The 57,671-nt window shown below is 71.6% G+C and carries 44 protein-coding genes, 2 tRNA genes, 1 pseudogene and 1 riboswitch (2 of these 48 only partly in view); of the genes and pseudogenes, 21 read left to right on the forward strand and 26 right to left on the reverse strand.

Annotation, left to right across the window (positions count from 1 at the left end):
* From OO60_RS23305 to OO60_RS23340, 8 genes and pseudogenes are all read left to right on the forward strand, one after another.
* On the forward strand, positions 1-117 hold the 3' end of the coding sequence (locus OO60_RS23305; protein ID WP_209441396.1) for an extracellular catalytic domain type 1 short-chain-length polyhydroxyalkanoate depolymerase. The gene continues 1,254 nt to the left of window position 1, outside the view; only the last 117 of its 1,371 coding nucleotides appear in the window; its start codon lies off the left edge, out of view; its stop codon occupies positions 115-117.
* Between the two features lie 32 nt (positions 118-149).
* Positions 150-1,430 carry an RICIN domain-containing protein gene (locus tag OO60_RS23310; protein WP_004560478.1) on the forward strand — a complete coding sequence of 427 codons (1,281 nt, stop codon included), beginning with the start codon at positions 150-152 and terminating at the stop codon, positions 1,428-1,430.
* A gap of 58 nt (positions 1,431-1,488) precedes the next feature.
* A complete protein-coding gene (locus OO60_RS23315; RefSeq protein ID WP_004560477.1) occupies positions 1,489-2,850 on the forward strand; it encodes an RICIN domain-containing protein in 1,362 nt (453 codons plus the stop codon).
* A gap of 109 nt (positions 2,851-2,959) precedes the next feature.
* Positions 2,960-3,988, forward strand: coding sequence for a LacI family DNA-binding transcriptional regulator (locus OO60_RS23320; protein WP_004560476.1), 1,029 nt, complete (start codon positions 2,960-2,962; stop codon positions 3,986-3,988).
* A 34-nt stretch (positions 3,989-4,022) separates the two neighbouring features.
* Positions 4,023-5,465: an arabinofuranosidase catalytic domain-containing protein gene (locus tag OO60_RS23325; RefSeq protein WP_004560475.1), complete on the forward strand. Its 1,443-nt coding sequence runs from the start codon at positions 4,023-4,025 to the stop codon at positions 5,463-5,465.
* A 35-nt stretch (positions 5,466-5,500) separates the two neighbouring features.
* Positions 5,501-7,891, forward strand: a complete 2,391-nt coding sequence (locus tag OO60_RS23330) for a ricin-type beta-trefoil lectin domain protein (RefSeq protein WP_033262087.1) — start codon at positions 5,501-5,503, stop codon at positions 7,889-7,891.
* A 142-nt stretch (positions 7,892-8,033) separates the two neighbouring features.
* Positions 8,034-9,280: pseudogene (locus tag OO60_RS44660) on the forward strand (arabinofuranosidase catalytic domain-containing protein).
* A gap of 69 nt (positions 9,281-9,349) precedes the next feature.
* Positions 9,350-11,542 (forward strand): NACHT domain-containing protein, encoded by a 2,193-nt coding sequence (locus OO60_RS23340; RefSeq protein ID WP_155848812.1) that lies wholly within the window; start codon positions 9,350-9,352, stop codon positions 11,540-11,542.
* Positions 11,543-11,549: 7 nt separating this feature from the next.
* Here the strand turns inward: OO60_RS23340 and OO60_RS23345 are convergent, their stop codons facing one another.
* From OO60_RS23345 to OO60_RS23365, 5 genes are all read right to left on the reverse strand, one after another.
* The gene (locus OO60_RS23345; RefSeq protein ID WP_051767745.1) at positions 11,550-14,336 is read right to left on the reverse strand and encodes a type 1 periplasmic-binding domain-containing protein; all 2,787 of its coding nucleotides are present in this window, start codon (positions 14,334-14,336) and stop codon (positions 11,550-11,552) included.
* Positions 14,337-14,394: 58 nt separating this feature from the next.
* Positions 14,395-15,834 carry an APC family permease gene (locus OO60_RS23350; RefSeq protein ID WP_033262088.1) on the reverse strand — a complete coding sequence of 480 codons (1,440 nt, stop codon included), beginning with the start codon at positions 15,832-15,834 and terminating at the stop codon, positions 14,395-14,397.
* 87 nt (positions 15,835-15,921) lie between these two features.
* Positions 15,922-17,100 carry an MAB_1171c family putative transporter gene (locus OO60_RS23355; protein ID WP_003057898.1) on the reverse strand — a complete coding sequence of 393 codons (1,179 nt, stop codon included), beginning with the start codon at positions 17,098-17,100 and terminating at the stop codon, positions 15,922-15,924.
* A gap of 1 nt (position 17,101) precedes the next feature.
* Positions 17,102-17,620 carry a M48 family metalloprotease gene (locus tag OO60_RS23360; RefSeq protein WP_063749410.1) on the reverse strand — a complete coding sequence of 173 codons (519 nt, stop codon included), beginning with the start codon at positions 17,618-17,620 and terminating at the stop codon, positions 17,102-17,104.
* Complete coding sequence (locus OO60_RS23365; protein ID WP_003057892.1) at positions 17,613-18,056, reverse strand: helix-turn-helix domain-containing protein; 444 nt, start codon at positions 18,054-18,056, stop codon at positions 17,613-17,615. Before OO60_RS23365 ends, OO60_RS23360 begins: the two co-directional genes overlap by 8 nt.
* A gap of 215 nt (positions 18,057-18,271) precedes the next feature.
* On the opposite strand from OO60_RS23365, the gene OO60_RS23370 reads away from it, so the two are divergent.
* From OO60_RS23370 to OO60_RS23385, 4 genes are all read left to right on the forward strand, one after another.
* Entirely contained in the window at positions 18,272-21,277 is a 3,006-nt protein-coding gene (locus OO60_RS23370) for an AfsR/SARP family transcriptional regulator (protein WP_003057890.1), read from the forward strand.
* 128 nt (positions 21,278-21,405) lie between these two features.
* Positions 21,406-22,839, forward strand: a complete 1,434-nt coding sequence (locus OO60_RS45030; RefSeq protein ID WP_156081320.1) for an NlpC/P60 family protein — start codon at positions 21,406-21,408, stop codon at positions 22,837-22,839.
* 17 nt (positions 22,840-22,856) lie between these two features.
* Complete coding sequence (locus OO60_RS45035) at positions 22,857-24,317, forward strand: glucosaminidase domain-containing protein (protein WP_051767747.1); 1,461 nt, start codon at positions 22,857-22,859, stop codon at positions 24,315-24,317.
* A gap of 19 nt (positions 24,318-24,336) precedes the next feature.
* Positions 24,337-25,236: a hypothetical protein gene (locus OO60_RS23385; RefSeq protein WP_003060983.1), complete on the forward strand. Its 900-nt coding sequence runs from the start codon at positions 24,337-24,339 to the stop codon at positions 25,234-25,236.
* A gap of 63 nt (positions 25,237-25,299) precedes the next feature.
* Here the strand turns inward: OO60_RS23385 and OO60_RS23390 are convergent, their stop codons facing one another.
* From OO60_RS23390 to OO60_RS23410, 5 genes are all read right to left on the reverse strand, one after another.
* Positions 25,300-26,121: a DUF72 domain-containing protein gene (locus OO60_RS23390; protein ID WP_003060985.1), complete on the reverse strand. Its 822-nt coding sequence runs from the start codon at positions 26,119-26,121 to the stop codon at positions 25,300-25,302.
* A gap of 520 nt (positions 26,122-26,641) precedes the next feature.
* Positions 26,642-27,787 carry an MAB_1171c family putative transporter gene (locus OO60_RS23395; RefSeq protein ID WP_003060987.1) on the reverse strand — a complete coding sequence of 382 codons (1,146 nt, stop codon included), beginning with the start codon at positions 27,785-27,787 and terminating at the stop codon, positions 26,642-26,644.
* Positions 27,780-28,394: a hypothetical protein gene (locus OO60_RS23400; RefSeq protein ID WP_003060989.1), complete on the reverse strand. Its 615-nt coding sequence runs from the start codon at positions 28,392-28,394 to the stop codon at positions 27,780-27,782. The genes OO60_RS23395 and OO60_RS23400 overlap by 8 nt, the downstream gene beginning before the upstream one ends.
* A gap of 7 nt (positions 28,395-28,401) precedes the next feature.
* Entirely contained in the window at positions 28,402-28,851 is a 450-nt protein-coding gene (locus tag OO60_RS23405; RefSeq protein ID WP_003060991.1) for a helix-turn-helix domain-containing protein, read from the reverse strand.
* Between the two features lie 443 nt (positions 28,852-29,294).
* A tRNA-Lys gene (locus OO60_RS23410) sits at positions 29,295-29,367 on the reverse strand.
* Between the two features lie 166 nt (positions 29,368-29,533).
* On the opposite strand from OO60_RS23410, the gene OO60_RS23415 reads away from it, so the two are divergent.
* A complete protein-coding gene (locus tag OO60_RS23415) occupies positions 29,534-30,730 on the forward strand; it encodes a L,D-transpeptidase (protein ID WP_209441397.1) in 1,197 nt (398 codons plus the stop codon).
* On the opposite strand, the gene proP is transcribed toward OO60_RS23415, so the two are convergent.
* The 3 genes from proP to orn form a co-directional block, all read right to left on the reverse strand.
* Entirely contained in the window at positions 30,727-32,154 is a 1,428-nt protein-coding gene (proP, locus tag OO60_RS23420) for a glycine betaine/L-proline transporter ProP (protein ID WP_003060994.1), read from the reverse strand. The genes OO60_RS23415 and proP overlap by 4 nt on opposite strands.
* A 204-nt stretch (positions 32,155-32,358) precedes the next feature.
* Positions 32,359-32,434: transfer RNA gene (locus tag OO60_RS23425), tRNA-His, on the reverse strand.
* A gap of 76 nt (positions 32,435-32,510) precedes the next feature.
* Complete coding sequence (gene orn / locus OO60_RS23430) at positions 32,511-33,119, reverse strand: oligoribonuclease (RefSeq protein WP_003060996.1); 609 nt, start codon at positions 33,117-33,119, stop codon at positions 32,511-32,513.
* Positions 33,120-33,221: 102 nt separating this feature from the next.
* Between orn and OO60_RS23435 the strand changes: the two genes are divergently transcribed.
* Both OO60_RS23435 and OO60_RS23440 read left to right on the forward strand, forming a co-directional pair.
* Positions 33,222-34,751 (forward strand): helicase HerA-like domain-containing protein, encoded by a 1,530-nt coding sequence (locus OO60_RS23435; RefSeq protein ID WP_003060997.1) that lies wholly within the window; start codon positions 33,222-33,224, stop codon positions 34,749-34,751.
* Positions 34,752-34,817: 66 nt separating this feature from the next.
* A complete protein-coding gene (locus tag OO60_RS23440) occupies positions 34,818-35,195 on the forward strand; it encodes a DUF3224 domain-containing protein (protein ID WP_003061000.1) in 378 nt (125 codons plus the stop codon).
* A 113-nt stretch (positions 35,196-35,308) separates the two neighbouring features.
* Here OO60_RS23440 and OO60_RS23445 read toward each other — a convergent pair whose 3' ends face one another.
* From OO60_RS23445 to OO60_RS23455, 3 genes are all read right to left on the reverse strand, one after another.
* Positions 35,309-36,319, reverse strand: a complete 1,011-nt coding sequence (locus OO60_RS23445) for a S1C family serine protease (RefSeq protein ID WP_003061001.1) — start codon at positions 36,317-36,319, stop codon at positions 35,309-35,311.
* A 98-nt stretch (positions 36,320-36,417) separates the two neighbouring features.
* Positions 36,418-37,740: a M20 family metallopeptidase gene (locus OO60_RS23450; protein WP_003061003.1), complete on the reverse strand. Its 1,323-nt coding sequence runs from the start codon at positions 37,738-37,740 to the stop codon at positions 36,418-36,420.
* Between the two features lie 39 nt (positions 37,741-37,779).
* Positions 37,780-38,538: a class I SAM-dependent methyltransferase gene (locus OO60_RS23455; protein ID WP_003061005.1), complete on the reverse strand. Its 759-nt coding sequence runs from the start codon at positions 38,536-38,538 to the stop codon at positions 37,780-37,782.
* 156 nt (positions 38,539-38,694) lie between these two features.
* On the opposite strand from OO60_RS23455, the gene OO60_RS23460 reads away from it, so the two are divergent.
* The 5 genes from OO60_RS23460 (at position 38,695) to OO60_RS23480 (ending at position 44,217) form a co-directional block, all read left to right on the forward strand.
* Positions 38,695-39,606: a DNA-3-methyladenine glycosylase family protein gene (locus tag OO60_RS23460; RefSeq protein WP_003061007.1), complete on the forward strand. Its 912-nt coding sequence runs from the start codon at positions 38,695-38,697 to the stop codon at positions 39,604-39,606.
* A 158-nt stretch (positions 39,607-39,764) separates the two neighbouring features.
* Positions 39,765-40,547, forward strand: coding sequence for a M50 family metallopeptidase (locus tag OO60_RS23465; RefSeq protein ID WP_003061009.1), 783 nt, complete (start codon positions 39,765-39,767; stop codon positions 40,545-40,547).
* Positions 40,548-40,713: 166 nt separating this feature from the next.
* Complete coding sequence (locus tag OO60_RS23470; protein WP_003061011.1) at positions 40,714-41,946, forward strand: aldehyde dehydrogenase family protein; 1,233 nt, start codon at positions 40,714-40,716, stop codon at positions 41,944-41,946.
* Between the two features lie 5 nt (positions 41,947-41,951).
* The gene (locus tag OO60_RS23475; protein ID WP_003061013.1) at positions 41,952-42,350 is read left to right on the forward strand and encodes a hypothetical protein; all 399 of its coding nucleotides are present in this window, start codon (positions 41,952-41,954) and stop codon (positions 42,348-42,350) included.
* Between the two features lie 622 nt (positions 42,351-42,972).
* Positions 42,973-44,217 carry an IS110 family RNA-guided transposase gene (locus OO60_RS23480; protein WP_033262090.1) on the forward strand — a complete coding sequence of 415 codons (1,245 nt, stop codon included), beginning with the start codon at positions 42,973-42,975 and terminating at the stop codon, positions 44,215-44,217.
* Between the two features lie 305 nt (positions 44,218-44,522).
* Here the strand turns inward: OO60_RS23480 and OO60_RS23485 are convergent, their stop codons facing one another.
* Positions 44,523-44,774, reverse strand: a complete 252-nt coding sequence (locus OO60_RS23485; RefSeq protein WP_003061016.1) for a hypothetical protein — start codon at positions 44,772-44,774, stop codon at positions 44,523-44,525.
* A gap of 86 nt (positions 44,775-44,860) precedes the next feature.
* Between OO60_RS23485 and OO60_RS23490 the strand changes: the two genes are divergently transcribed.
* Positions 44,861-45,952, forward strand: coding sequence for a dihydrofolate reductase family protein (locus tag OO60_RS23490; protein ID WP_003061020.1), 1,092 nt, complete (start codon positions 44,861-44,863; stop codon positions 45,950-45,952).
* A gap of 5 nt (positions 45,953-45,957) precedes the next feature.
* On the opposite strand, the gene OO60_RS23495 is transcribed toward OO60_RS23490, so the two are convergent.
* The 9 genes from OO60_RS23495 to OO60_RS23535 form a co-directional block, all read right to left on the reverse strand.
* The gene (locus tag OO60_RS23495) at positions 45,958-47,163 is read right to left on the reverse strand and encodes a chitinase (RefSeq protein WP_003061023.1); all 1,206 of its coding nucleotides are present in this window, start codon (positions 47,161-47,163) and stop codon (positions 45,958-45,960) included.
* A 156-nt stretch (positions 47,164-47,319) separates the two neighbouring features.
* Positions 47,320-48,393, reverse strand: coding sequence for a sensor histidine kinase (locus tag OO60_RS23500; RefSeq protein WP_003061026.1), 1,074 nt, complete (start codon positions 48,391-48,393; stop codon positions 47,320-47,322).
* Complete coding sequence (locus OO60_RS23505) at positions 48,390-49,046, reverse strand: response regulator transcription factor (protein WP_003061029.1); 657 nt, start codon at positions 49,044-49,046, stop codon at positions 48,390-48,392. The genes OO60_RS23500 and OO60_RS23505 overlap by 4 nt, the downstream gene beginning before the upstream one ends.
* Before the next feature lie 35 nt (positions 49,047-49,081).
* Positions 49,082-50,887 (reverse strand): ArnT family glycosyltransferase, encoded by a 1,806-nt coding sequence (locus OO60_RS23510; protein ID WP_051767754.1) that lies wholly within the window; start codon positions 50,885-50,887, stop codon positions 49,082-49,084.
* A 39-nt stretch (positions 50,888-50,926) separates the two neighbouring features.
* Positions 50,927-54,490: a cobaltochelatase subunit CobN gene (cobN, locus tag OO60_RS23515; RefSeq protein ID WP_003066918.1), complete on the reverse strand. Its 3,564-nt coding sequence runs from the start codon at positions 54,488-54,490 to the stop codon at positions 50,927-50,929.
* A 27-nt stretch (positions 54,491-54,517) separates the two neighbouring features.
* A riboswitch (cobalamin riboswitch) is annotated at positions 54,518-54,633 on the reverse strand.
* A gap of 46 nt (positions 54,634-54,679) precedes the next feature.
* The gene (locus tag OO60_RS23520) at positions 54,680-55,687 is read right to left on the reverse strand and encodes an NlpC/P60 family protein (RefSeq protein ID WP_003066915.1); all 1,008 of its coding nucleotides are present in this window, start codon (positions 55,685-55,687) and stop codon (positions 54,680-54,682) included.
* Positions 55,688-55,694: 7 nt separating this feature from the next.
* Entirely contained in the window at positions 55,695-56,177 is a 483-nt protein-coding gene (locus OO60_RS23525; RefSeq protein WP_003066909.1) for a poly-gamma-glutamate biosynthesis protein PgsC/CapC, read from the reverse strand.
* The gene (gene pgsB / locus OO60_RS23530; RefSeq protein ID WP_003066906.1) at positions 56,177-57,355 is read right to left on the reverse strand and encodes a poly-gamma-glutamate synthase PgsB; all 1,179 of its coding nucleotides are present in this window, start codon (positions 57,353-57,355) and stop codon (positions 56,177-56,179) included. The genes OO60_RS23525 and pgsB overlap by 1 nt, the downstream gene beginning before the upstream one ends.
* 1 nt (position 57,356) lies before the next feature.
* Positions 57,357-57,671, reverse strand: the end of a protein-coding gene (locus OO60_RS23535) for a HAMP domain-containing protein (protein ID WP_003066903.1). 2,046 nt of this gene lie beyond the right edge of the window; only the last 315 of its 2,361 coding nucleotides appear in the window; its start codon lies beyond the right edge, outside the window; its stop codon occupies positions 57,357-57,359.

Genomic DNA, 57,671 nt, shown 5'->3' on the forward strand with positions numbered 1-57,671 from the left:
ACGCAGTCGGGGCTCTGCCTGGAGCTCCCGGCCGGTTCGACCGGCAACGGCACGGCCGTGCGGCTGGGCACCTGCACCGGCGGCCAGAACCAGAAGTGGACCACCCCGGCTGCCTGACGCCCCGAGCACGAGCGAAGGAGGACATCGAGATGTGGCGACGTTTCCGGCACCGCGCGGTGGTGCTCCTGGCCGTGCTCGGCACCGTGCTGGGGCTCGCGGCCGTGCCGTCCGCCTCGGCCGCCGACAACCCGTACCAGCGCGGCCCGGACCCCACGCCGGCGAGCATCGCCGCCGACCACGGCACGTTCGCCACCGCGCAGACGACCATCCCGAAGGGCAACGGGCTCGGCGGCGGGATCGTCTACTACCCCACGGACACCGCACAGGGGACGTTCGGGGCCATCGCCATCGCACCCGGCTACGGGACCGAGTGGCGCTGGTACGGGTGGCTCGGCCCGCGGCTGGCCTCCTTCGGGTTCGTCGTGGTCGGCATCGAGACCACCAGCCTGAGCGACTACGCCGACGCCCGCGCCGACCAGCTGCTCGCCGCTCTCGACTGGCTGGTGACCAGCAGCCCGGTGCGCGACCGCGTCGACCGGACCCGGCTCGCCGTCGGCGGCCACTCGATGGGCGGCGGGGGCGCGCTCGTCGCGGCGACCCGGCGGCCGTCGCTGCTGACCGCCGTCGGCATGGCGCCATACGTGCCCGACGGGATCCTGCGCGGCACCACGGTTCCCACGATCCTGTTCGGCGGCCAGACCGACACCACGGTCACCCCCGCGTACCTGGCGAGCGCGTACGCCACCATCCCGGCCACCGTCGCGCGCGCCTACCCCGAGATCGCCGGTGAGGGCCACGGCTTCGCGGCCGGCGGTGGCGGTGGGAACTCGGGTGCCTTCGCCCGGGTGATGATGGTCTGGCTCAAGGTGTTCATCGACGCCGACACGCGGTACTCGGGGTTCCTGTGCCCGTCGCTGTCGAACACCGGCGGCATCTCGAAGTACCAGGCGAGCTGCCCGCTCGGGCCCGGCGGGACGACCCCGCCGCCGTCGGCGGCCCGGCTGGTCAACGCGAACGCCGGCCGGTGCCTGGACGTCCCGGGCCTGGCACAGGCCAACGGCACGCAGGTGGCGCTGTGGGACTGCAACAGCGGCGCCAACCAGCGGTGGACGACGACCGACGGCAAGCAGCTGACGGTGTACGGCAGCAAGTGCCTGACCGCCGACGGCACCTCGCCGGGAGCGCGGGCGGTCATCGGCGACTGCGGCACCGGGACGGCGCAGCAGTGGACGGCCGGCACCGACGGCACGCTCGTGAACGTCCAAAGCGGACTCTGTCTCGACGCCACCGGCGCCGGGGCGGCCAACGGCACCAAGGTGATCCTGTGGACCTGCAACCACGGGGCCAACCAGCAGTGGACCCGGAACTGACGACGAACCACCCGACCCTGGAGAACGACGATGTTCGAAGACCAGAGGGAGCCACGTGATGGTGAGGTATAAGGCCCTGTTCGCGGCCTTCGCGGCGGGGGCCCTGCTCGCGCTGGCCGGCCAGGCACCCGCGCAGGCCGCGGCCCCGGTGGCGGCCCCGGCGGCCGCCACCCCGGGCTGCGGCAAGGCACCCGGGCTGACGAGCGGCAGCCACACGATCTCCAGCGGCGGCCAGAACCGCAGCTACATCCTGCGGGTGCCGAACAACTACGACAACAACCACCAGTACCGCCTCTTCGTCGGGCTGCACTGGCGCGGCGGGACGGCCAACGACGTCGACTCCGGCGGGACCGACGGCTACAACTGGTCCTACTACGGGCTCCGGCGGCTGGCGGACAACGCCGGCAACGGCACCATCTTCGTGGCGCCCCAGGGCAACGGCAACGGCTGGGCCAACCCCGGCGGCCAGGACGTCACCTTCATCGACGACCTGCTGCGCCAGCTCGAAGGCGCCCTGTGCGTCGACACGTCCCAGGTCTTCGCCGGTGGGTTCAGCTACGGCGCCGCGATGAGCTACGCCCTAGCCTGCGCCCGGCCGACGGTGTTCCGCGCGGTCGCCGTCTACTCCGGCGCGAACCTCAGCGGCTGCAGCGGCGGCACCCAGCCCGTCGCGTTCATCGGCCTGCACGGCCTGCGCGACAACGTCCTGCCGATCGCGTCCGGGCGCGCCCTGCGCGACCAGTTCGTCCGGAACAACGGCTGCACCCCGCAGAACCCGCCGGAACCGGCCAACGGCAGCCTGACCCACATCGTGACCGCGTACTCCGGCTGCCGGGCCGGCTATCCCGTGGTCTGGGCCGCCTTCGACGGCGCGGGCCACGACCCCGGCCCGCGTGACGGCTGCACCTGCGACGGCTGGCAGACCTGGACCTCGGGCGAGGTGTGGAAGTTCATCACGCAGTTCGACTCGAACACCCAGCCGCCGAACCCGCCGGTCCAGACCGGCGTCAACTACAAGCTGGTCGCCCAGCACAGCAGCAAGCTCGTGGGGATCACCGGCGCGTCGACGGCGGCCGGGGCGCTCATCGAGCAGGAATCGGCCAACGGCGGCCTGAGCCAGCAGTTCGACTTCGTGGATTCCGGCGACGGCTACTACCGCGTCCGGGCGCGCAACAGCGGGCTGGTGCTCCAGGCGGCGAACGCCAACAGCGGCGCGGACATCAGCCAGCAGGCCGACACCAACTCCACCGCCGAGCAGTGGCGCGTGGTGGACCAGGGTAGCGGCGCGGTGAGCTTGGTGAACCGGTTGAGCGGCTTGGCCCTGGACGTGTGGGGAGTCTCGACCGCCGACGGCGCCCGGATCTCCCAGTGGACGTTCACCGGCAACCCCAACCAGCGGTTCCAGCTCCAGCGCGCGTGAGCCGGGGGTGTCCGCCGGGGAACGCGCCCGGCGGGCACTCCTTTCCTTTGCTGTGAAGCGATATCCTGGGAAGTGCCCACCGGACAGAGTCGTCTTGGGAGGTGCCATCGTGTCCGCTGCCGAGTCATCCGATCTCCGCCCCACCCTGGCCGACGTCGCGCGGGCGGCGGGGGTGTCGACCGCCACCGCGTCCCGCGTGCTCAACGGTTTTCCGCGGGTGAGCCCGGAACGGCGCAAACAGGTCGAGTCCGCGATGCTGGCGCTGGGCTACGCCCGCCAGCGCGCGGCGCGGGCGGCGCCCCCGCCGCAGACCGGGTCGATCGCGCTGGTGGTGTGCGAGGAAGCCCTGCGGCTGTTCACCGATCCCTACTTCCCGCGGATCGCCGCCGGCGCCGACCGGGAACTGTCCGCGGTCGGGATGCAGCTCGTGCTGCTCACCGTGCCGTCGACCGAGAACTACCAGGGCCCGGTGCTGCGGTACCTCGACGGCGGCCACGTCGACGGCGCGCTCGTCGTCGGCATGCACGGCCGCCGCCCGCTCGACCTGGACTGGGTCGACATCCCGGTGGTGTTCGGCGGCCGCCCGGTCCGGCAAGCGGAATCGGGCCGGCTGTCGTACGTCGACGTCGACAACCAGGGCGGGGCGCGGCTGGCCACCCGGCACCTGCTCGACGCGGGCCGCCGGACGGTCGCGACCATCGCCGGGCCGCAGGACATGACCGCGGGCGTGGACCGGCTGAACGGCTACCGGCAGGCGATGGTGGGCGGCGGCCGGCACGACCTCGGGCTCGTGGTGTTCGGCGACTTCGGGCAGGCGTCCGGCGAGCACGCCACGGCCCGGCTGCTGGACCGCCGTCCGGACGTCGACGCCATCTTCGCCGCCTCGGACATGATGGCCGTCGGGGCGCTGCGCGCGCTCCGCCGGGCGGGCCGGGACGTACCCGGCGACGTCGCCGTGATCGGCTTCGACGACCTGCCGATCAGCCGCCGGACGGACCCGCCGCTGACCACCGTGCGCCAGCCGGTGGAGGAGATGGGTGCCCGGATGACGAGCGAACTGCTGGCCATGATCGCCGGCGCCGCCCCGCGGCAGCGCACGGTCCTCGACACCCGGCTGGTGCTGCGGGACTCGGCCTGAACTGTCTTTTGTGGACGTCCATTGAGGAGGATCCGTGCGCGTGATCGTGCTGCTGGCCGCGATGCTGGTGACGGCCTTGGCCGGGGTGACGCCGGCTTCGGCGGCCCCGGCGCCCCTGGTGAGCTCGGCGTCGGGGCGGTGCCTGACCGTCCGGGGCAACGCCGACACCCCCGGGACGGTGCTGGAGATCCAGGACTGCGGTGGTCAGACCGGGCAGGCGTTCGAGTTCACCACGGCCGGTGAGCTGCGGACGCTGGGCGGCACCCGGTGCGTCGACGCCTACGGCAACCGGACCGCCCCCGGCACCGCGGTGATCAGCTGGTCCTGCACCGGCGGGGCGAACCAGCAGTGGCGGCAGAACGCCGACGGGACGATCACCGGTGGCCAATCCGGACTGTGCCTGGACGTCAACGGCGCCGGCACGGCCAACGGCACCGCGGTCATCCTGTGGACCTGCCACGGCGGGACCAACCAGCAGTGGACCGGCGGGACGACGCCACCGCCCCCGTCCGGCACGGCGCCGTGCGACATCTACGCGTCGGGTGGTACGCCCTGCGTCGCCGCGCACAGCACGGTCCGGGCGCTCTACGGGGCTTACGCGGGCAACCTCTACCAGGTCCGGCGTTCCTCCGACAACGGGACGCGGAACATCGGGGTCCTGGCGGCGGGCGGCAACGCCGACGCCGCCGCCCAGGATTCCTTCTGCGCGGGCAGCACCTGCGTCGTCACGGTCGTCTACGACCAGTCGGGCCGCGGGAACGACCTGTGGTACCAGGGTTCGAGCGTCGTCCCGGGCTCCAGCCAGAGCAGCCCGGCGAAGGCGACGTCCGAGTCGCTCACGGTCGGCGGCACGAAGGCGTATTCGCTGTACATCAACCCCGGCAACAGCTACTGGCGCGACGGCCACCTCACCGGCGTCCCGACCGGCAGCGCCCCCGAGGGCATGTACATGGTGACCAGCGGCACGCACGTCAACAGCGGCTGCTGCTTCGACTACGGCAACAGCGAAACGACCCGGAAGGCCGACGCGGCCGGGGCGATGGACGCGATCAACTTCGGCACCGAGTGCTGGTTCGGCGGCTGCAGCGGCGGCGGCCCGTGGGTGCAGGCCGACCTCGAATGGGGCCTGTACCCGGGCGGCAGCCAGCAGTGGAACCCGAACCAGCGCGCGCTGCCGAGCAAGTTCGTCACGGCGATGCTGAAGAACAACGGCACGTCCCGGTTCGCCCTCAAGGGCAGCAACGCCCAGTCGGGCAGCCTCACCACGATGTGGGACGGCGGCCTGCCGAACGGGTACAGCCCGATGAAGAAGCAGGGTGCGATCGTGCTGGGCAGCGGCGGGGACTGCTGCAAGCCCGGCGGCGGGGCGAACCTCAGCGCGGGCACGTTCTACGAAGGCGCCATGGTCGCCGGCTACCCCTCGGACGCGACCGAAGCCGCGGTGCAGGCGAACGTCGTCGCGGCCGGCTACCGCTGAACCCCCTGACCCCTCCGTCGGAAGAGAGAACTCCCATGCCCGCAAACCTGCTCCGGAGACTCCGCACGGCCGCGGTCGCCGCGGTCGTCCTCGCCGCCGGCGTCGTGGCCGCCGCCGCGCCCGCCCAGGCGGCCACGTCCATCACGCTCGACGGCGGCTCGGCGGGCCGCACCTTCGACGGCGTCGGCGCGGTCAGCGGCGGTGGCGGCAACAGCCGCCTGCTGATCGACTACCCGGAGCCGCAGCGCGGCCAGATCCTCGACTACCTCTTCAAACCGGGGTACGGCGCCGCCCTGCAGATCCTCAAGGTGGAGATGGGCGGGGACACGAACTCCACCAGCGGCGCCGAACCCAGCCACGCCCACTTCCGCGGCGATCTCGACTGCAACCGCGGGTACGAGTGGTGGCTGATGGAGCAGGCCAAGGCGCGCAACCCGAACATCAAGCTCGTCGGCCTGCCCTGGGGCGCGCCGGGCTGGATCGGCAACGGCACGTTCTTCTCGAACGACCTCACCGACTACTACCTGTCGTGGCTGGGCTGCGCGAAGCAGCACGGGCTGACCATCGACTACCTCACGACCGTCCAGAACGAGAAGCAGTGGAGTGCCGACTGGACGGTCACCATGCGGAACGCGCTCAACGCCAACGGGTACTCGAGCGTCAAGGTCATCTCCGGCGACTCGTGGCCGGGGGACTGGGGGCCGGCGAGCGCGATCTCGACGAACGCGGCCTACCGCAACGCGACCGACGTCCTCAGCGCCCACTACACGTGCGGCTACCTCAGCGCGCAGACGTCGTGCGGGGTGCCGTCGAACGTCACCGCGACCGGCAAGACGTTGTGGTCCAGCGAAAACGGCTCCCAGGACTACAACGACGGCGCCAAGCCGCTGGCCCGCGGCATCAACCGCGTCTACCTCGACGGCAAGATGACCGCGTACCTCAACTGGGACCTGATCGCCGCCGTCACGCCGAACATCCCGTGGCCGACGGTCGGCCTGATCCTCGCCAACCAGCCGTGGTCGGGCTACTACTCGGTCGGCAAGGACGCGTGGGCGCTGGCGCACACGACGCAGTTCACCGCCCCGGGCTGGAAGTACCTCGACGCCTCCAGCGGCTACGTCGGCGGCAACCGTTCGAACGGCAGCTACGTCACGCTGAAGTCGTCGAACAACTCCGACTACAGCACGGTCATCGAGACCATGGACGCCACCTCGGCCCAGACGCTGAACCTGAACGTCACCGGCGGGCTGTCCACCGGCCAGGTGCACGTGTGGGCGACCAACCTCAACTCGAACAACGCTAGCGACCACTTCGTGCACAGCACCGACGTCACGCCGTCCGGCGGGGCGTACTCCCTGACCGTCCAGCCCGGTTACCTCTACACGATCACGACCACCACCGGGCAGGGCAAGGGCACCGCGACCAGCCCGGCGCAGGGCTCGCTGAACCTGCCCTACAGCGACGACTTCGACGGGTACGCCAAGGGCAAGGAAGCCAAGTACCTGATGGACATGGAGGGTGCGTTCGAGACGTCGGCGTGCGGCGCCGGCCGCGCCGGGACGTGCGTGCGCCAGGCGTCCACGCAGAAGGCCATCCCGTGGAAGAAGACGACCGATCCGTACGCGTTGCTGGGCAACGTGGCCTGGAGCAGCTACACGCTCAGCACCGACGTGCTGCTCGAGAAGTCCGGGTACGTCGAGCTGCTCGGCCACGCCGGTTCGCAGGACACCGGCAACCAGGGCGCGCTCAACGCGTACTACCTGCGGGTGAGCGACACCGGGGCCTGGTCGCTGCGGCGCAACAACACCAGCCAGCAGAACACGCAGCTGCGCAGCGGCACGACGACCGCGCTCGGCACCAACAGCTGGCACAAGCTGTCCCTGGGCTTCTCCGGCAGCACCATCACGGCCTCCGTCGACGGCACGGTCGTCGGCACGGTCACCGACGGCACGTTCCCGGCCGGCCAGGTCGGGATCGGCACGGCCCAGGGCGAAACCGCGCAGTTCGACAACCTCGCGGTCGCCGGCTCGGGCGGCGGGTCGACGTCGGTGCTGCGCAACACCGCCGCGGGCCGCTGCCTCGACGTCCCGAACGTGTCGCAGACCAACGGCACCCAGGTGACGCTCTGGGACTGCAACGGCGGCAGCAACCAGCAGTGGACGGTGACCTCCGGCAAGCAGATCCAGGTGTACGGCAGCAAGTGCCTCGACGCCGAGGGCGCCGCCACGACCCCGGGCACCCGGGTGATCATCTGGGACTGCACGAGCGGCACGAACCAGCAGTGGACCGCGGCCGCGGACGGCACGATCACCGGCGTCCAATCGGGACTGTGCCTGACCCCGAACGGGAACGGCACGGCGAACAGCACCCCGGTGACGCTGCAGACGTGCACCGGCGGAACCGCGCAGAAGTGGACCCGGAGCTAGCGGCTCACCGGCTCGTGAGTGAGAAACAGTGTTCTAACGCTGTTTCTCACTCACGACCGGCCGCGGCAGGCCTTCCCCGAGCCGGCGAACGCATCCGGTCATCGCACTAGCCGCCCTCCGCGGCGGACGAAGGAGTTCGACGATGAAGGCACGCTGGAGAAGACTGTGGCCGGCCGTGGTGATCGCCGCGGGCGCGGTGGCCGGTACGGCGACGACGTCGCAGGCCGCCACCCAGGGACCGTGCGACCTCTACGCGGCGGGCGGCACGCCCTGTGTCGCCGCGCATTCGACGACGCGGGCGCTGTACGGCGCCTACAGCGGTTCGCTCTACCAGGTCCGGCGCGCGTCGGACAACGCGACGCGCGACATCGGCGTGCTGAGCGCCGGCGGAGTGGCGAACGCGGCGGCGCAGGACAGCTTCTGCGCCGGGACGACGTGTCTGATCACGGTCATCTACGACCAGTCCGGCCGGAACAACCACCTCACGCAGGCGCCGCCGGGTGGCTTCCAGGGTCCGGCGGCGGGCGGCTACGACAACCTGGCGAACGCGGCCGCCGCCCCGACCACGGTCGGCGGCCAGAAGGCCTACGGCGTCTACGTGGCTCCCGGCACCGGGTACCGCAACAACAACACCAACGGCGTCGCGACCGGTGACCAGGCCGAAGGCATGTACGCCATTTTCGACGGCACGCACTACAACGGCGGTTGCTGCTTCGACTACGGCAACGCCGAACGCAACAGCCGTGACAACGGCAACGGCACGATGGAGGCCATCTACTTCGGCAACATCAAGGTCTGGGGCTACGGCGCCGGCAACGGCCCGTGGCGATGCGCAAGGAAGGCGCCATCATCCTCGGCACGGGCGGCGACAACAGCATCGGCTCGGCAGGCACGTTCTACGAAGGCGTGATGACGTCGGGCTACCCGTCGGACGCCACGGAGAGCGCGGTCCAGGCCAACATCGTCGCGGCCGCCTACGGCACCGGCGGCAGCAACACGGGCACCGGGCCGGTGCACGCGGTCGGCGCGGGCAAGTGCCTGGCCGCCCCGAACTCGGCCCAGGGCACGCAGCTGCAGATCGCCGGCTGCGCGAGCCAGGCCGGCCAGACCTGGACCCGCACGGCGGACGGCAGGCTGACGGCCACCCTCGGCGGCGCGACGCTGTGCCTGGACGCATCGGGGCAGGGCACGAGCGCGGGCACGAAGGTGGTGACGTGGCCCTGCAACGGCCAGGCCAACCAGCAGTGGACGGTCAACGCGAACGGAACGGTGACCGGTGTCCAATCAGGACTGTGCCTGGACGTGACCGGAGCATCGACGGCCGACGGCGCCCCGGTGGAGCTGTGGACCTGCAACGGCGGCAGCAACCAGCAGTGGACGTTCGGCTAGTGCGGCCCTCCGCCGCGCCCGTCCCCGTGGTATCCATGAGGGGGCAGCGGTGCGGAGGAGGGCGTGGCCGTGGCAGACGATGGGGTGCACAACCACGTCAGCGGGACGGTGGCGGGCCACGTGGTGCAGGCCCGCCACATCGGCGTGGTCAACCTGGGTGAACGCGCCGCTTTCGACGCCGTCGACTACCTGCGCGCGGTCCGCCGGGCGGCGGAGGGCCACCCGGTGGTCTCCCGTGAAGGGCTGTCGGCGGACACCGTGCCGCTCAGCGCGGTGTACGTCGACCGGGACCTGGTCGACCGGTCCACCGGGCGGCCCGGCACCTGGCGCCAGGCGCTCGCCGCGAGCGACCACCTGGTCGTCTTCGGTGGCCCGGGTGGCGGCAAGTCGAGCTTGCTCCGGCGGATCGCCGCCGCCCTCGCGGAAGACCAGGACGCCTCGGCGCCGTGCTTGCCCGTTCCCGTGCACGCACGCCGGTTCCGGGCCGGGATCCCGCTGGCCACGGCGATCCGGGACGGCGCGGTCGCCGAACTCGGGTCGTTCCTGCTGACCGGCCTCCCGGCGGACGCGTTCGCCGCGGCCCCGCCGGCCGGCGGCACCTGGCTGGTCCTGGTGGACGGGCTGGACGAGGTCGCCGGGATCGACGAGGCACGGGTGGCCCTCGAAGCGATCACGGAAGGCGCGCGGCACCCGTTCCTCCGCTTCGTCGTGGCGACCAGGCCGGTGCCGGACACCGACCTGCGGGCGGCCGGGAACCGGTTCGCGGGCTACGAGCTCCGGCCGTTCGACGTGCCCGCGCTCGGCCGGTTCGTCCGCCGGTGGCTCGAACTCCGCGGCGTGGCGGGCGCGGCCGAGCTGGGCGACGGCGTGGTCGCGCACGTGCGCCGCAACGGTTTCATGGACTGGCTGCTCGAGCCACTGGCCGCGACGATGCTCTGCGGGCTGCTGCTCCAGAACCCGGGCCGGCGGCTGCCCGGCCGGTTGTCCGATCTCTACGAACAGTACGTGCGGAAGCTCTTCACCGGCCGGGCGTACACGAACGCCGAACGCCGGACCCATCGCGACGTCGTCCAGCTGCTGGAAAAGGTCGCGAGCGAGCGGCTGTTCCGGAGCCCGGACCTGCCGGTACTCGCCGCGGCCGGCAAGTTCGCCCGCGGCACGCCGCTCGAACCGGCCGCGGCCGACCCCGGCGTGCGCGCCCGCGAACTGCACGACGTGCTGTGCCGGACCGGCCTGGTCGTCTCGGCGGCGGGGGACCTGGAGTTCGCGCACGCGACCTTCGAGGAGTACCTCGCGGCCCGGCGCGTCGCCGACCGCCTGGTCCGCGACACCGGCGCGGACCGGTGGCGCACGCTGGACCGGGTCTTCGAAGCCCTCGCCGCCCAGTACGGCACGGACTCCGGCGAAAGCGATGTCTCGCAGGTCTTCCGCTTCTCCCAGGTGCCCGTCTTCCTGGCCGACATCTGGTCGGCGAGGGCGAAGGACACCGACGTCCTCCTCGAGCACCTCGTGCGGTATTCGCCGGACGGCGGCTGGTGGCTGGTGCGCCGGCTGGCGGCGGCCGGGCTGACGGCCGGACCCGGGCCGGTCGCCGCGCTGGCCGAGATCACCGGCGACGCGTCACTGTCCGAAGAGGACCACTGGGGCGCGGCGATCACCCTGCGGGATCTCGGGCACCCGGAAGGGATCGCCCGGCTGCTGGCGATGGTGGCCGACGCCGATCTGCCGGACTTCGAGCGGATCCGGGCGATGCGGGAATGCGGCCGCTCGGGCGCTTCGGCCGCGGCGGCGGCCGGTTTCCTCGGCCGCAGCCGGGAGTTCCCCGACTGGGAGTACCCGCACAGCGTGGTCGACGCGGCCGAGGCGATGCCGGCGGACGACGACGAGGCGTTGTCCGAGGGCCTGGACCTGGTGCTCGGCAACCGGCACCTGCCCGAAGGGATACGGCTGCACGCGGGGAGCGTCGCGGTGGTGCTCGACGGCGAAGCCGCCTACCGGAAGCTCCTGGCCCAGCGGTTCCGCCGCCTGGGTTCGGCGCTGGGCGAGCAAGCCGCCCGCGGCGTCTCGGAGGCGTATTCCGTGCTGTGGCGGATGGTGCGGGATCCCGAGCTGGCCGGGGACCTGCGCTGGGACGCCGCCGACGAGCTGGCCGCGCTCGACGACGACACCGCGGGTGCCGCGTTCCGCGCCCTGGCCGAGGACCCGGGGCTCGACGAGCGGTACCGGCGCCGAGCCGCCCAGGCCGCCGCCGGCTTCGACTGAGGGTGCCTCACGGATCGGGCGGGCACCAGGTGTCCGACGTCGGCCCGTCGGCCGCACCGCAGAAGCCGTGGGCCGACTTGTCGACTTCGCCGCCGGACACGCCCATCACCGCGACCGGCTTGTTCTGCGGCACGTTCCGCCCGATGTCGCCGCCGTAGTCGATCGTCCCCGTGACCCCTTCGAGGTACTTGTTGACCTGTCCCGCACCCGGGCGCGAGGTGTGGATGGCCGTGATCTCGCGCCAGATCGCGCCGGGCGTCACCGGGATCTCGGCCGCCGTCTCGCGCAGGTACGCCGCCGCGACGATCATCACCTGGGCGGCGTCGTAGGCCAAGGCCGCGTGGCCGTCGTACGAGCGGCCCTCCGGCGTCCGCTCGAACGGGAACAGCGTCTGGTCCAGCGTCGTGTAGAAGTCGAGGGCCGCGCCGCTCGGCTCGGTGACCGGCGAGGTCGCGAACGACAGGTAGTAGTAGGGCAGCGCCCGGTTGCGCTGGCGTTCGCCCTGGTCGGCGACGAACCGCGTGACGTCGTCGTCGCCGATCACGGTGGCCCGGCTGCCGCACTGGGCCGCGCTGCTGAGGAACTGGCCGAAGTCGGGGACGCCGCGCCCGGCGAAGAACACGATCCCGTCGTAGGAACAGGTGTCCCGGCCCGCCGCGCCGGCGTTGCCCAGCAGCGGCTCGCCGTAGCGCACGTGCGAAGCCGCCCCGCCGAGCCCGCCGTCCGGGGTGAACGCCCGCGCCTCGGCCTGGAAGTGCTGGTCCCGGAAGGACTTCAGGACGTCGTCGCGCAGGTTGGTGCTGTACACGTCGGCGTCGTCGTCGGAGTAGTAGACGCGGACCGTGCGCGGGCCCGGCAGCTGGCCGGCGAACCCGGCCGCCACCGCCGCCTCCCGCCGGTTCTGCGGTGTCACCTGGAAGTACATCGGGTTGAGGTCGGCCAGCGGGTCCGCGGACAGCGTCGAGGCGACCATCGGCAGGCCCGCGTTGGTCAGCGCGGCGATGGTCTTCTGCGTCGGTGCGCTGCTCAGGTCCAGCCCGGCCACCCCGACGATGCTCTTGTCCTGTTCGGCCTGCAGCTTCAGCTCCTTCGCCACCCGCTCGCCTTCGCGCATGTTGCGCCCGCCGTTGGCGATGAGCAGCCGGACGATCGGGTCGGCCGAGCCGGGCGCGTTCAGCTGCCGCAGCTGGGCGACCGCGAAGCCCTCCAGCGACTCGCGTTCGCTGGTCAGGCCCTCCGCGAGGTTGTTCGACGACGTCAGCGCCTCGAGCGCGACGAGGGTGATGTACGGCCGTTCCGGATGGGACTGGTGCAGCTGCTCCGCGCGGTGGTTCTGGTCCAGCACGACCGCTTCGACCTGCCGGATCGTCGCGTCCGACGGCTGGAAGACGTCCTGGGCGCCGTCCGTGGTGCCGACGCATTCGCTGCCGGTCCAGGTCAGCCAGGGGTTGTCCGAGCCGCAGTGTCCGGCGTAGGTGTCGTGGGAGCGGTAGGCGACGAACGCGGCGGCCAGCGCGACGACCACGACCGGCACCCCGATCCGCGTCCACCGGCTGGCCCACCACGGCGGCCGGACCTGACGGCGGAACCGGTAGTCGCTGCCGAGGGTCTGCAGCATCTGCCGGACGCGCGGCTCGTCGGCGTCGGCGGGCGGCCGGACGCCGATCGGCAGGTACCAGGCGGTCGGCCGCCGCTCCCGCCGGTCGCGTTCGAGCTGGTTCTGCCAGGCCACGTACGCGGCCTGCGCCTGCCCGGCCTGGAACTGCGGGCGGTGTTCGGCCGGTTTCGCGTCCGGCGGCGGCGCGGGGCTGGCGCTGACCACGAGCAGCGGGTCGAACCGCCCGACCTGGTTGCGCACGGAGTTGACCAGCTCCAGCAGCCGGTACCCGCCGTTGCCGACGCTCACCTCGTCCAGCAGCAGCACGGGGTAGGTCATCCGGCGCCGCCGCCACACCCGCCACGGCCGCAGCCGGTACGCGCGCCGCAGGTCCTCGAGGAAGGCGTTGAGCAGCAGGCGGCAGACGTATTCGGGGGCCTCCTCCTGCCACTGCCCCTCGGTGAGCCGCCGGGCGAACCGGACGAAGCTGCCGGACATCTCCGGCGCGAGGTGCGGCTGCCGCAGGAACCACCGGTACCGCCCGGACAGCACCGGCACCCGCCCGGTGACGGCGATCCGGAAGGTCAGCAGCGTCAGCCCGCGCACGAGCAGCGAGAAGACCTTCCAGATGCCCTGGTTCTCCGGCAGCTGCTTGACGGCGTCCTCGGCCGACGAGCTGAACCGCTCGGCGAGGCTGATCCGCCGGATGGCCCGCCGCAGCACGCCGTCGGGGTCGTCCCGGCCGTCGTAGTCCTGCAGCATGAGCCAGTAGACGAGGTCGAACAGCGGGAACGGCAGCCTGCTGGTGTGCGCCGAAGCGCTGTCCCCGAGCTCCTTCCTGGCTTCCCGCAGGATGTCACGCACGACGGTGACGGAGTCGGCGGTCGCGGGCCCGGCCTCGTCCCGCCCTTCGTGCCCGGCGAGGTCCGGGCGCGCGTGCCGGATGCTGCCCTGCGGTTTGGCGTTGCGGAGCCGTTCCGCGACGGCGGCGAGCACCTCGCCGCTTTCGGGCGGCCGGACCAGGCACACCATGGGCAGCCCGCGCCGCTCGGACCGTTCGTCCTGGTATTCGGTCCACCGGCACTGTTCGTCGAGTTTCCGCGGGCGGTCCCCGAACCGCGGCCGCAGGCACAAGGCCCCGAGCAGTTTCACCAGCACGTCGGCGCCGAGAAAGCCGAGCGGTCCCGTTCTCCCCATCCGAACAGCGTGGCACATTCCGGGTGGAACCGGTTCCGCAAATCTACCTACAGGACCACTAACGTTCGAGATCGGCGTCCAGTGCGTGGAAGACCTCGGGACGGCGCTTGCGCAGCCACGCGGCGACGACCAGGCCGGCCAGCGCGACGACCAGGAGCAGCCACGGCAGCTGCGGGACCACGCCGTTGCCGGAGCCGGCCAGGGTCGGGAAGTTGAGGATCGCCAGCGTCACGATGAGCCCCAGGCCGGCCGCGCCGAGGCCGGGGGCGAGCAGCGTCCGCACGAACCGCCGGTCGCGGGTGCGGCGGAAGTGGACCAGGATCGCCACCGCCGCCAGCAGCTGCAGGGCGAGGATGCCGAGCGTGCCGAAGCCGGTCATGCTGGCCGTCAGGTCGGCGACCGGGTCGAGCCCGGCGAGCCGGAACACCAGCGCGACCACCGACCCGGAGACCAGCTGCACGAGCGCGGCGTACCGGGGTGCGCCGGTGCGGGCGCTCGTGCGGCCCAGCGCCCGGGGCAGGACACCGACCCGCCCGAGGGCGTAGAGGTAGCGGGTGGCCGAGTTGTGCAGGGCCAGCAGCGCGGCGAACAGGCTGACGACGAGCAGCAGCATCATCACCTTGGTCAGCGCGCCACCGAGGTAGTCCTGCGACACCGAGAACACCAGGTCGCCGGTGGACAGGTGCGCCGCGGCGACGTCCTGGGCCTGCGCCACCCCGACGGCGGTGACCACCGCCCAGGTGGTGAAGGCGGCGAAGAGCCCGATGAAGCCGATGGCGATGTAGGTCGCCCGCGGGATCGTCCGCTTCGGGTTCTTCGCCTCTTCCCCGAACAGCGCGGTCGCCTCGAACCCGATGAAAGCGTTGGCGGCGAACAGCAACGCCAGCCCGCCGGCGCCCTGGAACAGCACCGACGGGTGGAAGACGTCGAACGAGAAGCCGTGCCGGAACAGCACGCTGAAGTCCATGACCAGCAGGATCGACACCTCGAGGACCAGCGAGACGCCGAGCACCTTCGCGCTGACGTCGATACCGCGCCGGCTCAGCAGGAAGACCAGCACGACGGAGACCGCGCTCCAGACGATCCAGTCGAGGTCGAGCCCGAAGACGTCCTTGAGGACAGTGCCGGTGAAGAACCCGCTGGTGCCGATGGCACCGGCGACGAAGCAATTGTAGCCGAGCATCGCGACGAACCCGGCGACGAGGCCCATGGTCTTGCCGAGGCCTTTGACGACGAAGGCGTAGAAGCCGCCCGCGCTGGTCAGGACCTTCGACATCTGCGCGTAGCCGACGGCGAACAGCAGCAGCACGACGGTGGCCAGCACGAACGCCGCCACCATCCCGCCCCCGTTGCCGACGGCGATCCCGATGGCCGCGATCACGACCATCCCGGTCAGCGGCGCGACCGCGGCCAGCACCAGGAAGACGATGCCGGGCACGCCGAGCACGTTCGCGGCGAGCGAGGTGCGGTCGTCCTGGGTGGCACTGGTTCGGCTCATGGCTGCTCCTCGATCCACCGGCCTGAACCGGAAGTATGCGAGGGCGGGCCGCGCGCGCCTTGTGCCTGCGCGCGGAGTCCTTGTCCGTCAGCGACCGGGTTCCCGGATCCCGGCGGCCGCCCGGATGACCTCCGGGTCGTCCATCGACGTCCGCAGCCGGAGCAGATCGGCCAGCTCGCCGTCGAGGGAGCCGTCGGTGGTGCGGGCGGGCGGGCGGGTCTCCTGCGGGTGAGGCGTGGCCCGGTCCTTGAACCGCAGCCCGAGGTGGAGCACGCAGGCGTCCAGCGCCGCCGCCTCGCGGCCGCGCAACGCCGCTTCGGCTGCCTGGTGTTCCGCGGGCGGCACGTAGCTGGTCAATTCCATCTGCGCGTCGCGGATTTCGATGATCCGGCGGTACAGCCGCCGCCGGAACGCGCGGGCCGGGAACGGGCCGGACCGGGGGTCGAGCACGGTGCCGGGGACGGCCTCGGTGAGCGTCCGCCACAGGCCGCCCAGCCGGTGGTAGGCGATCCGGTGGCGGACGTGCCGGGTCACCGCGTACCCGACGCGGACCAGCGCGGCCGACCCGGCCAGCGCCACCGTCGTCCAGAGGAGCAGGAAGGTGACCGTCCCGTAGACCGGCCGCGCGACCTGGTGGAGGAACCCGAACCCGTGGCCCACGACGTACCACAGCCGGCTCGCCACGTAGAGCAGGCCGACGGCCGCGCTCAGCCACAACAGGAGCAGCGCCGTCCGCAACGGCCCGCGCCGCGACTTCCGCCAGTTCGGGACCAGGAACGCCACGGCGAGGGACAGGCCGAGGCCCAGGCACGTCTGGAACAGCAGCTGGTAGGTGACCACCAGCGGGTGGCGGACCTGCCACAACCCGAAGTCGGGCTGGTCGAGCCGGCGGGGGATGAACACGAACAGCGTCACCAGGCCGGTCAGCACCAAGGTGAACGCCAGCTGCCCGCGCCGCAGCAGGACCCGCCGCCCGCCCTCGACGCCGGCCGCCAGCTCCAGGATGGCGATGAACGCCAGGAGCGTGCCCAGGTGCCCCAGCAGGATGGCGAGGTCCGGGACGCCGGTGACCGAGTCGACCGTGCGGCGCACCCCGGGCAGCGACGTCGGCGCGGACAGGAAGAGGAACCCGAAGAAGGCGGTCACGGCCCGTTGCGGGACGGACCCCAGCAGCCGCGGCAGGCCCGTCATGACGACCAGCCACAGCACCCCCAGCGCGGCCGCCGACACCACCGGCACGGTGAACACGGGCAGGTCGGGCGACACGTCAAAGCCCTTCCGGGAAGCCGAACACCTCGTCGAGCGGACCGCCGGGCGCCGACGGCCGCGGCGACGGCCAGCCGGCCTTCTCCAGGATCAGCGCCGCGACCATCTCGGCCTCCCGCTCCTGCCGCGTCGAGTACCGGGTCCGCATCAGGACGCGCTGCACCATCGCCGGGTCGAGGCCGGGCAGCAGCGCGGCGACCGCGTCCGGCTCGTCCACCCGGTGGTCGCACACCATGTGCCCGAGTTCGTGCAGGACGATGTTCTGCCGGTGCAGGGCGCTGACGCCGGTGGCGTGGTACACGTGGTCGGCCTGCGCGGTGGCGATCCACATCCCGCACGGCACGTCCGGTCCCGGCGGGAACGGCAGCTCGTGCAGGTGCAGGTCACGCCCCCGGCTCCGGGACACCTGTTCGAGCAGGGCCGGCAGGGAGAACGGCCGGGGCACGGGGAAGTCCTGCAGCCGCGCCCGGCACGCCCGCCACAGGCTCCGGTTGCTCCGCGCGGGCGGCTCCCTAGTCACCCAGCGGGTACCGTTCTTCGTCGGCGGGCGGCAGCCCCTCGACCGTCCGCGCGTGTTCGATCATGCCCGCGACGGCCTGCAGCCCGGCCGCGGACAGGCCGTTGGCGCGCAGGGCCAGCGCCCGCACCGACCGGTCCCGCAGGGTGGCGAGCAGTTCCAGCTGGGCGTCGATCTCGGCGGTGTCCTCGTCGAGGAAGTACGACGGCCGCACCCCGAAGAACTTCGCCAGCCCCTCCAGGTGCTTGATCGTCGGGTTGTCCCGCAGGCCCTTGCGCAGCTGCCAGATGTAGGTGTGGGAGATGGACACCCCCTGCGCGCGGATGGCGGAGGCCACTTCCTCGTAGCTGTACTCGCCCCGGCCCGCCGGCCGCACGACCTGGAACAGCCGGTCGAGGCGCGCCGCGAGCGACGCCGGTGGGTCCGGCGCGGTGGCCATGGCGCTCCCCCCCATCACCTGTCGAAGCCGGTTGACGACGGCCCGGCTGCCATCAGCCGTCGTTGACAAGCAGGGTAACGGTCGGCCACGATGGCTTCCATAAACGTCAGTTTATGGAAATCTAGATCCATAAACTAGTCGCACGATCGTGCCGGGGGACACGGGTGGCGGGGGCCGCCTCCCCCCGGCTGTGCCGGGTTCTTGGGGGAGGACACGTGGATTTCCGGTTGCTGGGACCGTTGACGGTGGTGGTGGACGGGGCACCCGTGCCGCTGGGCGGCCCGAAGCCGCGGTCGCTGCTCGCGATGCTGGTGCTCAACGCCGGCCGGGTGGTGGCCGGGGACGCGCTGGTCACGGCGTTGTGGGGGGACGAAGCGCCGGACAGCGCCCGGGCCATGCTGCACACGTACGTGTCCACGCTCCGGCGCACGCTCGCCGGAGCGGCGAGCGGCGAGCTCCTGGTCCGGCAGGCTCCCGGCTACCTCCTGCGGGCCGACCCGCAGTCGATCGACCTCACCCGCTTCGAACGGGCTGTGCTGGCCGGACGGCAGGCGCTGGACGGCGGCGACCCGGAGCTGGCCTCGTCGACGCTGGCCGCCGCGCTGGCGCTGTGGACCGGCGAACCGCTGGGCGGCGTCCGGGGCGAGTGGGCCGAGCGGGCGCGGGTCACGCTCGCGGAGGCCCGGCTCGACGCGCTGGAGGCCCGGCTGACCGCCGACTTCCGGTCGGGCCGCGGCCGGACGCTGGTCGGCGAGCTGACCGCGCTGGTCGGCGAACACCCCCTGCGCGAACCGCTGCGGGCCCTGCTCGTGCTGGCCCTGCACGAGGCGGGCCGGCAGGCCGACGCGCTGGAGACGTTCCACCAGGCCCGGCGCCTGCTCGACGACGAACTGGGCGTGGCGCCCGGGCCGGAACTGCAGGCCGCCTTCCGGACCGTGCTGGGCGAGCCCGCCGCCGCGGTGGCCGGTGAGCGCGCACCGGCGGTGGTCGCCGTGCCGCGCCAGCTCCCGCCCGCGATCGCCGGCTTCACCGGACGGCAGGACGAACTCCGCCGGGTGGTCGGTGCCCTGCAGCCGGCCGGCCCGGCCGCCACCCGGATCTGCGCCATCTCGGGGAAACCCGGTTCCGGCAAGACCACGCTCGCCGTGCACGCGGCGCACCGGGTCCGGCCGGACTACCCGGACGGCCAGCTCTACGCCGACCTCGGCGGCCCGCACCCGAGACCGGTCGACCCGGCCGAGGTGCTCGTCCGGTTCCTGCGCTCGCTCGGCGTCGCCGACGCGTCGATCCCGGCGGCGGACGGCGAACGCGCCGATCTCTACCGGTCGCTGCTGGCCGACCGGCGGGTGCTGGTCGTCCTCGACAACGCCTTCGACGAACAGCAGGTCCGGCCGCTCGTCCCGGCCGGGACCGGCTGTGCGGTGGTGGTGACCGGCCGGGCCCGGCTGGCGACGCTGGCCGGCGCGAGCCTGCTGGACCTGCGCGAGCTGCCCGAGCCGGAAGCACTGGCCCTGCTGGCGGTCCTCGTCCCGGACGGCCGGCTCCGGGACGACCCGGAAGCCGCGCGGAAGATCGTGCGGCTGTGCGGGCACCTGCCACTGGCCGTGCGGATCGCGGGCGCCCGCCTCGCCGCGCGTCCACATTGGACGACCGGCGCGCTGGTGCGGCGGCTGAGCAGGCAGGGCCACCTGCTCGACGAGCTGGCCATCGGCGACCTCGAGGTCCGGCGCAGCCTCGCGCTGAGCTACGAAGCGCTGGCCGGTCCCGAACGGACGGCGTTGCGCCGGCTCGCGCTGCTCGGGGTGCCGGAGTTCGCGAGCTGGCTGGCGGCCCCGCTGCTGGACGTGCCGCTGCGCGCCGCCGATGCCGTCGTCGAACGGCTCGTCGACGCGCAGCTGCTGGACGCGACGGGGGCGGGACCCGCCCGCTTCCGGTTCCACGACCTCACCAGGGCGTTCGCCGGGGAGCTCGTGACGGCGGACCCCGACCGGGCCGGGACCCGCGCGGCGCTCGAACGGGTCTGCCGGGCCGGATTGGAGCTGCTGCGCCGGGCCGCGTCCCGGCCGCCCGGCGTCCTCGAACCACCCGCCGGGATCGGCCACCTGGACGCGGCGACCGTCACCGAGCTGCTGGCCGAACCCGGCGGGTGGTGCGAGCGCGAGCACGCCCTGCTGGCGAACCTCGTGGAGCTGGCGGGCGAGCTCGACCTGGTGGAGCTCGCGACCGCGCTGGCCGTCGAACTGTCCACCTCGTCCTACGCCGTCCACAACCGGTTCGGCCACTGGCGCCGGAGTCACACCGCGGCGCTCGCCGCGGCCCGGCGAACCGGCGACCGCGCCAGTGAAGCGCTGCTCCTCGTGGGGGTCGGCCGGCTCTACTACGAGCAGGACCGCTTCGACGAGGCGGTGTCCCACTTCGCGCAGGCGCTCACGGCGTACCACGACCTGGGGGACGCCGGCGCGGAGGCGAGAACCCGGCTGGAACTCAGTTTCGTCCTCCGGGAACGCGGCCGGTACGCCGACGCCGAAGCGGCGCTCACGCGGGCGATGCCCGTGCTCCGGTCGACCGGCACGGCCGACGAGCAAGCGATGGCCGACCACAACCTCGGCATGCTCCGGACCGAACAGGGCCGGCTCGCCGAAGCGGCGGAGCTGACCGGTGCGGCGATGTCGGCGTGGCGGTCGATCGGCAACCGGCGCGCGGCCGCGCTGGCGCAGCGGTCACTCGGCATCGTGCACCGCGCGGCCGGCCGGCTGGACGAGGCCGCGGACTGCTGCGCCCGTGCCGTCGCGGACCTGCGGCTGGCCGACGCCCGGCTGATGACCGCCTACGCCGAGCAGGCACTGGCCAAGGTCCGCATCCGGCAGGGCCGGGGCCGCGAGGTCCGGCACGTGCTCGACGCCGCGTTGACGACATGCAACGAGCTGGCCGACGGCTTCGGCCAGGCCCTGGTGCTGCGGACGCTCGGGGAGCTGGAACTCGCCGGCGGCGACCTCGACGCGGCGACGCGGTACCTCACCCGGTCGCTCGAATGGTGGCAGGCGCTGGACCTGCCGGTGTGGCAGGCGCGGACCAGCCGCGATCTGGCGGCCGCCGTCGCCGGCCTCGGTGACGACCGGCGCGCCGCCGAGCTGCGCGCCACCGCGCTGGCGATCTTCGAACGGTCCGGGTGCCGCGAGGCGGCCGAACCGCTGCCGAGCCCTTCCATGCCGCGACTCTGAGCCACCGGCCTCCGGAAAACCTCCGAAATCGCCCGGGGTTCCCGTGAAGGGTTCGTCCAGTTCGCTTGAAGCGCCGCGGGAGACGGTCTTCGCGTCCCACCCGGCAAGCGAATTCGGAGGACCCGATCGTGCAAGAAGGAACAAGGCGGGCGTGGAAGGCCCGCGTGCTGGCGCCGGTGCTCGCGCTGTCGGCGGTCGCGGCGCTGGGCTTCCCGGCCGCCGCCTCGGCAGCGCCCGTCGTCTCCCCGGCCGGCCCGGAGGTCACCGCCGGGCCGGCGGCCAAGCCCGAGCCGACCGACCTGAAGCCGGCGTTCACCACGATGGCGAACAGACCGATCTCCCGGTCCGAGGTCCGCGAACGCGGGCAGAGCTGGCTCGACGACCACGTGCCGTACAGCCAGTCGGCCTACCACACCAACCAGTACGGCAGCTACCGGCAGGACTGCTCCGGGTTCGTCTCCATGGCCTGGAACCTGGAGCGGTCCGAGAACACCCAGTCCCTGTTGCCGCTGATGACCGACATCGACCGGTCGGACCTGAAGTTCGGCGACGCGTTGTGGCGCACCGGCCACATCGCCCTGTTCGTCGGCTGGAACGACGAAGCCAGGACGCGCCCGGTCGTCTGGGAGGAATACGACTACGGGCACTTCGCCGAGCAGCGCGTCTGGAGCGCGAGCTACGCCGCCACGTTCACCGCCAAGCGGTACCGGAACATCGTCGAGGACGCGCCTCCGCCGCCGGACGCCGGGATCTCCGTGGGTTCCGACGGTACCCAGCTCATCCTCAACCGCAAGGGCAACGGCACCGCGCTGGCGAAGAAGGGCATCGGTCTCTACGGCTGGACGGTCGAAACCGACCCCGTCGTGAAGAAGGTGGCGACCAACGGTGGCGTGCAGCTGATCCTGACGAAGGACGGCACGGTGCTGGCCAAGGACACCATCGGCCTGTACGAGTGGACCGTCGAAACCGACGCCGTCGTCACCGACATCGCAGTCGGATCCGATGGGACGCAGATGATCCTGGACAACACCGGCACCGTGCTGGCGAAGAAGGGCATCGGTCTCTACGGCTGGACGGTGGAAACGGACGCGGTGGTCAAGCAGATCGCGACCAACGGCGGTGTCCAGCTGATCCTGGACAACACCGGAACGGTGCTGGCGAAGAACAGCATCGGGCAGTACGGCTGGACGCGCGAGACCGACGCCGTGGTCGGCAAGATCGCCGTCGGTTCCGATGGCACGCAGCTGATTCTGGACAACACCGGCACAGTGTCCGCAAAGGACACCATCGGGCTCTACGGCTGGACCGCCGAGACCGACGCGGTCGTCACCGACATCGCCGCCGGTTCCGACGGCACCCAGATGATCCTCGACCGCACCGGCACGGTGCTGGCGAAGGACACCATCGGGCTGTACGGCTGGACCGTCGAAACCGACGCCGTCGTCGACCGGATCGCCACGAACGGCGGCGTCCAGCTGATCCTCGACCGCAACGACACCGTGCTCGCCAAGACCGGGATCGGCCTCTACGGCTGGACCCTCGAATCCGACTCGATCGTCTGAAGGCGCGGGAATCCGAAATGACCGAGAAAACCTGGTACCGCGGCGCGCTGCTCCTGCTCACCGCGATCGCGCTTTCCCTCACGGCCACCGGCCCGGCGCTCGCCGTGCCGGCCGGCCCACCCGACGACCGGGTCGTCATCGCCGACGCCGTGCGCGACGGCGCCGTCCAGCCCGACACCCTGGCCGGCAACACCGATTTCATCGCCGTCGCGGGCCCGGCCGCGCAACCGGGCCAGGCCGAGTTCGGGGTGCCGGCGTCGGTCACCGTCGCGCAGGCGATCCTCGAGTCCAACTGGGGCCGGAGCGCACCGGGGAACAACTACTTCGGCATCAAGTGCGGCAGCGGCGGCCACGGCCCGATCGCGATCGGCTGCCAGGACCTCCCCACGCAGGAGTGCGACCCGGGCTGCCACACCGTGATCGCGTCGTTCCGCGTCTACGCCTCGATGACGGACTCGTTCCGCGACCACGGCCTCTTCCTCCGTTCGAACCACCGCTACGACCCGGCGTTCGACTACCCGGACAACCCGGACCAGTTCATCCGCGAAGTGGCGAAAGCGGGGTACGCGACCGATCCGAACTACGCCGGCAAGGTCATCGGCCTGATGGGGACCTACGACCTGTACCGGTTCAACACGCCCGCGCCACCGCCGCTCACCGCCGGGATCTCCGTGGGTTCCGACGGCACGCAGCTGATCCTCAGCAGCAAGGACAACGGGACGGTCCTGGCCAAGAAGGGGCTCGGGCTCTACGGCTGGACCCTGGAAACCGACCCGGTGGTCAAGAAGGTGGCGACCAACGGTGGCGTGCAGCTGATCCTGACGAAGGACGGCACGGTGCTGGCCAAGGACACCATCGGCCTGTACGAGTGGACGGTGGAAACGGACGCCGTCGTCAAGGACATCGCGGTCGGATCCGATGGGACGCAGCTGATCCTGGACAACACCGGCGTCGTACTGGCCAAGAAGGGCATCGGTCTCTACGGCTGGACTGCCGAGACGGACGCGGTGGTCAAACAGATCGCGACCAACGGCGGTGTCCAGCTGATCCTGGACAACACCGGAACGGTGCTGGCGAAGAACAGCATCGGGCAGTACGGCTGGACCGCCGAAACCGACGCCGTCGTCAGGGACATCGCCGTCGGCTCGGACGGGACGCAGCTGATCCTCGACAACACCGGCGTCGTGCTGGCGAAGAAGGACATCGGCCTCTACGGCTGGACCGCCGAGACCGACGCCGTCGTCAGCGACATCGCGGCCGGCGCGGACGGCACCCAGCTGATCCTGGACCGCACCGGCACGGTGCTGGCGAAGAACACGATCGGACTGTACGGCTGGACGGTGGAAACGGACGCGGTGGTGAAGCAGATCGCGACCAACGGCGGCGTGCAGCTGATCCTGGACAACACCGGGAGGGTCCTCGCCAAGGACAGCATCGGGCAGTACGGCTGGACGCTCGAATCCGACCCCATCGCCTGACTCGCCGAGGGAGGAAGCCATGACACGCACCAGAAAAGGCGTCGTCGCCGTCTTGGCCGTGGCCGCGCTGACGCCGCTGGCCGGCCCGGCCGCCGCCGCTTCGCTGCCGTCGCAGATCGCGGTCGGCTCCGACGGCACCCAGCTGATCCTCGACAGCGCCGGCGTGGTGTCGGCCAAAACGGGAATCGGACCGGGCGGCTGGACCGTCGAGACCGACGCGGTGGTCCGGAAGATCGCGACCAACGGCGGTGTCCAGCTGATCCTGGACAACACCGGGACGGTGCTCGCGAAGAGCACTATCGGTCTGTATGGCTGGACGGTGGAATCCGACCCCGGGGTCGCGGACATCGCGGTCGGTTCCGACGGCACCCAGCTGATCCTCGACGGCACCGGGACGGTCCTGGCGAAGAAGGGCATCGGGCTCTACGGCTGGACCGCCGAGACGGGACCGGGCATGACCCGCATCGCCACGAACGGCGGCGTCCAGCTGGTCCGCGACGCGTACGGAACGGTGTCGGCGCGGAACACGATCGGCCCGGACGACTGGACGGTCGAGACGGACGCGGTGGTCAGCAAGATCGCGGTCGGTTCCGACGGGACGCAGCTGATCCTCGACAACGCTCGTGTGGTGTCGGCGAAGAAGGAGATCGGCCGCTACGGCTGGACGGTCGAGTCCGGCCCGGGCAACACCGACATCGCGGCCGGCGCCGACGGGCTCCAGCTGGTCCTGGACAACACGGGCACGGTGTCGGCCCGCACGGGGATCGGCCGCGAGGGCTGGACCGCGGAGACCGACCCCGTGGTCCGGAAGATCGCCACCAACGGTGACGTCCAGCTGATCCTGGACACCACCGGCACGGTGCTGGCGAAGAAGGAGATCGGCCAGTACGGCTGGACGGCGGAGACCGGCCTGCCGTGACCGACCGCCCGGGTCCCGCCGCCGGCCGACGGCGGCGGGCCCCGCGGCGTCGGACCGGAAGGCTCAGAACAGGGTCGCGGGCTCGACGGGCTCCGGCTCGGGCAGGGCGTCGAGGCGGGGGACGAGCGCGCGCACGTCGTCGTGGAACCGCCGGGCCAGCGCCGGGGCCTCGTCGTTGTCGGGGGTGTGCAGGAAAACCGTCGGCGAACGGCCCTCCCGCAGCCACCCGGCCACCACCCCCGTCCAAGGCCGCCACCCCTCGACGGTCTCTTCGACCGAGTCCCGCCCCAGGTAGCGCACGACGGGCCGATCGGTCAGCGCCCGCGTCCGCCGCGGCAGCCGCGGCTTCTTGCCCCACGCATCCTGCTCGGCCGCACTGCCCGGCGGCCGCCCGAAGAAGACGGTGGTGTCGAACGGCACCCACTCGGCATCGGCGGCGCCGAGGGTGCCCTCCAGCAACGCCGAGCCGGCGTCGGTGAAGAACCCGGGATGCCGCACCTCGACGGCCCGCCGCAGCCCGCCGGGCAGGCGCCGCAGGAACCGGCCGAGGGCGTCGACGTCCGGCGGCCCGAACGAGCCGGGCAGCTGGGTCCACAGAACGGCCCGCTCCCCGAGGGGTTCGAGGGCATCGAGGAACGCCCGCATCTCGCGCTCGACCCCGGTGAACCGCCGCTCGTGCGTGACGACCTTCGGCACCTTGACCACGAACCGGAAGCCGGCATCGGTCTGCTCCGCCCAGCTCGCCACGGTGTCCCGGGCGGGCGTGGCGTAGAAGGTGGTGTTGCCCTCGACGGCGTTGCACCAGCCGGCGTAGGCCCGCAGCCGTTCCTTGGCGGGCAACGACGGCGGCAGGAACCGGCCGGGCCACGCCTTGTGGTTCCACATCGCGCAGCCGACGTGAAGACGTGCCACGGTGTCAGCTCCCTCGCTCGATGCGTCCGGCTCGAGTGGCTACGGTAGCGCGGCGCCTACGCCACGGTGACCGGCAGCGGCACGGCCGGCGCCTCGATCCGCGGCTGCACGGTGCTGCGGAGCCAGGAGCTCGCCGAGCATGTTCACCGGGACACCTTTCCACGTCGCGGTGACGTGCGGCGAGAAGAAGCGCCCCAGCACTCTGGGGGAGATGCCGGGGCGCTTGTCGTTCGCCGCGGTGGCCCGGGTTCGGGGGTGGCGGGCCACGTGTCCGTTGCGGCGGACGGTTCTGATGGGGATTGTGCCTGCTGGCGACCCGGAATCGGTGTCGCCAGCAAGCTCCCCCCTCTGTCTTCGCCGCGCGGTGGTGATCACCCGGCGAAGATCTTCAACCTATCCGCCCACGACGGGGAGTGTCAACTAAAAAGTACATGGCAAGGTCGGTGTTATGTGAAGATGTGCCGATCGGGGGGTGCCGCTTGGCGCGTCCGGATCAACCGCGGGCCGCGGCGGGCGATGGGCGCTGCCACTCCTGCGCCACCAGGCGCAGGAACTCCACGATCGCCGCCAGGTTGTTGCCGGTGGCCGGTTCCTGCACGATCTTCGTGCTGGGTTCGCGGGACTGAGCTGCGTGGGCGGCCAGTGCGTCCCGCCACAGCGCGGCTTCGACCGCGGCCAGCAGCTCGGCCCCGGCGAGCCCGCGGGCTTTCGCGGCCTGCTCGGCGGCGCGCGCGACGTCCTCGTCGAGGTACCCGCGCAGGCGGCTTCGGCCGTCCATGATCTCGATGGCCCGCCGGTACAGCGCGAACTCCGAATCCCAGGCCGGCGGGCGCGTGTTCAGCGTGATCGAGGGCAGCGCCGTCGTGAACGCCTCCCACAGCGGCTCCAGCTCCCGGTAGGACCGCCGGTGCGCGAAGAAGAGCCGGAGGGACGTCGCCCGCGGCCCCAAGGCCGGCATCGAGAGGCCGACGAGCCAGAGCAGGACCCCGAGCGCGATCACCGGCACCTCGAGGCCCTGCGGGTAGGGCGGGGTGATGCCGAAGGTGATCAGCACCGTGAACCCCAGGTGGTGCACGGTGTAGACCAGGCCGAGGCTGGTGCCGAGGCTCATGGCGACCAAGCCACGGCGCAGCCACGTCCGATCGGCGATCCGGGACCACTTCCACGACAGGCGGCTGAGGGTCAGCGCCGACGCGCCGACCGCCGCCGTGTAGCAGAGCACCATCACCCGGGCGAATGGGTAGGCGTGGTAGTCCAGCTCCCGGTAGTCGGGCGATTCGACCGCGAGGCTGGCCGCCCAGGCGGCGACCATCCCGGCGGTGAACAGCAGCATGGCGGCCTGGTACCAGGCGATCTCCGCGGGCCGTTTCCGCTGCCCGTAGATGGACAGCAGGTAGAACCACTCGAAGGCGACGAGGGAGCCGAGCGTGCTCAGGTGCTGGACAAGGAACCGCGACGCGGAGAACGGGAGGACGATCCCGGCCGCGACGGCCACGGTGAGCAGGAGCAGACCGGACCACATCGCCCACATCGCGGGCCGGCGCGGCGAGCGGATCAGGTCGACGAGCCGGTAGCCCGTGACCCCGACCCCGGCGAGCACCATGACGTACTGGAGCGCGGTCTGGATGGCTTCACGCACGGCTGCGTCCCATGATCGCGGCGAGGGCGTCGACGCTGGCGAGGTCCTCACCGTGGAGGTGGCGCTCCGGTTCGACGAGGCGACGGCCGGCGGCCTTCCAGATGAGCGACGCGCCGACCTCGGCTTCGGTTTCCTGGTGGGACGAGTACGTTTCGCGGTGCAGCACGTAATCCCCGGTTGCGCCTTCACCGGCGTAACGGGTGATCACCTCGCGCAGCCGCTCGTCGAGCGGGCCGCGGGCGAGCACGGTGTCTTCGTCGCCGCGGTGGCAGAGCAGGATGTGGGCGGCCTCGTGCGCCAAGACTTGCTCCCAGTGCAGGTCGCCCTCGCGGAGGGCGGAGTCGTAGAGGATGACGTCGACGTGCTCGGTGGGCACCCAGATCGCGTCGGGCCCGCCGGGGGGAATCTCGGCGACGAGGAGCTCGATCGGCCGGCCGCGGTAGTCGGCCAGCCGCTGGACGAACTCGCGGATGTCCCACGGATCGGGGACGCCGACCTCGTGCAGGAGCTTGTTGATGCGGCGGCGAAGCCGTCGGTACTCGGCGGCTCCGAGCAGTTCCGGTCGCCGGCCAGGGGCGCCGGGAGCCCGGCTGTCGTCGGTGGGCATGGTGCGGCTATTCCTGTCCGGGCTTCTCGCGTGGTTTGTGTTTCCGGTTCAGCGCGACGAGTTGTTCGCTCATGCTGGCGAGGACGCTCCGGGCGCCGGGATCCATCTGCCCCATGCGGAAGAGAACTTCCTTGACGCCGGCGTCCTCGCGGAGCAGTTTCAACGCGGCCCTCGTCTCGGCGTCCTCGACCGCGGCCGCAGCCTCGGACCGGCCCCCGAAGTCGGTGAGGAAGGCCACGGCGACGTTGAGGACCTTGGCCAGGGAGCCGATCGTCTCGAGCGTGGGATTCTGGCTCTTCCCCGTCTTGAGCTGGTAGAGCGCGTTGCGGCTCAGATGCCCGCCCCCGGCCTCGATGCGGTCGAGGATCTGCTGGTCGGTGAGACCGCTGGCGCGAATCGCGTAGTTCAGGCGTTCGGCGAGGGTGGAGCCCGGGTCGTGGCCCGGTGGTGTGGTCATCGCGCTGCCCTTTCTGAAGCTCCCGGCGAGACCATGCATCACCCGAAGTGCACACAAGGTCACCGGTGTCACATTGAGTTTACAGCCCGACAACTTTCCCCAGCGCCGACGCCGGACGGCGCCGCGACGGCGATGGCGAATCATGCGGGGGACGCGTTCGAACAACGCCGCACCGAACCGTCTGGCTCCGGATTCGCAGGCGGCGGGGCAGGTTACTCGGCGAGGTCGCTGCGGCGCTGCACCGGAGGGAGGAGGGCCGGCGCCTCGTCCGCCGTCGAGGAGCCGCAGTGGACCGGCCACCAGCGACAGCCATCGTGAGCAGATAAAAGTCGAGCCGCCGTCCACGGTGCCGCAACCGAGAGTCAAGTAAGCCACAAAGGACGGAAAGCGTCCGGATACCACAAAACCCCAGGCCTAAGAGAATCAGACCTGGGGTGGTGGGGTGCGCCATCAGGGACTCGAACCCCGAACCCGCTGGTTAAGAGCCAGCTGCTCTGCCAATTGAGCTAATGGCGCCGGTGTCTGCCGGAGGTTTCCCTCGGCGACGTGGAAAACATTAGCACCCCGCTGGGGGGCCCTTTCAGGGGGGTCCCCTTGACCGGGTTGTGGTGTTGCCGCCCCGGTGTCCGGGCTGGTCGGGCACACTGTAGCCGGACATCGACGACGAAACGGGCGGGTGGGCATGCGGGGTTCGACCGGCGTGGGGGCGCGGCTGCTGGGGGCCGCTGTGGTGATCGGGCTCACGGTGGCGGGCTGCAGCAGTAGCCCTTCGGGTGAATCGCCGCCGGTGACGGCTTCCTCCAGCAGTGTGGCCAAGCTGGCGCCGAAGGCCGCCGTGCTCACCGTCGTCCCTGCGAAGGACGCCAAGGACGTCGCGCCCGGGGAGCCCGTGAGCGTCACCGTGGCGGACGGGAAGGTCGGGGCGGTCAGCCTCACCGGGGCCGATGGCAAGGTCGTGGCCGGGAAGGCGCGGGCCGACGGCTCCGGGTGGGACTCCGCCGAGCCGCTCGGCTACCACAAGACCTACCGGCTGACGGCGACCGCGACCGGCTCCGACGGCAAGCCCGTCACCGCGGAGTCGACCTTCAGCACCGCCAAGCCCGCGCGGCAGCTCGACGTCTCGGTGAACCTCGTCGACGGCGAGACGGTCGGCGTCGGGATGCCGCTGATCTTCACCTTCACCGGCAACGTCGCCGACAAGGCCGCGGCCGAGAAGGCGCTGAAGGTCACTGCGGAGCCGGCCACCGAGGGGGCCTTCCGGTGGTTCGGGGACAAGCAGGTGACCTGGCGGCCGAAGGACTACTGGAAGAGCGGCACCAAGATCGAGGTCGACGCCGCCGTCTACGGCAAGCCGCTCGGCAACGGCAGCTACGGCCGGGAGGACAAGCGCGTCGGCGGCACCGTCGGCGACAAGCTCGTCGCCGTCGCCGACGGCGGGACGCACCAGATGACGGTGACGATCAACGACAAGGAGGTCCGGACCATGCCGACCTCCATGGGCAAGCCGGGCCACACCACGCCCGCCGGCACCTACACCGTGATGAGCGAGCACACCGGCTACACGATGAACTCCGCCACCTACGGCGTGCCCGCGGACGCGCCCGGCGGCTACAGCACCTTCGTCCAGTACGCCGTCCGCCTGTCCTACAGCGGCATCTTCTACCACTCGGCGCCGTGGTCGGTGCGGCAGCAGGGCCACAGCAACGTCAGCCACGGCTGCCTGAACCTGTCCACCGAGAACACGAAGTGGCTGATGGACACGTCCAAGAAGGGCGACCTGGTCACGGTGCAGAACAGCGGCGGCCCGAAGCTGGAGCCGACCGACGGCTGGAGCGTCTGGCAGCTGTCCTGGGAGCAGTGGCGGACGGCGGCGAACTAACCGGAGTCGCGGACCAGTTCCCGCGCCTCGGCCTCGGTCGACACGGCGGGCCCGGACCCCCACAGGGGTTTGTTCGCGGTCTCCCGGCTGAAGTACACCGCGACGGCCCCGATCGCGCCGGCGGCCATCAGGTACCAGGCGGGCCAGAAGTCGTGCCCGGTGGCGGAGATCAGCGACTGCATGACCAGCGGTGTCGTGCCGCCGAAGAGCGACACCGAGATGTTGAACGCGATGGACAGCGCCCCGTAGCGGATCGCGGTCGGGAACAGCGCGGGCAGCGCCGCGGGCATCGAAACCTCGAAGCAGAGCAGCAGTAGCCCGAGCCCCATCAACCCCAGGAAGGTGAGGACGAGCCCGCCGTCGTGCACCAGCAGCATCAGCGGCCACGACAGCACGAAGAACCCGATGCAACCGGCCATCATCACGGGCTTGCGGCCGACGTGGTCGGTGATCCGCCCGCCGACCAGGATGATCAGCATCATCACGACCATGACGACGATGATCAGCAGCAGGCCGTGGGTGGCGTCGAGGTGCAGCTGCTCGGACAGGTACGTGGGCATGTAAGACAGCAGCATGTAGTCGGTGACGTTGAACACGAGCACCAGGCCGACGCAGATGAGCAGCGCGGGCCAGTACTCGGTGAACATCTTCCAGAACGGCTCGCCGGAGCGTCCGCGCTTCTCGGCCTCCGCAGCGTGCTTCTGGAAGGCGGGCGTCTCCTCGAGCTTGAGCCGCATGTAGAGCCCGATGATCCCGAGCGGCCCGGCGACCAGGAACGGCACCCGCCACCCCCAGTCGAGCAACGTCTCGTGCGGCACCCAGGCCTTCATCCCGGTGACGACGGACGCGCCCAGCACGTACCCGGACAGCGTCCCGAACTCCAGCCAGGACCCCATGAAGCCCCGCCGCTTGTCCGGCGAATACTCGGCGATGAACGTGGTGGCGCCCCCGTACTCGCCCCCGGTGGAGAAGCCCTGCACCATCCGCGCGAGCACGAGGAGGATGGGCGACCAGACGCCGATCGAGCTGTACGACGGGATCAGCCCGATGCACAGGGTCCCGATGGCCATCATGATCATGGTGACGGCGAGCACCTTCTGCCGCCCGATCCGGTCCCCGAGCGGCCCGAACACGAGCCCGCCGAGCGGCCGCATGAGGAAGGCGGCGGTGAAGGCCCCGAACGTCCCGATCAGCCGGACGCCGGGAGACACACTGGCCGGGAAGAACACCTCGGCAATGGTGTCGGCGATATAGGCGTAGACGCCGAAGTCGAACCACTCCATGGCATTGCCGAGCGCGGCGGCCCCCACCGCCCGCTTGAGCAACGACTGGTCGACGACGGTGATGTCCTCGTACCGCAGCTTCTTCTTACGACCCCGGATTTTCGGTGCTGAACGTGCCACGAGACCACCGTGCACCGGCATTCGGCCGCTCGCACGCTGAGCCATCCGGTCGTGAGCGTTACCACGAACAGCTGCCCCCAAACCCGCGCCCGGCCGCACAACGCGACCACTCGGATGGGGGTCCGGGGGCTTGCCCCCGGCGGGGGTGTGGGGGTTCGACCCCCACAAAAAGGCGAAACCCCAGCCTGGGGGAGGGCCCGCCAGGGCCCGACCAAACCGGGGTGATGGGGTGAGCGACGGGTTTCGAACCCGCGACCTCCTGGACCACAACCAGGTGCTCTACCAGCTGAGCTACGCCCACCATCTACGAGGGAACTGCTTACGATCACCTCGCTGGCAGTAATCGTAGCGGGTGCCCTCGACCGCTTTTCAGGGGGTCACCTCTGGTGGTGTTCCTGCACTTCAGCGGCCGCGGCCTTGGCTTCTTCGCTGGTCGGGCCGGGCTGTGGGACGAAGGCGACGCGCCGGTAGTAGTCGAGTTCGCCGATGGATTCGCGGATGTCGGCGAGCGCGCGGTGGGCGAGGCCCTTCTCGGGCTTGGCGTAGTAGATGCGCGGGTACCAGCGGCGGACGAGTTCCTTGACGGAGGAGACGTCGACCATGCGGTAGTGGAGGTGCGCGTCGAGGGCCGGCATGTCGCGGGCGATGAAGCCGCGGTCGGTGGCGATGGAGTTGCCGGCGAGGGGGGCGGTGCCCGACTCGGGGACGTGCTCGCGGATGTAGTCGAGGACGCGGCGTTCGGCTTCTTCGAGGGTCACGGTGGAGCGGCGGACTTCTTCGGTGAGGCCGGAGTGGGCGTGCATCTCGCGGACGACTTCGGGCATCCCGGCGAGTTTTTCCTCGTCGGCGTGGATGACGATGTCGACTCCTTCGCCGAGCACGTTCAGCTCCGCGTCGGTGACGAGGGCGGCGATTTCGATCAACGCTTCCTTGCCGAGGTCGAGCCCCGTCATTTCGCAGTCGATCCAGACTAGGCGGTCGGTCACCCGGTGACCCTAACCCGACACGGGGATGCGAAGGGCGTTACCTGCGCGTACGGCGCGTTACGCTCCCGGTGTGGTCCAGGACACACGATCGGGGAGCTGCGAGTGACCGAGCAGGGGTCGCCGGCGAGTGAGATCGCCGCTGGTTATGCGAGTGAGGGCGCCGCGCTGGAGCTGGGTGCGGTGGTGATCGACGGGCAGGTGGACGCGGCGGCGGCCGTGCGCCTGCCGTTGGCGACGCTCAACCGGCACGGGCTGGTCGCCGGCGCGACCGGGACGGGCAAGACGAAGACGTTGCAGCTGATCTCCGAGCAGCTGTCGGCGGCCGGGGTGCCGGTGGTGCTCGCCGACGTCAAGGGCGATCTGTCCGGCCTGGCCGCGGCCGGCGAGGCGAACGACAAGGTCACGAAGCGTGCGCAGGAGCTCGGCGACGACTGGGCGGGCACGGCGTTCCCGACGCAGTTCCTGTCGCTCGGTACCGGCGGGAAGGGCTCGCCGATCCGGGCGACGATCACGAGTTTCGGGCCGGTGCTGCTGTCCAAGGTGCTCGGCCTGAACGAGACCCAGGAGTCGACGCTCGGCCTGATCTTCCACTGGGCCGACCAGCGCGGGCTCGCGTTGCTGGACACGAAGGACCTCCGGTCGGTGATCACGCACCTGACCAGCGACGAGGGCAAGGAGGACCTCAAGGGCATCGGCGGGGTGTCGGCGGCGACGGCGGGGGTGATCCTGCGTTCGCTGTCCAACCTGGAAGCCCAGGGTGGCGAGGACTTCTTCGGCGAGCCCGAGCTGGACGTCCACGACCTGATGCGCCAGCACGAGGGCAAAGGTGTCGTCACGCTGCTCGAGCTGGACAACCTGCAGGCCAAGCCGGCGCTGTTCTCGACGTTCCTGATGTGGCTGCTGGCCGAGCTGTTCGAGGAGCTGCCCGAGGAGGGCGATCTCGACCAGCCGAAACTCGTCTTCTTCTTCGACGAGGCCCACCTGCTGTTCAACGACGCGTCGAAGGCGTTCCTCGAGCGCATCGAGCAGACCGTGAAGCTGATCCGGTCGAAGGGCGTGGGCGTGTTCTTCTGCACGCAGCTGCCCACGGACATCCCGAACAACGTGCTCTCGCAGCTCGGCGCCCGGATCCAGCACGCACTGCGCGCGTTCACCCCGGACGACCAGGCGGCGCTGGCCAAGACGGTGAAGACCTACCCGAAGACGAAGTTCTACGAGCTCGACACGGCGTTGACATCGCTGGGCATCGGCGAGGCCATCGTCACGGTGCTGTCGGAGCGGGGTGCGCCGACGCCGGTGGCGTGGACGCGGCTGCGGGCACCGCGGTCGAAGATGGGCTCGATCGGCGCCGAGGCCGTCGCCGCCGCGGTCGCGTCGTCCGACCTGCACGCGAAGTACGGGGAGACGATCGACCGGGAGTCGGCCTACGAGAAGCTGGCGGCGAAGGTTGCCGCCGCGCCCCCGCCCGAAGCCGCTCCCGAGGCTGCTCCGGAGCCGCCCCCGGCGAAGGACGAGCCGGGGTTCATCGAGTCCGCCATGAAGAACCCGGCCGTGAAGTCGTTCATGCGGTCCGCGGCGAGCGCGCTGGGCCGGGAGATCACGCGCGGGTTGTTCGGCAACCGGAGGCGCTGAGAAAACCTGACGCAAGCTGTCAGGTATGGCTGTCAGGCTGGCGCCACCTTCGAAAGGAAACCAGTCATGACCAGCACTGCCACCGCGTCGTTCGTCGTCGACACCTGGGAGCCGCAGGCGACCGACGAGGCCGCGGGCACCGAGTTCGCCCGGGTGGCGATCGCCAAGACGTTCACCGGCGCGGTCGAGGGGACCAGCACCGTCGAGCTGCTCTCGGCGTCCAACGCGACTTCGCGCGCGTACGTCGCTTTCGAGCGTCTCGAGGTCTCGGTCGACGGCCGCAAGGGCGGCTTCGTCCTGTACCACACGGCCGACGACTCCGGCCTGACGCTGAAGATCCTCACCGGCTCGGGCTTCGGCGAGCTGACCGGGATCTCCGGGACGGCGAGCATCGAGATCGACGGGGAGAAGAACCACCACTTCACCCTCACCTACACGCTTTGAGCAGCGCGAAGGCCGTTTCGAGAGCCCCCGATTGGCTCTCGAAACGGCCTTCGCGTGTTCTCCCGCTCCCCGAAGCGGGGGACGGGCCGCCCCGACCACGGCCCGTCCGCGTCCTAGTTGTTCACGATCTGGTCGACGATCTTCTTGGCGTCGTTGATCGGGATGGCGAAGCCGATCCCGACGCTGCCCGCCGAACCGTTGGCCGACGCGCTCGGGCTGTACAGCGCCGAGTTGATGCCGATCACGTTGCCCTGGCTGTCGACCAGCGCGCCGCCGGAGTTGCCCTGGTTGATCGCGGCGTCGGTCTGGATCGCGGTGTAGCTGGGCGAGTCGCTGTTCTGGTTCGACGTGCGGCTGAACGGCGAACGCTGCTGCTGCTCGCCCTGCCCGATGTCGGACAGGTTCCGGTTGAGCGCGCTGACGATGCCGGTGGTGACGGTGTTCTGCAGGCCGCCCGGCGAGCCGATCGCGACCACGGCCTGGCCGACCACGAGCTTGCTCGAGTCGCCCAAGGACGCAGCCGTCAGGCCACTGGCGTTCTTCGCCTGGACCACGGCGATGTCCGCCTTGGTGTCCGCGCCGACCACGCTGGCCTGGTACTTCTTGCCGTCGGACGTGGTGATGACGACGTTCTGGGCGCCGTCGACGACGTGCGCGTTGGTCAGGATCCGGCCGTCCGCGGTGAGGATGACGCCGGAACCGATGGCCTCTCCCTGGTCGGTCGTGACGTTGATCTGGACGACGCTCGGCGTCACCTTCGCCGCGACGGCGCTGACGTCGCCGGAGGTCGAGTTCAGGACCGTCTGCCCGTTCGCGGCCGGCGTGCTCACCGACGTCGTGGCGCCGTCGGCCGAGGTCGTCGTGAGGCCGACGATCGCCGCGCCGCCGACGCCGCCGACCAGCGCGGCGCCGAGCGCGGTCGCGCTGACGATCATCGCGACCCGGCCGCCCTTGCGCGGCTTGGTCTTCACGGGCTCGGGCGGCGGCTGCGGGGTGAACAGAGGGTTCGGCGCGGCCTGCTGCTGGTAGGCGTACTGCGCGTACGGCCCGTACTGCGGGGTGCTGTGGTGCGGCTGGTGCCCACCGGGTGAGGCGGGGCCGGGCCGACTCTCGTTCTCGGTCATGGGACAAGGTTCGCGCCCGTGCTTGTGAACAACCTGTGGAAATACCTCAGCCTTTGCTGAGAAGAATCAGCTGAGAAAATTCAGGTAATCCTCAGGCGTCAGGCGAAGAACGACGGGACGTCCAGTGCTCCTCCCGCCGCCTCGAACTCGTCGTGCACCGCCGTCCGCAGTTCGGCGTCACCGAGGTAGTCGGCGGCGGTCAGGGCCAGGCCGAGTGCGCCGTCGCGGACGCCCGCGTCTCCCGTCTCCGAACCGGCCGCGGCCGCGAATTCCTTGGTGTGCAACGCGACCGTCGGTCCCGAGATCGCCAGCATCGGGTGCAGGGCCGGGACGCGGTAGGAGAGGTTCCCGAGGTCGGTCGAGCCGGTGAGCGACTCCGGCACGACGCCCGGCGGGAGCGGCTTGCGGCCGGTGATCACCTGGTTGGCCGTCCAGCGCCCGGCCAGCGCGGTGTTGAACCGGATCGGCAGGTACGCGGCCTGGGCGTCCCAGACCAGCTCGACGCCGCAACCGGTCATCGCCGCCGCGCCTTCGGCGATCGACGTCATGCGGGCGGCGAGGTCGCGCAGGGTCTCCGGGGTCTGCGAGCGGAGGTAGAACAGCAGCGCGGCGCGGGCCGGGATGACGTTCGGGCGGGCGCCACCGTCGGTGAACACGCCGTGCACGCGGTCGCTCTGCGGGAGCTGCTGGCGCAGAGCCGAGACACCCTGGTACGCGGCGACGGCGGCGTCGAGGGCGTTGCGGCCCATGAACGGCTGGGCGCTCGCGTGGGCGCCGACGCCGTGGAAGACCATCTCCAGCTGACGCCGGCCGAGGAACGGGTGCAGCGCGATGTCGTGGCTGAACGGGTGCAGCATGATCACCGCGTCGACGTCGTCGAACACGCCGGCGCGGGCGAGGATCTCCTTGCCGCCCCCGCCTTCTTCGGCGGGCGTGCCGATCAGGCTGACGCGGCCGCCGAGCCGCTCGGCAACCGCGGCGGCGCCGAGGAAGCCACCCGCGGCCGTGGTGCAGATGACGTTGTGGCCGCAGGCGTGACCGAGCCCGGGCAGCGCGTCGTACTCGGCCAGGACGGCGATGTGCGGGCCGTCCGGTGCCCCCGTGCTGACCCGCAACGCGGTGTCGAGCCCGCCGACGCCGACGGCCGGCTCGTGGCCGTGGCGTTCCAGGAGGGCGGCGAGCGCGCGCACCGACCGGTGCTCGGCGAACCCCTCCTCGGGGTGGGCGTGCAGATCTTGGCTCAACGCCACCAGATCGGGTGAAGCGCGCTCGACCGCGGTGGTCACTTCGGCCCGCGTCGCCTCGTCCGCGCCGGGGTGCGGCGAGGACAGCGGTTCGGCGGCCGCGACGGCGTCGGCGGTGGCCTCGACCAGGGAACGCAGGTAGCTGTCGTCGGGCGGGACGGGTTCGGCGTGGGTCATGGAGCGATGCTAACCGCCACCCCCGACAGTTCGGGCCACTCAGCCGAGCCGGCCCGCCACGATCTGCGTGACGCCGGCGTACCGCTCGGTGATTTCCGTGAACCCGCGGGCGCGCAGGCTCGCCGCGATTTCGCCGCGGTCGAATATCTTCTGCCCGCTCACGATCCCGCCCGCCGACTCGATCAGGCGCACCGGCTGCCAACCGCGGCGCGCGCTCGTCAGCAGCACCACCCGGCCGCCGAGCTTGAGGACGCGCGCGAAGGAGTCCAGCGCGGTCTCCGGCTCGGCGAACATGTGGAGCGCGGCGAAACAGCAGACGCCGTCCACAGTGGACGTTTTGAGGGGCGGTCGCACGGCGTCGGCGCGCAGGTAGGCGACGCTGCCGGGGTTCTCTTCGGCAACGGCCTTGGCGAGCATGCCGCGAGCGCCGTCGAGGCCGATCGAGAGCCCGCCCGGGCCGACGGCCGAGCCGAACGCGCGCGTGAACCGGCCGGTGCCGCACGCCACGTCGAGGACCGTGTACCCGGGCTGCAGCGCGAGGAGTTTGGTGGCGAGCCGGACTTCGCCGGCCATGCTCGGCCCGAGCGGGCCTTTCAGCGCGCGGCCCAGGGCAGGGCGCCAGTACCGCTCGTAGACCTGGGGCAGGAGCGTCGTGCGCATCAGGCGCTGCGTGAGCCCGGTCGGCGGCCCGGCCTGGTTCGCGGTGCCCAGCAGGTCGAGGTAGCCGTCGCCGGTCTCCGCGGGGGTTTCGAGCAGGGCGTTCAGGCGTTCGAGCGCGGTGGTGCGGCTGGTCGGCACGGCCCCTCCCGGAGGTTCGGATACCGGCAGTATGCCAACTCTCCTGCCACTCGATCGAGTGAACAGAGCCGGGATCAGGCGTTCGAGCCCCGGAATTGTCGGTGCCCCTTCCTAACGTCGCAGGCGATGTTCCGATCCGCGATCCGAGGAGGAGAGATGACGACGACGGAGGCTGCCCGCCGGTGCGGCGAGCTCGAGGTGCACGGCGAGTTCGACCTGGCCGCGGCGGCCCGGTTCCTGACCGGGTTCGCCCCCGCCGGGCAACCGGAAGCGGAGCCGGGCGCGCTCCGGGTGGCGTTCCCACTCGAGGGCGATGGGACGCCGGTGGGAGCGGTGCTGCGGCAGAGATCGCCCGGCACGGTCACGGTCGAGGTTCACGGCCCGCCCGGGCACACCGAGGCGGTGGTGGCGCAGGTGCGGAGGATGTGCTCACTCGACCTCGACGGCAGCGCGTTCCCCGAGGCCGGCGCCCGCGATCCGGTGGTCTCGCTGCTGCAGGCGATCCACCCGGGGCTGCGCCCGGTCCTGTTCGCGTCGCCGTACGAGGCGGCGTGCTGGGCCGTGCTGAGCCACCGGATCTGGATGACACAGGCGGTCCGGCTGCGCCGCCGCCTGACCGAGCGTTTCGGTGCCGAGGTCGACGTGGGCGGCACGAGGCTGAGGACGTTCCCGGCACCGGCGGCGCTGGCGAAGATGGAGTACCTGCCGGGGCTGGCGGGCCCGAAGCTGCCCCGCCTGCGCGCCATCGCCGAGGCGGCGGCCGAGGGCATGCTGGACGCGGCCGCGTTGCGGGCGATGCCGGCCGAGGAGGCGCTGAAGCAGCTGCAGCTGCTGCCGGGCATCGGCCGGTTCAGCGCGGAGCTGGTCCTGATCCGCGGCGCCGGCCACCCGGACGTCTTCCCGCGCGGCGAAACCCGCCTCCACGAGATCATGCGCGACGCGTACCACCTCCCGGACGCGGAAGCGGCGGAGCTGGCGGAGATCGCGCAGGCGTGGGCGCCGTTCCGGAGCTGGGTGTCGTTCTTGTTCCGCGTCGAAGGCGAGGCTCGGATGAGGGAGTCGCGATGACCCCTCGCCGCTGATCCGCCGACCCGGCGCCCGAAGCCGGCTCGGCCTGCCGGGAACACCGAACGAGAGGAGATCGCATCGACGGATACCGGACGCCGCGAGACGGCGATCGGTGGGGACTCACCGTAGCCAGATGTCGCCTGTGGTGAGGTGTCCGGGTGAACTCGCCCGTTCATCTCGCGCTCGGCGGCCCGGCCGGTGACACCCTGTCGACCTTCCGCACGGCCGCCACCGGCACCTCGCCGGCCGGTTCGCTGCTGGAGCAGGCCCAGACCCCCGCGGTGATCACCCTGGTCGCCGGCGGTGTGGCGCTGCTGGTCGTGCTCGTCGGCGGCACACCGTGGCGGCGGGCGCGGAACGTCGTGACCATGGTGCACGAGGCCGGGCACGCGCTGGCCGCGGTGCTGGTCGGACGGCGCCTGCAGGGCATCAAGCTGCACTCGGACACCTCGGGCGTCACCGTCTCGCGCGGCAAGCCCGAAGGGCCGGGCATGGCCTTCACCGCGATGGCCGGGTACCTGGCGCCGTCGGTGCTCGGGCTGCTGTTCGCCAGCCTGCTCGGCGCCGACCTGGTCGGCACGGTGCTCGTCCTGATCGCGCTGCTGCTGCTCGGCGTGCTGGTGATGGTGCGCAACGCCTACGGGGTGTTCACCGTGGTGGCGAGCGCGGTGGTGCTGGCGCTGGTGGCGTTCGTCGCGCCGGTCGAGGTGCAGGCCCCGTTCAGCTACCTGCTGACGTGGTTCCTCCTCTTCGGCGGCGTCCGCCCGGTGCTCGAGCTGCAGCTCAAGCGGCGCCGCGGCCAGGCCCGCGACTCCGACGCCGACCAGTTGGGCCGCCTCACCGCGGTCCCGCCGGTGCTGTGGGTGCTGGTCTTCGCGGTGGCAACGGTCAGCTGCCTCTTCGCGGGCGGCCTCTGGTTGCTGGAGCCGGTCGCGACGTAGGGCTGCCACCCGCAGGCGCGGGTTGCCGGTTCTGCGGCGCGGCGCCGACGGCGGCTGTCGCCTGGCGCCGGCGGATCGTCGACGGCCGCGGTCAGGGGCGTCGCCGGGGTGGGGTGGTGCATGCGGCAGACTGGGCCCTCGCTGGTCGCGCGGAGGGAGACGAACGATGGACGAGGTCGCCAAGGCCGTGGAAGCGTGTGCGCGGGCGGCGAAGGCCGCCGCTCCGTCGCTTGCCGCCGCCCGGGCCGAGGACGTTGACGCCGCCCTCACCGGGATGGCCGAGCGGCTGCTCGCGCACCGGGACGCCATCCTCGAGGCGAACCGGGCCGACGTCGAACGGGCCACCGCCGACGGGATGAGCGCCGGGCTGCTCGACCGGCTCACCATCACCCCCGAGCGGCTGACCGGCATGGCCGAACAGCTGCGGCTGCTCGCCGGCGCTCCGCACCAGGAGCGCTCCGTCGACGTGTCCACCCTGGACGGCGGGCTGCGGCTCGTCGAGCGGCGGCGGCCCGTCGGCGTCATCGGTGCGAACTACGAGGCCCGGCCGAACGTGACCGTCGACGTGGCGTCGCAGCTGGTCAAGTCGCGCAACGCCGGTGTCCTGCGGACCGGCTCCGCCGCGCTCGGGTCGGCCCAGCGGCTGCGTGACGTCGTCATTGCGCCGGCTCTCGCCGACGCGGGCATCGACGCCGACTGCATCCAGCTCGTGCCGCGGGTCGAGCGGGAGGCCGCGTCCGCGCTCGTGCGGCTGCCCGGCCTCGTGCCGCTGGTCATCCTGCGGGGCAGCGGGGACAGCACCCGGGCCCTCGCCACCGAGGCGGCCGTCCACGGCGTGCGCACGCTCGCCCACGCCGACGGCGGCGGTGTCCTGTACATCGACCGCGGCGCGGATGTCACCAAGGCGCGGGACCTCGTCCACGCCAGCCTCGACCGGCTGGGCGTCTGCAACCGGCTCAACCTGCTGCTCATCCACGAAGACCGCCACGACGAGGCCTGGCCGGCCCTCTCGGAGGCGCTCGCCGAGCGCGGGGTCACGCCTTCGCTCGCCCCGCACGAGCACCCCATCGGCTACGAGTGGGCGCTGGACTCCGACCGCGAGGCGACCGTCACGGTGGCCAAGGTCGGCTCGCTCGCCGACGCCGTCCAGATCGCCAACGAGCAGACCTCGGGCCTGGCCGCCGGCATCGCCACCGAAGACGAGTCGGCCGCCGACGCGTTCTTCGACGGCTACACCGGCACCGGCGTCTTCTGGAACGCCCCGACCCGGCTCCTCGACGGCTTCAAGCTGCTCGCGGTCCCGGAAACCGGCATCAACCTCGACAGGGTCCCCGGCCCCCGCGGCCCGGTGACCTACACGGACCTGTACGTCCGCCAGTACGCCGTCCTGCCGGCCTGACCGGCATGCACATCCCGGTCAGCCCGGCGGACGTCCGCCGGATCGAACTGCTCCGCGTCATGCCCAGCCCGGAGGGGGACGTCGTCCCGATCGGACCGCTCGGTTCGGTGGCCGGGCCGGACGCCGTGGCGATCGCCCAGCTGGTCGCCGACCTCCCGGACGACGAGATGATGCGGTGCTTCAATCCGGTCTACGCCCTCGAGCTGCACGGGGCGGCGGGCCTCCTCGCGGAGATCGCCTTCTGCTTCCGCTGCCACAACGCGCGCATCGCGCTCCCGGGCCAGGATCGCGCCGAACTGATCGGATTCGACCCCGGCTCGGCCGCCGGACAGGAGCTGCTCGCCCGCTTCAAGGCCGCGGACCGGCCCCCAAACCGGAACACGGAGGACACGCCGGGCCGCTAGGAGGCGGTGGACTGGCGGCCGGTAGGCGGGCATCGGCCCGGAGACCAGAACGCCGCGGAAGCGCCCGGCCGCTTGGATGGCGGTGGACCGGCCGTGAAGGCGAGTTCCGGCCCCTGGATGGCGGTGGGCCGGCCGTGAAGGTGAGTTCCGGCCCCTGGAAAGGCGGTGAGCCGGCCGTGGAGGCGGTACCGGCCCCCTGGAAGGCGGGGGCCGGCCGTTGGGGGGTGTCCCTAATGACTACCGAACGAGTTGACGAGCTGCTGATCCAGCGGCTGGTTTCCTGTCGCTCGTTCGGGCGGGTGGGACCGGACGTGCTCGGTGGACGTCTTGGGTGTCCCTGGGTTTGTGAGCCCTCCTGATAGAGCGGCGCGATCGGCGTGTCCGCGTCTCACCCGTTCGCCTGTTCGGGCAGTTTGTTCGTCGTCCGAGCCCGTTCGCGCGGAGGACACCTCAGTGACCGGGAGCCGTCGAGTTCTCTGTTGAGACCGGTGCCCGCGCGGATCGCTGGGATCGCGAACGGCTCAATCGGAGGTCAGGCCGCAGAGCCTCGTCATTAGGGCGCCGCGCGTTCTCGTCAGGGTCTCTGACCAGCACTAACAGCTAGTCGAGGGGAAAGTGGAGAGTGAAGGTGTTCTGCGGGATCGACTGGGCCGAGGACCACCACGACGTCGCCTTGGTCGACGCCGATGGTGCCCTGGTGGCCAAGCGCCGCATCGACGACTCGGCCGATGGCTTCGCCGAGCTGCTGGCCATGCTCGCCGACGCCGGCGACACCGCGACCGACCTGATCCCGGTGGCGATCGAGACCCCCCGCGGCCTGCTGGTCGCCGGCCTGCGGCAGACCGGGCGGCGGGTCTACTCGATCAACCCGATGGCGGTGGCCCGTTATCGCGAGCGACACAGCGTGTCGCGGAAGAAGTCCGACCACGTCGATGCGATGACCTTGGCGAACATCCTGCGCACCGACGCCCATGCGCACCGGCCGCTGCCCGCCGACAGTGAACTGGTCCAGGCCATCGCGGTGCTGTCCCGCGCGACCCAGGACGCCATCTGGCGGCGATCGCGTGCCACGCAGGAGCTGCGCGCCGTGCTGCGCGAGTACTACCCGAGGTTCCTCGCCGCGTTCGCCAAGGGCGGTGCCACCAACCTCGCGAGTGCAGAAGCGCGCGTGGTCCTGGCGCTGGCGCCGACACCCGCCGCCGCGGCGAAGGTCACCAAGGCGCGCATCGCCGCGGCTCTGCGTCGGGCGGGTCGCCAGCGCGGCATCGATGCCTTGGCAGCGCAGGTCCTCGAGGACCTGCGCAAGCCACAGCTGCGGCAACCGCGAGTGGTCGAGGAGGCGTTCGGCCGCCAGGCCCTCGCGCTGCTGGCCACTCTCAACGCGGAGTGCGCCAGCGCGGACCACCTCACCGAGGCCACCACCACAGCGTTCCAGCAGCACCCGCACTACGCGATCATCACCAGCTTCCCCGGCCTGGCCGATCTGTCCGGAGCACGAGTCCTCGGCGAGATCGGCGACGATCGTGCCCGCTTCACCGACGCCCGATCCCTCAATGCCTACGCAGGATCAGCACCCGTCACCCGGGCCTCGGGCCGCAGCATCTCCATCACCCGCCGCACCGTGAAGAACGACCGCCTCAACGCCACCGGCTTCGTCTGGGCCTTCGCCAGCATCGGCCGAGCCGGCGCGCCACGCGACCACTACCACCGCCGCCGAGCCCGCGGCGACCGGCACGCCGCCGCCCTGCGACACCTGTTCAACCGCTTCCTCGGACAGCTCCACCACTGCCTCGAGACCGGCCAAACCTACGACCCGGCCAAGGCTTTCGGTCCCGCTCTCGACCCACCAACCGGAGCCGCTACTTGACAGTTAGCAAGATCGGAGGTCTATCAGCGGTCGGTCGATGCCACCAGACCCGGTGACACCACCCCCCGGATCATGGGTTCGACTGGGGGCGCAAGTCATGCCGGGCCTGGTGACCACAGCTCCTTGATCAGGAACTACGAAAACGGTAACGGGGCGAGTATCGGCCCCCGGGAGGCGCGCACCGGCCGCCCGAAGGCGACAAGGCCGACTGGAACGCCGTGGACCGGTCCGGAAGCCGGCACGCGGGAACCGGCCCAACCGCCCAGCGGCGGTGGGCCGGCCCCGGAAACCGAGCAGTCAGCTGTTCAGCGCGTCGGCGGCAGGTCGGCGAGCTTCCGCAGCTCCTTCACCGTGTCCGCCGCGTTGGTCACCAGCTCCGTTTCCTCTCCGGCGTCGCCGGCGTAGCGGTAGATGGCCGTCGGGCCGTCGCTGATCGCGATTGCTGCGACCAGGCGGCCTTCGGGGTCGCGGGTGAGTCCGGTCGTCACCGACACCTCCCGGCCGACCGTGTCGACCGTGGTGAGCGTCCGCTCCTTGTACCAGCCTCGCGTTGTCATGTTCAGAAAGCTCCGGGGGATGGGCTCGACAGGGATACGTCGTAGGACGCCGGGATCGCCCGCGGCGTTACGGCATACTGGGCCCGGTGATCTCCCGGCCGCACGTCCTGCTGTCCGCCGCGCAGTCGCTCGACGGCTTCCTCGACGACACCTCACCCGAACGGCTGGTGCTGTCCACTGAGGACGACTTCGCCGTCGTGGACCGGTTGCGGGCCGAGGCCGATGCCGTCCTCGTCGGGGCCGGGACCGTCCGGGCCGACAACCCGCGGCTGCTCGTCCGCTCCCCGGAGCTGCGGCGGAACCGGCTGGCGCAGGGCAAGCCCGAGCAACCCGTCAAGGTCACCGTGACCACCCGCGGCCTCGACCCGGACGCGCAGTTCTTCACCGTCGGGGACACCGAAAAGATCGTCTACGCACCGCCCGGGGCCGCCGACGGGCTGAAGCACGTCGCCACCGTCGTCGACGCCGGAAATCCGCCGGACTTCGGGCACGTGCTCGACGACCTCGGGGCGCGCGGGATCCGGAACCTGCTCGTCGAGGGCGGCGGCGGGATCCACACCCGGTTCCTCACCGAGGGGCTCGCCGACGAACTGCGGCTCGCGATCGCGCCGTTCTTCGTCGGGCAGCCGGACGCGCCGCGGTTCGTCGGGCCCGGGCTTTACCCGCGTCCGCTCACGCTCGTCGGCGTGCAGGACCTGCAGGGCATGGCGATCCTCGAGTACCGCGCCGCCGCCGAACCGACCGGCCGGGATGTCCGGCGCCTCAAGGAAGCCATCGCCCTCGCCGCGTTGTGCCCGCCCAGCCACACCTTCCGGGTCGGGGCCGTGATCACCGACGCCGAGGGTGAGGTCGTCGCCACCGGGCACTCCGGCGAGGGCGACCCGACCAACCACGCCGAAGAAGCCGCCCTCGCCAAGTGCGCCGGCGACCCGCGCCTGGCCGGCGCGACGATGTACAGCTCGCTGGAACCGTGCAGCCACCGCAGTTCCCACCCGCGCAGCTGCACCCAGCTCGTCCTCGACGCCGGGATCCCGCGGGTCGTGTTCGCCTGGCGCGAGCCGCCCGTTTTCGTCGACGCCCGGGGTACCGAGCTGCTGCGGCAGGCCGGGCGGCACGTCGTCGAGGTGCCCGCGCTGACCCCGGAGGTCCAGCGCGAGAACACCCACCTCGACTTCTGAAACCGCTAACAGGCGCCGTTGTCCTGCCAGACACCCCACTCGCCGGTGGTGCCGGGCTCCTCGCCCTGCGTCCACCACTTCGCCGTCCACTTGTGGCTGTTGTGCGAGACGACGTTGTCCTTGACGTAGACCTTCGTCCGGTCCCACTCCGCCGCGGTGCAGGTGCCGCCGCCGGGGGTGGTCGGGGTCGTCGTCACCGGCGGCGTCGTCTGCGGCGGGGTCGCGCCGGCGAACCGGACGCTGAACTTCGTGAAGTCCCAGTCGTTCTGCGGGACGTTGCTGCAGACGCCGTTGTCCGTCGTGCCGACGCAGGGCCGGTCGCGGTTGACCGACCAGAACGTGAAGCGGCCGAGGCCGTGGCTGGTCGCGTAGTCGTACACCGTCTGGAAGTCCGACGTGTAGAACATCTCGGCCGCGTCCGACTTGCCGTTCATGCCGGAGAAGCCTTCGTGGGCGTACGCGGTCGCGCTGTCCCAGCCCATGTGCGACATCAGCAGGCCGTGCAGCGCTTCCAGCGCCGACACCTGCGACGAGCCGCCGTTGAAGCCGCCGTCGAACGGCATGATCGAGAAGTTGTTCGGCGTGAAGCCGATCGACTTCGCCTGGTCGATCAGCTGCGTGCCGAACCAGCCGGTGCCGGCCGCGGTGCCGGGCATGGTCACCGAGACGAACAGGCCGGGGTTGTTGGCCTGCAGCGTCTTCGCCGCGCCGAGTTCGTTCGCGATCGCCGCGGTGTTCTCGTACTCGGGTTCTTCGAGGTCGAAGTCGATCGCCTTGAGCGAGTACTTCGTGATGACCTGCTGGTAGGCGGCGGCCGTCGCGGCCACCGTGCCGCAGGTCTGGCCGAGTTTCGTGCCGCCGTAACCGCCGACGGACACCGAGACGTCGCCGCCCGCGCCGCGGATCCGCGAGATCACGCCCGCGACGGCGGTGTCGGAGGAGACCGCCGACGTGCCGTCCCAGGTCGGGCTGCAGCCGCCGCCGTTCGGCGCCAGGATGAACGCGAGCTGGAACGCCTTGAGGCCGGTCGCGTTCATCACGGTGACCGGGTCCGGCGGGTTGTTGCTCTGGGGCATCAGGTACGGCGCCGCGGCGTACCAGTTGTTGCTCAACGCCGCGGTCGCCGACGGTGCGCCGAGCACGAGGCTGACGGCGGTGGCGGCAAAGGTGGCGGCGGCGAGCCCGGCGGCGGCCAGTCTGCCCCTGCGCATGAGCTGTCCTCCCGGAGGGGATCGAGGTGGACAGATCATTGGACTAGACCATTGCCGAAGTCAAGGCGCGAAAGTCGGTTCGGGGGAGCCCGCGGGCGAAAAGGGCCGGAATATCCGAAATTTGTCCACGACACGAGCGGCGACGAAGACGAGACTTCACGCCGCGGGCAGCGACACGACCACCACCAAGCCACCCTCCGCGCGCGCCTCCGCGGTCACCGCTCCGCCGTGCGCGTGCGCCACCGACCGCACGATCGACAACCCGAGCCCCGTCCCCTCCGCCGCCACCCGGGCCCGGCGGTGGAACGGGTCGAACAGCGCCGGCACCTCCGCCGGTGGGATCACCGGGCCGCTGTTGGCCACCTCCAGCTCCACCCGCCCTGCCGCCGTCCGGGTCGTCACGCGCACCCAGCCGCCGGGCACGTTGTGGCGGATCGCGTTCTCCACCAGGTTGCCCGCCAGCCGCTCCAGCAGCAGTGCGTCGCCGGCCGTCACCGCTTCGGCCAGTGACTGCTCCGCCTCCGGCGGCGTCACCTGCGCGACCAGCGCCGCCAGGTCCACCGGGCTGCGCGCGGTCAGCGCGCTCTCCGACTTCGCCAGCAGCAGCAACCCGCTGATCAGCTTCTCGTTCCGCGCGTTGATCCGCAGCAGCTTGGTGCCGAGCTCCCGGACGTCGCTCCCGCGGCGCATCGCCACTTCGACCAGGGACCGGTTCACCGTCAGCGGCGTGCGCAGCTCGTGCGACGCGTTCGCGACGAACCGGCGCTGGGCGTCGAACGACCGGTCGAGCCGCTCGACCATCACGTCGAACGCGTCGGCGAGGTTCTTCACCTCGTCCTCGGGCCCGCGCAGCGCGATCCGTGCGTGCCCGCCCGGGTCGGCCGCTGCGGCGATGCGCCGGGCCGTGTCCGTGACCTGCCGCAGCGGCGCCAGCGCCCGGCCCGCCACCAGCCACCCGAGGCCGGCCGCCAGCACCGCCACCGCGCCGAGCGCGATCGCTCCCTGCGTCAGCAGCGACGTCGTCGCCGCCGCACGCAGCTGGCGGGCCTGCTCGTCGAGGGCGTCCAGGGACGGCAGCGGTGGCGCGCCGGGTGGCGGGGTGCCCGTGAGCACCGCCACCCGCTGCCCGACCTGCCGCGTGAACAGCAGGTACGTCACGCCCAGCAGCGCCACACCGGCCAGCAGGAACAGGCCGCCGTAGAGCACGGTCAGCCGCAGCCGGAGGGTCATCGGAGCCGGTAGCCGACGCCGGTGACCGTCTCCACCAGCGGTGGGCCGCCGAGCTTGCGGCGCAGCTTCAGGATGGTGAGCCGGACCGCGCCGGTGAACGGGTCCGCGTGCTCGTCCCACGCCTTCTCCAGCAGGTGTTCGGCGGACACCGCGGCGCCGTCGGCGCGCAGCAGCTCGGCGAGCACGGCGAACTCCTTTTTGGACAGTGGGAGGAGGCGCCCGTCGCGGAACACCTCGTGCCGCGCCGGATCGAGCGTGACGCCGGAGCGGCTCAGCACCGGCGGGGCGGCCGGGCGGCTGCGGCGGCCCAGCGACTGGATGCGGGCGGCCAGCTCCGGGAACGCGAACGGCTTCGCGAGGTAGTCGTCGGCGCCCAGCGACAGCCCGGCGACCCGGTCGGACACCTCCCCGGCGGCGGTCAGCATCAGCACCCGCGTGGCCGCCCCGCCGGCCACCAGCGCGCGGCAGACGTCGTCGCCGTGCACGACCGGCAGGTCCCGGTCGAGCACGACGACGTCGTAGTCGTGCACGGTGATCCGGTCCAGCGCCGCGCCGCCGTCGTGGGCGATGTCGACCGCGTGGGCGTCCTCGCGCAGCCACTCCGCGATCGCGTCCGCGAGCATCGGCTCGTCCTCCACCACCAGGACCCGCATGCCCCGATGATCGCCGCGGTGGTGTTTCTTCGCCGTTAGCACCGGTAGAGCGTGTCCGCGCCGCCGCCGTACGCGGCGGGGTCGACGGTCGTGCAGTGCCCCTCGATCCAGCGCTGACGTCCAGCCTGGGCCGGACTGGGCGGCGGTCCCGGCCGGCGCCCCGCGTTGCTCAGGACGAACCGCAGCTTGCCCTCGGCGAGCCAGCGGTCGAGCTGCGCCACCGACGGCGCGTCGTCGCGGCCGCCGAAGCCGCCCATGCCGATCACAGTCGCGTCCGAGTCGATCAGGTACGGCGCCACCACGCCGGCTTCGGCGTTCACGGCCAGGGTTATCTCGGTGCCGCCGCGGCGGGCGTAGTCGAGGATGCGCCGCTGCTCGTCGGACAGCCTGGCGGTGCCGTCGCCACCGGACAGCATGATCCGGGGCCGGGGGCCACCGGGTGACAGCGGCGGCGGCGCGGCCGGACCGGTGGCGGGCCCGGCGGCGGGCAGCGTCCCCGCGGACGTGCTCTGCGCGGCGGCGTACGACCACACCGCGGGCGTGAGCAGCAGCGGCACCAGCGCGGCGACGAGGGCCCGCCGCTCCGGCGCGACGACCAGCCAGGCGATCGCCGCGATACCCGTGCCGAGCACCGCCCAGCGCGTCCAGCCGTAGAACGTCGTGTCGCGTGCGGTCAGGACGAACGCCCAGGCCGCGGTCAGCGCGACGACCAGGGGCAGCAGAGTGCGCCGGTGCTGTCGCCACAGCAGCGCCAGCCCGGCGGCGGCGACCGCGGCGACGGCGGGCGCGAGCGCCGTCGTGTAGTACGGGTGCCAGATGCCGCCGGCGAAGCTGAAGACCACGGTGGTCACGAGCAGCCAGCCGCCCCAGAGCAGCCAGCCGGCATCGCGCCACCGACGCCCGAGCACGGCCAGGACGACCAAGCACAGCGGCAGCAGCCAGGAGATCTGCCCGCCGACGACGTCGTTGAACATCCGGCCCGGGCCGGGGTCGCCGCCGAAGGAGCTCATGGTCTGCTGCCCGTTGCGCATGATCATCATGCCACCGCTCTCGCCGGTGGCGGAGAGGCGGCCGAAGCCGTTGTAGCCGAAGACGAGGTTCCACGCGGAGCCGTTCTCGCTGCCGCCCATGTAGGGCTTGGTGCCGGGCCACCAGTCGTACAGAGCGATCCACCAGAACGACGAAACGACGAGCACGAGCCCGGCGCCGAGGACGTCGAGCAGCCGTCGCTTGAGCGGCCCGGTGGTCCCGGCGAGGTAGGCGGCGACCAGGGCGGGGACGATGATCCACGCCTGCAGCATCTTGGTCAGGAAGCCGCAGCCGACGAAGAAGGCGCACCACCACAGCCACTTCCGGCCGTCCCGCAGCCCCCGGGTGAGCGCATATGCGGCGGCGACGAGGAAGAGGACGAGCAGGGTGTCGGGGTTGTTGTCCCGGTTGATGATCACGGTGACGGGCGTCAGCGCGAGGATCGCCGCGGCGAGCAGGGCGACGTTCTCCCCGGCCCAGAGCCGGACGGTGCGGTGGAGCAGGAACACCGCCGCGACGCCTTCGAGGACCTGCGGCAGCAGCAGCGCCCAGCCGTGGTAGCCGAAGACCAGCACGGAAAGCGCTTGCGGCCACAACGCGAACGGCGGTTTGTCGACCGTGACGACGCCGTAGGGGTCGAAGGAGCCGAAGAGGAAGTTGGGGAAACTCTCCGTCATCGACCGGACGGCGGCCGAGTAGTAGGTGTTGCCGAACTGGCCGGCACCGATCTTCCAGGCGTAGAGAACGGCGGCGCCGAGGCAGACGAGGGGAAGCACCCAGGGGCGGGTCTTCGGAGGGGCGGCGGTGATCATGACCGCCACCCAACTCCGGCCCGCGTTTCCCGGGCGTTTCTACTCCGCCTCGAGGTCGCCTTCCAGCGACAGGTACACCTCGCGCATCTTCGCCAGCAGGTCCGGGTCCGGCTCCTCCCACAGCCCCCGGTCCGCCGCCTCGGTCAGCCGCTCGACGATCCCGCGCAACGCCCACGGATTGGCCTGGCGCAGGAACTCCTGGTTCACCTCGTCCAGCACGTACGACTCGGTCAGCTTCTCGTACATCCAGTCGCCGACGACGCCGGCGGTCGCGTCGAAGCCGAACAGGTAGTCCACGGTGGCCGCCAGCTCGAACGCGCCCTTGTAGCCGTGGCGCCGCATCGCCGCCAGCCACCGCGGGTTGACCACGCGGGCCCGGAACACCCGGGCCGTCTCCTCGCCCAGCGTGCGCGTGCGGACCGCGTCCGGCGAGGTGCTGTCGCCCACATAGGACGCCGGCGCCGAGCCGGTCAGCGCGCGGACCGTCGCGATCATCCCGCCGTGGTACTGGAAGTAGTCGTCCGAGTCCGCGATGTCGTGCTCGCGCGTGTCGGTGTTCTTCGCCGCCACCACGATCCGCTTGTACGAGCTCTCCATGTCCTCGCGCGCCGGGCGGCCGTCGAGGTCGCGGCCGTACGCGAAGCCGCCCCAGACCGCGTACACCTCGGCGAGGTCCTTGTCGTCGCGCCAGTTCCCGCTGTCCATCAGGGGCAGCAGGCCCGCGCCGTACGCGCCCGGCTTCGACCCGAAGATCCGGGTCGTCGCACGGCGGGCGTCACCGTGCGACGCCAGGTCCGCCGAAACGTGCGCGCGGACGAAGTTCTCCTCCGGAGATTCGTCCAATGCGGACACCAGCCGCACCGCGTCGTCCATCAACGTGATGACGTGCGGGAAGGCGTCGCGGAAGAACCCGCTGATGCGGATCGTGACGTCGATCCGGGGACGGCCGAGTTCCGCGAGCGGGATGGCTTCGATGCCCGTGACGCGCCGGGAAGCCTCGTCCCACACCGGCTGGACACCCAGCAGCGCCAGGACTTCCGCCGCGTCGTCGCCGGACGTCCGCATCGCCGACGTCCCCCACACCGAGAGCCCCACGGAACGCGGCCAGTCGCCGGTGTCCTCTCGGTACCGCTTCAGCAGCGAGTCCGCCAGCGCCTGCCCGGTTTCCCAGGCCAGCCGGCTCGGGATGGCCTTCGGGTCGACGGTGTAGAAGTTCCGCCCGGTCGGCAGCACGTTGACCAGCCCGCGCAGCGGCGAACCGCTCGGGCCGGCCGGGATGTACCCGCCGTCCAGCGCGTGCAGCACGGCGTCGAGTTCGGCGGTGGTCCCCGCCAGCCGCGGCACGATCTCCGTGGCCGCAAAGGAAAGCACCTTCGCCACCTGCGCGTCCGGAGCGACCGACTCGACCGCGGTCGCGTCCCAGCCCCGCATTTCCATCGTCTGGACGAGCTCGCGCGCGGTCTTCTCGACGGCGTCCACTTCGGACATCGGCGCGTCTTCCTTGAGCCCCAGCGCCGACCGCAGGCCCGGCACCGCGCCCTGCTTGCCGCCCCACATCTGCGACGCCCGCAGCATCGCCAGCACCAGGTTGACCCGGGCCTCGCCGGTCGGCGCCGCACCGAGGATGTGCAGCCCGTCGCGGATCTGCGCGTCCTTGACCTCGCACAGCCAGCCGTCGATGTGCAGCAGGAAGTCGTCGAACTCCGCGTCGTGCGGCCGTTCCTCGACGCCGAGGTCGTGGTCCAGCTTCGCGGCCTGGATCAGCGTCCAGATCTGCTGGCGCACGGCCGGCAGCTTCGCCGGGTCCATCGCCGCGATGTTCGCGTGCTCGTCGAGCAGCTGCTCCAGCCGCGCCATGTCGCCGTAGGACTCCGCGCGCGCCATCGGCGGGATCAGGTGGTCGACGATCGTCGCGTGCGCCCGCCGCTTCGCCTGCGCGCCCTCACCGGGGTCGTTGATCAGGAACGGGTAGACCAGCGGCAGGTTCCCGAGCACGGCGTCCGGCGCGCAGGACGCCGAGAGCCCCGCGGTCTTGCCCGGCAGCCATTCGAGGGATCCGTGCTTGCCCAGGTGGACGACGGCGTGCGCGCCGAACTCCTCCTCCAGCCACCGGTAGGCGGCCAGGTAGTGGTGGCTCGGCGGCAGGTCCGGGTTGTGGTAGATCGCCACCGGGTTCTCGCCGAACCCGCGCGGCGGCTGGATCATGATGATCACGTTGCCGCTCTGCAGGGACGCCAGCACGATGTCGCCGTTGTCGACGTACAGCTCGCCGGGCGCCGGGCCCCAGTGCTCCTCGACGCCTTCGCGCAGTTCGGCGGGCAGAGCCTCGAACCACGAGCGGTAGCGCGCGGCGGGGACGCGGATCGGGTTCCCGGCCAGCTGTTCCTCGGTCAGCCACTCCGGATCCTGACCGCCGGCGGCGATCAGCGCGTGGATGAGCGCGTCGCCGTCGGGCTGGTCGGTGCCGGTCGGGTCGACGCCCGGGAACGCGTCCGGCCCCAGGTCGTAGCCCTGCGCGCGCATCCGCCGCAGCAGCTCGATGGCCGACGCGGGCGTGTCCAGCCCGACCGCGTTGCCGACGCGGGAGTGTTTCGTCGGGTACGCGGACAGCATCAACGCGATCCGGCGTTCCGACGGCGGCGTGTGCCGCAGCCGGGCGTGCGCGAGCGCGATGCGGGCGACGCGGGACGCGCGTTCGGCGTCCGGCACGTACCGGGGGAGGCCGTCTTCGTCGAGTTCCTTGAACGAGAACGGCACCGTGATGAGCCGCCCGTCGAACTCCGGGACGGCCATCTGGTTCCCGGCGTCGAGCGGCGAGAGGCCGTCGTCGTTGACCGCCCACGTCTCGCGGTCGCTGGTCAGGCACAGCGCCTGCAGGATCGGGACGTCGAGCGCGGCCATCTCGGCGACGTCCCACGCCTCGTCGTCCCCGCCCGCGCCGACCTCGGACGGCCGCGTACCGCCGGCGGCGAGCACCGTGACCAGCAGGGCGTCGACCTTCCCCAGCTCAGCCATCATTTCCGGCTCGCGCGTACGCAGCGAAGCACAGTAGATCGGCAACGCGCGCCCGCCCGCGGCTTCGATCTCGTCGGCGAGGGCGTGCACGAACGCGGTGTTCCCGGACAGGTGGTGCGCGCGGTAGTAGAGGATGCCGATGACCGGGCCGTCGCTCTTCGCGGGCCGCTCGAGGACGCCCCACGCGGCCTGCTGCGCGGGCGGCTCGAAGCCGTCGCCGGTGAGCAGCAGCGTGTCGGAGAGGAACCGGTGCAGCTGGGTGAGGTTGGCCGGCCCGCCCTGGGCGAGGTAGGCGTGGGCCTCGGCGGCGATGCCGGCCGGGACGGTGGAGAGCTTCATCAGCTCGGCGTCCGGCGTCTGCTCCCCGCCGAGGACGACGACGTGCGCGCCCGACGCCCGCAGCGTGTCCAGGCCCTCCTGCCAGCTCCGCGGCGTGCCGAGGATCCGCGCGATCACGATGCGCACGCCGTCGAGCAGCCCCGGCAACTCGGCGACGTCGAGCCGGGCCGGGTTGCCGAGCCGGTACTCGCGGTCGCTGGACCGGGCGCTGAGCAGGTCGGTGTCCGAAGTGGACAGAAGCAGGATCACGAGGTTCCTCCTCGGGGTCCGCGCCCCGGGTAGACGGGCGCGCCGGCGGGAGTTCCTGGCTCCCGGATCTCTCCGGTGACAGTGGCGGGACCGCCCCGGATTTCCACCGGGTTCCTCCACCTGCCGACGCGTGGGTAACGCACCCACTCTCCGGTGCGCGGCGGATGGCGTCAAGGTGACGTGTGCGGCTCAGAGCCGCTTCGCCGCGCGGAACGCCTTCGCGTACGTCCCCGAGCCGTCGATCAGCGACACCCCGCCGGCGTCGCCGAAGGTCGGCCCGTTCGCCACCTTCCGGCTGGACAGCACCCGGTGGTGGCCGTCGCTGTCGATGCCCAGGTAGATGCCCGTGTGCGACACCTGTGTGCCCAGCTGGGGCTCGAGGTTGAAGAACAGCAGGTCACCCGGTTGGAGCGGGCTGAAGTCCGTCACCTGCCGCTTCTCGTCGTGGATGATCTCGGTGCCCGGCCCCAGCTCGGACAGCGCCCACGCGCGGCGCGGCAGGCCCGGGCCCTTCGTGTTCGTCCCGAGCAGCGGGTAGCCCGCCCGGTAGCCGTACACCATCCGCACGAACCCGGAGCAGTCCAGCGACCGCGCCCGCGCCGGCTCCGCCGCTTCGTGGACGCCGCCCGGGAAGTCCCAGCCGATGCCCAGGTAGTCGTAGAAATCCGACTTCTCCAGCCTGCCCTCGGCGCTGTCCGGGCCGAAGTTGGCGTCCCCGGCGATCCGCAGCTTCTTCGCCGTCTGGTCGGCCGCGCCGTCGGTGTACTGCAGGGCGATCGCGAGGATGTCCGGGTCCGGGTCGCCGATCGCCTCGGGCAGCCAGCCGGTGAACCACTTCTCCTTCTCCGCGCCCGCGTGCCACGCCTGCGGCGCGAGCCGGATCCAGGCCGTCGAGGTGATGCCGACCTTGGTGAACCTCGGCTCGGTGAACGTCCGCGAGCGGCCCGTCAGCATCGCCGTGCGGGAGCCGTCGGTGAAGGACGCGAGCTGCGCGCCCGCTCCGTCGCGGACCACCGTGCGGGCCGGGTTCTCCAGCCGTTCGTAGGTGTACCCGCCGGTGACCGCGGCACCCGAGGGCGCCGCCGACGCCGAGATGGCCGTGATGTCCTGCCGGTCCTGCGTGGCGACGTACACCGCCGCCGTGCCGGACACGCCGATGACCGCGGCCAGCACGCCGATCCGGAGCGACTTGCGCATCGTCACCTCACACCGTCGGAACGAGCCCGACCAGCACGCCGCTGATCAGGACCGCGTAGCTGGCCAGGCTGACCCCGCCGGTGGCGAGCATCGTGGCCACCGGTTTCTGCCGCACCAGCTGGTAGGCGACCAGGCCCGGCACGACGAACCCGAGCGTCTGGTGCACGAACAGCAGCGGGAAGTCGGCCTGCAGCACGATCAGCAACGTCGTCTGCAGCACGACGCCCAGCAGCACGACCGCCGCGAACAGCCGCTTGCCGTAGAGGATCACCAGGCGTTGCAGCAGCTTCGTGCCGCCGAACGTCAGCGCCGTCATCAGCACGATGATCGCCGCGCGGCGGTAGTCCTCGACCATGGTCAGCGCGATCCAGCCGGGGGTGATCATGCCGCCCGGCGACAGGTTCGTCGTCAGGTAGCAGACCAGCGACAGCAGCAGGCCGATGGCCAGGCCGACGGTGGCGACCTCGGGGGCGAGGGACGTGGTGAGCATCAGGCGACCGGTTCCAGTTTGGCGAGTTCCTCGATGAGCAGTTCCCCCTGGCCGTGGATGTTGCCGATGGCGATCAGCGACGCCTGCCGCCCGACACCGCCGACGATCCCGCGCAGCAGGTCCCGCGGCGACCGCGAACCGCCCAGGTCGACGACACGGTCGTGCCACTCGCTCGGGATCGCGACGCGGGCGCTGCGCGTCGGTTCGCCGATCAGCACCACGCGTTCCGGGGCGATCTTCGGGATGAGCGCGCCCATCTGGCCGTTGCGCTCGACGCGGTCGGGACGGCAGTTGATGATGACGTGCATGGGGTCGGTGATCGCGCCCTGGCGGCGGAGCTGGTCGATGTTCAGCAACGTCGATTCGGGGTCGTTCGCGGCGAAGACGTTGGCGAACCGCAGGAGACGGCGGCCCGCGCGGTACTGGTGGACCTGCAGCACGCCCGGGTCGGGCGGCGCGGCCCACATGCCTTCGAGCGCGAGCTGCCGGTTGACGTTGAGCAGGTCCGCGACGGCCAGCGCGATGGCGACGTTCTCCTTGAAGGTGATCCAGCCGAAGCGGCGCATCTCGGCGTCGGTGACCGACTCGGGGTCGACGGCGATGAGCTCGCAGTCCCGCTTGTCCGCCTCCTCCTGGAGGATGTGCAGCCGGTCCTGCTCGGCGGTCAGGCAGATCCCGCCGACCGGCATCGAGCGGGACAGCGAGCGGGCGACGTCGTCGAGGGTGGGTCCCATCTCGGCGAGGTGGTCTTCGCGGACGTTGCACAGCACGCCGATGGTCGAGCGGATCAGCTTGCTCTGGTTGATCTCCTGCAGGTCCGGCATCACCGCCATGCATTCGATGACGAGGGCGTCGGGCCGGTAGGCGGCGGCGCGGCGGACGATGCCGATCTGCTCGACGACGTTGGCGATGCCGAACTTGCGGTAGACCGGTTCCTCGCTGCCGTCGGGGTGGATGAACCGGGCCGCGGTGCCGGTCGTCTTCGCCGTCGTGACCAGGCCGCCGCCACGCAGCGCGCCCGCGCAGAGGCGGGTGATGGACGATTTGCCGCGGATGCCGTTGACCAGCACCCGTGTCGGGATGCTGTGCAGGTGCTGGTAGTGCCGGCATTGTTCGGCGATCCCGGCGGCCAGCATCGCCGCCGACGCTGCGAGCAGCACGACGTAGAGGAACGTCACGTCAGACCCCGGCCCCGTCCAGCCAGCTGAGGTAGTCGCTCTTCGCCTTCTCTTCGGGCGTGCGGGCGGGCAGCCGCGGCGGCGTCTGGGGCCGGGGACGCGCCGGCCGGGCCGCGCGCGGCGGCTGTGCCTTCGCCGGCGGCTTCGGCTTCGGTGCGGGTTCCGGCTCGTCGACGATCTTCTGGAGCAACTCGGTCTCGTCGGTCGCCGCCCCCGCCGGGCGCCGGACCTCGCCGAGCCGGTCGCGTCCGTCGGTCAGGGCCTGGCGGCAGATCTCGACGCAGGAGGCGACGGTGCCGATCTCGTCCTGGCGCTG

This window comes from Amycolatopsis vancoresmycina (assembly GCF_000716785.1).
GTDB lineage: Bacteria > Actinomycetota > Actinomycetes > Mycobacteriales > Pseudonocardiaceae > Amycolatopsis > Amycolatopsis vancoresmycina.

Excerpts from the sequence above, each read along its gene's own strand:
- OO60_RS23310 (WP_004560478.1), top strand. The coding sequence starts at position 150 with ATGTGGCGACGTTTCCGGCACCGCGCGGTGGTGCTCCTGGCCGTGCTC.
- OO60_RS23315 (WP_004560477.1), top strand. The coding sequence starts at position 1,489 with ATGGTGAGGTATAAGGCCCTGTTCGCGGCCTTCGCGGCGGGGGCCCTG.
- OO60_RS23330 (WP_033262087.1), top strand. The coding sequence starts at position 5,501 with ATGCCCGCAAACCTGCTCCGGAGACTCCGCACGGCCGCGGTCGCCGCG.
- OO60_RS23345 (WP_051767745.1), bottom strand. The coding sequence starts at position 14,336 with ATGGGGAGAACGGGACCGCTCGGCTTTCTCGGCGCCGACGTGCTGGTG.
- OO60_RS23350 (WP_033262088.1), bottom strand. The coding sequence starts at position 15,834 with ATGAGCCGAACCAGTGCCACCCAGGACGACCGCACCTCGCTCGCCGCG.
- OO60_RS23365 (WP_003057892.1), bottom strand. The coding sequence starts at position 18,056 with ATGGCCACCGCGCCGGACCCACCGGCGTCGCTCGCGGCGCGCCTCGAC.
- OO60_RS45035 (WP_051767747.1), top strand. The coding sequence starts at position 22,857 with ATGACCGAGAAAACCTGGTACCGCGGCGCGCTGCTCCTGCTCACCGCG.
- OO60_RS23385 (WP_003060983.1), top strand. The coding sequence starts at position 24,337 with ATGACACGCACCAGAAAAGGCGTCGTCGCCGTCTTGGCCGTGGCCGCG.
- OO60_RS23390 (WP_003060985.1), bottom strand. The coding sequence starts at position 26,121 with ATGTGGAACCACAAGGCGTGGCCCGGCCGGTTCCTGCCGCCGTCGTTG.
- OO60_RS23400 (WP_003060989.1), bottom strand. The coding sequence starts at position 28,394 with ATGCCCACCGACGACAGCCGGGCTCCCGGCGCCCCTGGCCGGCGACCG.
- OO60_RS23405 (WP_003060991.1), bottom strand. The coding sequence starts at position 28,851 with ATGACCACACCACCGGGCCACGACCCGGGCTCCACCCTCGCCGAACGC.
- OO60_RS23415 (WP_209441397.1), top strand. The coding sequence starts at position 29,534 with ATGCGGGGTTCGACCGGCGTGGGGGCGCGGCTGCTGGGGGCCGCTGTG.
- proP (WP_003060994.1), bottom strand. The coding sequence starts at position 32,154 with ATGCCGGTGCACGGTGGTCTCGTGGCACGTTCAGCACCGAAAATCCGG.
- OO60_RS23440 (WP_003061000.1), top strand. The coding sequence starts at position 34,818 with ATGACCAGCACTGCCACCGCGTCGTTCGTCGTCGACACCTGGGAGCCG.
- OO60_RS23445 (WP_003061001.1), bottom strand. The coding sequence starts at position 36,319 with ATGACCGAGAACGAGAGTCGGCCCGGCCCCGCCTCACCCGGTGGGCAC.
- OO60_RS23450 (WP_003061003.1), bottom strand. The coding sequence starts at position 37,740 with ATGACCCACGCCGAACCCGTCCCGCCCGACGACAGCTACCTGCGTTCC.
- OO60_RS23460 (WP_003061007.1), top strand. The coding sequence starts at position 38,695 with ATGACGACGACGGAGGCTGCCCGCCGGTGCGGCGAGCTCGAGGTGCAC.
- OO60_RS23470 (WP_003061011.1), top strand. The coding sequence starts at position 40,714 with ATGGACGAGGTCGCCAAGGCCGTGGAAGCGTGTGCGCGGGCGGCGAAG.
- OO60_RS23475 (WP_003061013.1), top strand. The coding sequence starts at position 41,952 with ATGCACATCCCGGTCAGCCCGGCGGACGTCCGCCGGATCGAACTGCTC.
- OO60_RS23485 (WP_003061016.1), bottom strand. The coding sequence starts at position 44,774 with ATGACAACGCGAGGCTGGTACAAGGAGCGGACGCTCACCACGGTCGAC.
- OO60_RS23495 (WP_003061023.1), bottom strand. The coding sequence starts at position 47,163 with ATGCGCAGGGGCAGACTGGCCGCCGCCGGGCTCGCCGCCGCCACCTTT.
- OO60_RS23500 (WP_003061026.1), bottom strand. The coding sequence starts at position 48,393 with ATGACCCTCCGGCTGCGGCTGACCGTGCTCTACGGCGGCCTGTTCCTG.
- OO60_RS23505 (WP_003061029.1), bottom strand. The coding sequence starts at position 49,046 with ATGCGGGTCCTGGTGGTGGAGGACGAGCCGATGCTCGCGGACGCGATC.
- OO60_RS23510 (WP_051767754.1), bottom strand. The coding sequence starts at position 50,887 with ATGATCACCGCCGCCCCTCCGAAGACCCGCCCCTGGGTGCTTCCCCTC.
- OO60_RS23520 (WP_003066915.1), bottom strand. The coding sequence starts at position 55,687 with ATGCGCAAGTCGCTCCGGATCGGCGTGCTGGCCGCGGTCATCGGCGTG.
- OO60_RS23525 (WP_003066909.1), bottom strand. The coding sequence starts at position 56,177 with ATGCTCACCACGTCCCTCGCCCCCGAGGTCGCCACCGTCGGCCTGGCC.